This is a genomic window from Nostoc sp. (genome assembly GCF_054880495.1).
Window position 1 is genome coordinate 1 of record NZ_JBTYKD010000054.1, and the last position, 57,671, is coordinate 57,671.

Genomic DNA, 57,671 nt, shown 5'->3' on the forward strand with positions numbered 1-57,671 from the left:
TATTTATTTGGCTGATTCGGGGCTACCGAATGTTTATCTCGCCGTTGTTTCTCCCGACTTGTCGCTTTCAACCAACTTGTTCGATGTATGCTATTCAAGCCATTGAACGATTTGGAGTGTTGCGTGGTGGCTGGATGGCAACTCGGCGGATTTTGCGCTGTCATCCATTTCATCCTGGTGGTTACGATCCAGTGCCAGAGGTGGTAGAAAAGGTAAAGGAGGAATAGTTTAGTAAAGTTTTGCGTCAAATTGTGGGGAATTGAGGGTGGAATTTAAACGCAGAGGGGAGGCAGCGCGTTGCGGGGGTTCCCCCCGTTGTAGCGACTGCCGTCGCGCGGAGGGAACCGCAGAGGAACGCAGAAGAATTTTAATGGCAAGAGGGGTAAATTATTAAAGGATGTGTTTGTGGGTATAGCTATTTGGGGAGATGCCAACAGATCAGGTTGTCATCTACCGTGGGAAGGTTGAATAATTTAATTTAGACTTACGATGATTAATCCTACTGCGATTTCTATACCCGAACCACAAATTCCAAATCCTGGGCCGAATCCGTTACCGAGTCCTGAACCTGTACCGGGGCCTGTACCAGAACCAGTACCTGCTCCCATTCCTCAGACAGTTCCAGGGCCAATTCCCCAAACCATACCGGAACCTGTTTAGATTACCTTGGTAATATAATCCAAAATCTAAAATCTAAAATCCAAAATGCTAAGAGCCGGAATTGTCGGACTTCCCAACGTCGGAAAATCTACTTTATTTAATGCTGTAGTTGCTAATGCCAAGGCAGAAGCAGCTAACTTCCCTTTTTGCACGATTGAACCGAATGTCGGCGTTGTCGCAGTACCGGATGAACGGTTAAATGTTCTTGCTAATATTGCCAGTTCGGTACAAACTATCCCGGCGCGGGTTGAATTTGTCGATATTGCGGGTTTAGTTAAAGGCGCAAGTCAGGGTGAGGGACTAGGAAATCAATTCCTGTCCCACATCCGGGAAGTTGATGCGATCGTCCATGTGGTACGTTGTTTTGAGAATGATGATATTATCCACGTTGCTGGTTCTGTTGACCCAGCGCGAGATATTGAAATCATTAATATAGAACTGGGTTTATCAGATTTATCACAAATTGAGCGGCGAATTGACCGCACTCGCAAACAAGCTCGTACCAGCAAAGATGCACAGTTTGAAGTCTCAGTCTTAGAAAAATTGGCTGCGGCTTTAAATGAAGGTAAATCGGTGCGTCAGGTGAGCTTGAATGAAGAAGAAACAGAAATTATTAAAGGATTAGAACTGCTCACTTATAAACCGATTATTTACGCCGCGAATGTATCTGAGGATGAGTTGGCAACTGGTAATCATTTTGTAGAAAAAGTACGGCAAATTGCAGCTACAGAAAATGCCGAAGTTGTGATAGTTTCTGCCCAAGTTGAAGCGGAATTAGTGGAATTACCAGAAGAAGATAAAGCTGATTTTCTTGCATCTTTAGGTGTGGAAGAAGGCGGTTTGAAATCGTTGATTCGTACAACTTATATGCTTCTAGGCTTGCGGACATATTTCACCTGCGGACCCAAAGAAACCCGCGCTTGGACAATTAATGCCGGAATGTCTGCACCTCAAGCTGCTGGTGTAATCCACAGTGATTTTGAGCGGGGATTTATTCGCGCCGAAACTGTCGCTTATAAAGATTTGGTAACAACTGGTTCGATGAATGCTGCGAAGGAGAAAGGGTTGGTTCGCAGTGAAGGTAAAGAGTATGTTGTGCAGGAAGGGGATGTAATGTTGTTCCGATTTAATGTGTAGGGGTAATTAATGGGTTGCCGTTATCAATCAGATAATGGTCAACCTACACCAAGTTGCGTAGGCTTTGCCCGCCATAGGCATCGCACCAGCAATTCTAAATTCAAAATTTGACAGGGTGCAGAAATAACTATTTGCAATTAACGAAGGTCAATTTAGGAAAAAACTCCAAAGCGGCACATGACACTAACATCGGATCTTCAATCGGAGGATTCGTATTTGCAACAATGTGAGTAGCAGTAACTTCTTTGAGAGTCCAATTAAAATCTTCTTTTCTATTATGAGCAATACTTTTAAGCTGAGTGTAGAAATATTCGCCACGAGCTAAACGATTAGAACCTTGCTGTGTATCACAAGCATAAGAATCATGTTCAGGAGGTAGAATTTTATTATCTTTTGTACCTAAAATTATTGTCATGGGTATGGTAAATGTTTTTTTCAAATCTACAGATGATAGTGGCTCTCCAGTTAGTTTCTTCAGTCCGCAGGGATATTCCCTATTTTCATCAGGTATTGTGTAGGAACCTGCCTCAGCAGCCACAGCCTTTTGGATATGTGCGAATGGCATAAAGATGACCATTCGATGTACGAACTGTGCGCCCGCAGAGTGACCATAGAGATAGTAATTATTAGCCTTTACTTTCGTGGTTCTTTTGACAAAAGTAAAGATATTTTCAATTTCAGTAAATGCCCATTGGTTTCGAGGATTTAAAATCTTTAAATCTTCTGTAAACATATTGCCAAGATTATAACCCACAGCTTTTGGAAACCACTTTTGTTCAAACTTGGGAGCAAGTAAAATAAAATTCTTATGCTCATCACTGTTGTATTTATAAATCTTTCTCCAATCATTTCTATAATCTTCAGCATTACGTTTTTCACCATGCATAGCAAATAAAATTTTAGTATTTTCCTGCAATGTATCAGGTAAATAGTAGTAAATAGGAATCGAAAAATTACCAGATTTCACTTTGTAAAGAAAACACCCTTCTCCTTTTTTGATCAATCGTAAATTACAACTATTATCTGAATTTATTAAGGGGTAATTAGACGCATTAACAACATAAGTCAAACAGAAACATAAAAATGCAATTGTAATAAAAATGAGCCACTTTTTCATAAGATAAAAAATATTAAACAGCAGATATTTTTTTACTAGTTTAGTATAGAAGCTTCAGTGTTACACTAACGGAATTGAGACAAAAATTAAACTGGGTTAAACAGCTCGCGATATATCCACGCGAACCCCAAGTGTTTAAGCCACTCCGCTATCACGCTGATTATTCCTCTTTTATGACTCTGGAGAGAGAATAATCCAGGCGATTAGAAATCGCGGCTACACAAACTCTCGTCCCCCTGCGCGGACTAACTTCAAAATAGGGTTTCAAATTTAATCTGACGAGAGTAATAAAAGAGCGTTATCATCAATCGCCAGAGAACTTATTTCCACGCTGCGTAGGCTTTGCCCGCCGTAGGCATCGCCATAAATAACTTGACAAAATTTTTGATATATGCCTATAGATATGTAAGGCGATCGCAAATAAACCAGCAATTCTGAAAACAAAGGACATACTGTTCAGCTACTTCCACCCACAATGTATACATAGGAACCCAAATTCTCATCATCTGTACCAACTACTACACCGCCTTCTGCACCGGGAACAAGTTCTATACCTTCGATTTTGTGGTAGTTAGAGCGGTAAAAGGGAACAAGTTGAGGATTTTGCTGCCAAGCAATTTTGTTACCACGCAAACCCAAATAACCAGCGACATACACAGCTGACTCAAATGGACCATCATCTCCGGCATCACTTGCTGAGGTGATGTAGACAATTCCTACGGAGTCTACTTTAATATCTGAAATATGACGAACATTGCCAGATGGAAACGGTACTTTCAGCTTGGCAGAACCTGCGAGAGTAATTTGATATTTAGCCAAGTCAAATACTCCCCAAAAAATAGTTGCTGGTTGTTCTCCTTCACCTCGATCTGCCCAAATAGCAACTAACTTGCCGTCTATATTTTGTAATCCAAATGCTTCAAAATTATTTTCGGGAGTAATTCCTGGTAGATTGAATTCCTTAAGAACTGAGATGGTTTTCTTGGCAGACTCTAACCTGATGTAATAAGCTTTTCCCGAACTGCTTAAAGTGATAAATGAGGATTTTGTTTTCTCTGGAACAGATGTTAAAGCTTCTAAGTCGATGGGCAATTCTATGTTACTTGGCCAGTTCAAGGGGAAATATTCAGGTTGGTTTTTACCCTTAATGCTGATGATTGCTAAACGACCTTGGTTTTTTTGTTTGTTGTCATGGACAATCATAAAATTTAGGGTATCGCTTTGCTGCTTTATCAAAGCTATACCACCAATACCGAAAGGGATACCACCGCGAACCGGACGCCAATCTTGCGCCCAAACTTGCACAGATATGAGTAACAATGTACTCAAGATGACTATATTGATGATTAACTTCAGAAACCGAAGCATAATAACTAGATGAATGAGTATCGCTAACACAAGTGTATTACAGTACTTGCGTTTGTTATGAGGTACAATAAATTAAAATATAAATACCTTTAAATGAAGTCATACTCTGTTTATCTTTGAGAAAAAATAGTTGCAGCACATCTTCCGAAAAACATCTCAATTAGGAAAGTAGCTAACATATTTTCCGTGTCAAAGAGTTTAGTCCAAAAGCTTCTAAAACAACAAAAAGGCCCCTTCTATAGAGGCTCAAAAGTTACAGTAATTGGAGCAATTAGTATTAAAAAAGTAGTTGCATTATCGCTAGGAACATCTGCTTCAATGCTCCTAGATTACATCTTTTAACTTAAGTTGACACCAATAGTCCTATGCTCGCCCATTCAGTCTCTATTTATGATGTTGAACATCGTAAAGGGCACGCTTAGTCGCGTTGAGTGCAGCATCGATATGCAGAAGAGAACGATGTTGTAAGCCCCGGGCTGTTGGATCGTCTTCCTCACGCCTGACATCGGAATGCACTTTCTTCAATATTTCTTCTGCCTTGTGTAACCGTCCAGGATGATTATTGGGGACATCGACATTTGGATGCTCGTGGATGTCTTTGCCATCATCAATAGATGCCTTCTTAATGTCGTTAATAGTGTAATCTATCTGCCCAATTGCAACATCTTCTTGTCCACTAACGGCAGCATCGCCTGGGCGATGTTCCAGCAACCACCGTGCAGTGCGTAAATCAGTGAGTGCGTGCAGGTAATAAGGATGCTTCCCTGGCAAGTCGGCATACGCAGATCCCGAAGTCATCAAGAGACTGTTACCTAGAACGACTGCTACTAGTCCTGTGAAGATACTAATCAAAGAAACTTTATGCTTGCTCATATTTGTGAATGATGGATTCAGAAGTTGTCTACATTATTTAGACTTCCTGGTTTTACAAAAGGTTTAATTAGATTTACGTCAATGTGATGTAGTTAATATGTCAATCTTGTGGCTCCTGCCCTCTGCCTGATTTGGAAGCAGTTATGTAATAAATTTGACTAAAATTGTGCTTTGAGCCAGAAAGGCAGATGGCGTGCGACGTGGCTCAATCTCAAATCCGAAATCCTAAATTGAATCACTCACCTTCACTCAAGCGAACGCGAGCCGCGTTTCATATAGAGGAAAGTATCCAAGCGATCACTCATATGTTTGCTCGGTAGCGATCGTTTTAACTCTGTATATCCCCGAATGGCACGCTTGATGGGAGCCAAATCAGTAAGCTATAAGGGTTTTGGGCGTGAGGGTGTAGGGGTGTAAGGCAAAAACTAAGAACTAAAATCGCCAGTTTTGAGCGCAGAGTCAAGTCTTGCTGATTGCTATTCGGGACTACCATGTTGGGCGAAGGTTCGTACTTGCACAACCAATAATCACCTTGAACTCTATGGGCGGGTAGCTGCGATCGCAATACTGCTTGGAACTGGATTCGGGTTTTGGGTAAAATTTTTCCCCTGTCCCCAAAATCCGACAGCTACTGGGGCATATTCTGACTTTCTTTTTAAATAAAGTATTCATATACTGCTAAACAAATTATCAGAGATGCTGAGATAATTCCCGACCATTTAGCAGAAATTCTAGAAGTGAACTTCTTACCCATAAAATATCCAAATTCAATTGCTAACAGACTAAAGAAAAAGGTTAAAAAAGTGGTAACGGGAATATTTAAACCAGAAAGTCCGGCTCCAAAACCACCAGCTACATTGTTGATTGTTAAAGCCAACGCTAAAGTTAAAGATTCTCTAACGTCGATGAAATGAGAGTTATCTAAATCTGCTATTTCGGGTTTTTCTATAAAGATAGTGTAATTCAGTTGATTGACAGAAGAGTTTTTCTGATTTAGTGTTTCTTTTTTGTGTAACCTGAATGTATCCCATAATCCCCAAAATCCTACACTTAATAGAGCAATAAAACCTAGTAAATTAGTTAGTTCAGCAGATAAAAATCTCCCCAACTTTTCTCCTAGTGACATAGATAAAAATGCACCAATAGCCGAAAATATCGCAATAGTTAAGTTGCTAAATATACCGATTTTTATCTTTTTGGCTCCATAGGCAATTCCCACAGCAAAGTTATCAATATTAGATGATAGTGAGAGAAGAAAAGATGATACTAGATATCCCATAGAAACACGTTGTTTTTTATTTTAAGGAGAGGGAAGCTAGAGACAGGATGAAGTTTTCCATTTTATTTAATCTACGTGACTTACGTAATTAGCAGATTTCACGATAGTACTTTTTGTAAAGAAAGCAATAATTCGTTGACAGTATAGGGCTTGGGCAAAAACATATTGACACCCATAGCAGCTACTGCACTGAGCTTATTGTCAGGCATAAGTCCACTGCTAGCAATAATTCTGACTTTGGGGTTGATTTTTCGCAGGGTACGGATAGCAGTTAAACCATCCAGCGAGGGCAGCATAATATCCATTAGTACAACACTAATTTTGCCCATATTTTGAGCGTATTGCGCGATCGCCTCAATGCCATCACTGGCAACTAAGATTTTGTAGTTGTGAGCTTCTAGTGATGTTCTGGTAATCTCTTGAATCGCAATTTCATCGTCCACAACCAAAATCAATTCTCCATGTCCTGTCTGTGGTGGCAACTCTTCTGGGGTGAATATTTCCATTCCCCCCACTGCTGGTAAGTAAACCTTAAAGGTAGTGCCATTTCCGGGTTCGCTATCCACCTTCACAAAACCTCCGTGACTTTTAATGATCCCAAGTACGGTGGAAAGTCCTAAACCTGTCCCTTGTCCGACATCTTTTGTGGTAAAGAATGGCTCGAAAATTCTATCTAAGATTTCTTTAGGAATCCCAACTCCAGTATCATAGACAGTAATCAGTGTGTAAGACCCTTCTTTGGCTTCCAGGTTGATGCGGGCATAATTTTCGTCAATCAACACATTTTCGGCAGAGATATTCAAACTACCGCTATTGGCCATAGCATCGCGGGCGTTAACGCAGAGGTTCATCAGCACCTGATGCAGTTGGGTGCTATCTCCTGAAACCATCCACAAATCCTGCGGTACATCAGTGCTGATTTCTATCGATTTGGGAAATGTCTCTTTAAGAATCTTAGCAAGTTCTAGAATCAAATGCTTGATTTGCAAAGTGATGCGCTTCCCTTCCACACCCCGCGCAAAGGACAGCACTTGTTTGACTAAATCAGCACCGCGTCTAGCGTTAATTTCCAAAATCTCTAATAGATGGCGAGTTCGCTCATCCGCATCAGGAAATTTCAGTGGTAACAGTTGCGCTCCTACCAAAATCGGTGTCAGGATATTGTTAAGATCGTGAGCAATACCACTAGCTAGAGTGCCAATACTTTCCAGGCGTTGAGCGCGAAACAATTGGGCTTCTAAATGTTTTTTCTCGGTAATATCTGTGTCAACCGTGAGAATTGATTTGGGTTTGCCTTGTTCATCGCACACTAGACTCCAACGACTAGCAACGAGGATTTCTTTGTCAGTTTTGGTAAGTTTAGTTAACTCACCCTGCCACTTACCTTTACTAATAACTTGCAACAGAGCCGCTTCAATTTCTGGTGAAGGTTCATCATACAAAAGCTCACTAGCATTTTTACCCCAAGCCTCTGTAGCTTGCCAGCCGTAAAGTGTTTCTGCGCCTTTATTCCAGAAGGTAATTTGATTGTTTAAATCTCGCACGCAAATCGCATCTGTGGTGACATCTAGTAATGCTGCTTGTTCGCGGATTTTTTCTTCTGCCAATTTGCGTTCGCGTAGCGCCGCTTCCCGTTCGCTAATATCGATACTGGCACAAGTCACGCCGACAACTTCTTGCGACTCATTTCGCAATGGCTCGACAGTTAAATCATAATATCTAGTTGTATCTCTGATTGTAATTGATACTTCCTCTCGCGTTCCTCTCCCCGTGTTTAGCACCCCATGTTTAATTGCGATCAGATGTTGAGCATCTTCAACTGGGATGAGATCCAAGTCTTGTTTGCCCAATATTTCCTCAGCTGTCAATCCATCGGGGGGATTGTAAACCCAGGTGTAGCGTAACTCCCGATCTTGGTTGTAAACAAAGATTGGAGAGTTTTTCAGGGCAACCCGAAATCGCTCCTCACTATGGCGCAGTGCGTCGTCTGCCCGTTGACGCTCGATCGCATAACGTATTGAGCGTACCAGCAAGTCGCCAGTTACTTGCCCTTTCACCAAATAATCCTGCGCTCCTTGCTGCATTGCGCTAATTGCCAGGGTTTCATCGTCTATACCTGTCAGCACAATTATCGGAGTAGCTTTTGCCTGATGGTGAGCGATGACAAAGGTTTCTAGTCCTTGGCTATCTGGCAGCAAAAGGTCTAACAAAATCACATCAAAAATTTCGTTTGCTAGGTAGTTGAGTGCTTCATTAAGCCGCTCAACGGGCATCAAATCAATTACAACTGTAGTAACTTGCTTTAACAACTCCTGTAATAAAAAGACATCACCAGGGTTATCTTCTACTAACAAGACTTTAATCTGTTTACCTGCCATTTACACTACTCCGGTGGCAGTTTTACGATCGCAAACCAAAAATTTTCTATTGATTCTACAATTTTAACGAATTGATCGAAATCTACTGGCTTACTTATATAACAGTTGGCAAAAAGGTTATAAGCTTTCAGGATGTCTTCTTCCGCTTGGGAAGTCGTCAAAATCACTACAGGTATTCGTTTAAGGTTTTCATCTGCTTTAATTTCTGCTAATACCTCCCGCCCATCTTTTCTAGGGAGGTTTAAATCGAGCAGTATAATATCTGGATGGGCTGCTTTGACATATTTTTCTTGTTTTCGTAAGAATGCCATTGCCTCTACACCATCTTCGACCACATTCAAGTCAATCGAGATTTTGCTATTTTCTAGGGCAATGCGTGTAAGTTGGGCATCGCCAGGATTATCCTCTACTAATAAAACCTGAATAGGCATAATCGCTGTTATGGTGCTTACCATTACTTACCTGCTGCTATACAGAACTTGACCAAACTTATTTAAAGCCAGCCATTCAACTAAAGTTTCCAATAGATGGGTTTGCTTGTTGTTTCAACCCAGGAAGACGGCTTCAACAGTCTCCAAGCGTAAAGAAAGGGAGTACCCCGCCCTACTAATTTTTAACGTGTCGCGGAAGCGACTCCCTTTGGGAGAAGATGAATAAAACCGTCATTGTTTTTCTGAGATTGGAAGCCCCAACTTCAGCGTTGGCGCAGCCTCTCGTTCGCGTTAGCGTCTCCGAAGGAGAAGAGAAGCAAGTTGGGGTACTTCACGAATTTAGTATTGCTCTATCTGGAATTGTGAAGTAGAAAGTCGAGCCTTGACCGGGTTTCGACTCAACCCAGATCCGGCCACCGTGGCGTTCGATAATTTTCTTACAAATTGCTAGACCAATTCCAGTGCCTGGATACTTGTCTCTACCGTGCAAACGCTGAAAAATTATAAATATCCGTTCAGCATACTGGGGTTCCAAACCAATACCATTATCATGCACCCAGAACAACCATTCATCGGCTGACGGGATAAAACTTAAACTTTCTTCATCTAGATTTACATCTCCCCTCGCTACTCCGATGTGAATTCGTGGCTGCTGATGATGGCAAAATTTGATCGCGTTGGCAATCAAATTTTGAAATACTTGTGTGAGTTGGGTATTATCAGCCATGACTTCCGGTAGAGGATCATGGATGATAACTGCCATACTATCAGCGATCGCAATTTCGAGATTAGCGATCGCCTGTTCTAAAACAACATTACAATCAACTGGTATAAAGGGCTGTCGTCGGCTGCTGAGGCGGGAGTAGTTCAACAAATCGTTGATCAGGGTCTGCATCCGCCGCGCCCCATCTACTGCATAGGTGATAAACTGATCGGCATTGGCATCCAGTTGATTTTTGTATCTTTGGTCTAGTAGTTGTAAATAACTTGTTACCATCCGCAACGGCTCTTGCAAGTCATGGGAAGCGACATAAGCAAACTGTTCCAATTCCGCATTAGAACGAGTAAGTTCTTGACTTTGCTGAGTTTCTTTTTCTAATAGTTGCGCTTGAGATAAAGCAATCCCAATTTGGTTAGCTAATTGCTGTAACAACTCCGTCTCAAAGTTATTCCACTGTCGAGGTGCAGCACACTGATGAGCTAGCAATAAGCCCCAAATGCTGTCTCTGACAAGAATCGGCACTACGAGATTAGCCCTGACAGCAAATTGCTGAAGAAATTTTCGATGGCATGGTTGAATATGAGCAGTTTCAATATCTTCAATGGTACTTACTCTTCCCTGGCGATATCTTTCTATATATTCTTCTTTAAAACAGGGGTCAAAAATATTTTCTCCTAGAATTACCGGCCAACCAGGCAGCACTGCCTCTTGTACCACTGTTCCCGAACCGTCAGTTTCCAGTCGAAAAATCAACACCCGGTCAGCTTGTAGTAGTTTTTGTACCTCTGTGACAGTGGTTTGAAGAATTTCATCTATTTGTAAAGATTCTCGAATTTTCAGGGTGATTTCGGCAAATAATTGCGATCGCAGATTTTGCCGTTTTAATTCTTCTTCTACCAGCTTGCGATCTGTGATATCAGTATAAGAACCCACCATCCGTACTATATCACCCAATGCGTCCCAAAGTGCCTGTCCTCGATCTAGAATCCATTTATAGCTGCCGTCTTGGCATTGGACTCGATATTCACAGACGTAAAACGGTGTTTTCTTGGCAAAGTGGTCTTGGAAAGCTTGAACTACCCAATCTCGCTCATCGGGATGGATTTGTTTTGTCCATTCATCCCAACAGGTGGAAACTTCCTGGTCTTTATAGCCGAGCATCTCCTTCCAGCGAGTTGAGAAGAACACTTCATTAGTCTTGAGGTTCCAATCCCAAATCCCATCCTTATTACCATGTAATGCTAATTGCCAGCGTTCTTCACTTTCCTGTAGTGCTTCTGCTGTTTTGCGTCGTTCAGTAATGTCTTGAAAATAAACAGATAAGCCGTCTTTTGCAGGATAGGCGTGGACTTTCAACCAGCAGTTTAGTGGCGGATAAAATTCCTCAAATTCCACACTCACCTGTTCTAAGATTGCCCTGTGATACTCACGATAGAATGTTGTGCTAATAATTTCTGGAAATACCTCCCAGATGTTTTTACCTAAAAGCTCATACTGGTTTTTTTGCAAGAGCCGTTCGGCTTGACCATTAATGTAGGTGAATCGCCACTTTTTATCCAGGGCAAAAAATCCATCAGTGATGCTTTCGAGAAGATTCGCAATCCGGCTTCTGGCAGCTTCAGACTGAGCGTTGACTGTTTGCTCCTGCGCCAATAGTTTCTCGGTAACTTCAGATACCTCAGCTACATAACGCCTGAGTTCTAGTTGGTCAATTACCAAGCGACTCAGAGCTACAAGCGCCTCCACTTGTTTTTGGCTCAATTGCCGGGGAACTTGGTCAATCACGCACAGAGTTCCCAGCATATCTCCCTTAGGGGTAATTAGGGGTACACCTGCATAAAACCGCATATATGGATAGCTAGTTACTGCCAAATTCTTTGCCAATTTTTCATCAGCTAGGGTATCGGGAACCACTACAACATTACGCTGCTCTTGGCAAAGGTAAGAGAATCCAACACTCCGGGGCATTTCTGATATATCTAAACCGACTTTTGCTTTAAACCATTGACGATTTTCATCAATAAAATTTACCAAGGAGATGGGAGTGCCACAAATAAATGCCGCTAACTGGGCAAGATTGTTGTAGGCTTCTTCCGGTTCAGTGTCAAGAATTTGATACTGGCGAAGAGTTTCTAGCCTCGCCATTTCTGTATCAAGGTGTCCAGCTTTCATTGACTTTTCTTAATAAATTTAAATGTGATATTCAGTCAGCAGGGTGTCTATCTCCAGAATAACTTAAGCTTTTTTAATAATTCTTAGGAATAAGAATTAAATAATAGACAAATAACATACAATTTATGTCCCTGGCTTACTTCACCCTCAATCCCTCTCCGATATATTGGAGAGGGAAGCTAGAGACAGGATGAAGTTTTCCATTTTATTTAATCTACGTTCCTTAGTCCTTTCCCCGCCTCTGGCTGTTCAGAAAAGTTTGTTGACTCGTTCCCATGCTCTGCATGGGAACGAGAAATGGTCAATCGAGGGTTGAGCGAATGGTTAGGAATAAGAATTGTCGAGCATGCTAAATGTGCAAAATTCCCCTCTGAGTGGAACTGTTAAACCCCTACCAAAACAGCTGACCGCAGCTTGCCAATCACATCACTTAGATTACCCGTGTTTAGCCGATAACTCAGAGGATGGGCAATCAACCGCGCCGTGCTTTCATAGAGAGTGGCAATTTCAATCAAACCATTTTCGCGCAAAGTCCGCCCTGTGGAAACCAAATCTACGATCGCTTCTGACATCCCAGTAATCGGCCCTAGTTCCACTGAACCGTACAACGGCACTATTTCTACAGGTAAATCTAGACTGTGGAAATATTCATGAGCGCAATTGACATACTTGGAAGCAACTCTACCATGCGGTGGTAAATCTAAAGGCAATCGGTAAGAACTGGATGCTTTTACCGCCACCGACATTCGACAATGCCCAAACTGTAAATCTACCAAATGGGCAACTTGCGGCTGCTTCTCCCGCAGCACATCGTAACCAACAATACCCAGTTGTGCCTGACCATATTCTACATAAACGGGTACATCTTGCGCCCGCACCAGCAAACCTTTTGCAACTCCCTTAGTATCAGGAATTTGAAGTTGGCGATTTCCTGAATCTAAAAAAGCACTAAAGTCTAAGCCCACAGATTGTAGCAGGTGGATGCTATTTTTAAGGAGTTCCCCTTTTGGCAATGCAACAGTCAGCATTCTTTTTTTAGTATCCTTGGTGTTCCGGCAGTTGAATAATATCTTTATATGCTTACCACAAGCAGCATGAGAATTTTATTAGTTGATGATGAAGTTGAACTAACTGAACCCTTGAGTCGCTTATTAACTCGTGAGGGTTACACTGTCGATGCCGCTTACGATGGAACAAGTGGCAGCGAATATGCACAAATAGGCAATTATGACTTATTAATTTTAGATTGGATGCTGCCAGGAAAGACGGGGTTAGAAATTTGTCAGGAATTGCGACTCCAAAGCAAAACCACTCCTGTTTTGTTTCTCACAGCTAAGGATACTCTAGATGACCGCGTACAAGGTTTAGATGCTGGAGCAGATGACTATTTAGTTAAACCTTTTGAACTGCGGGAGTTATTAGCCAGAGTCCGCGCTTTATTGCGTCGTTCCGGTTCCCAAACTTATGAAAGCATCACCGGACGGCTGACTGTCGCTGATTTAGAACTCGACTGTGAAAATCAAGTAGCCGAGCGCCAAGGACGAATAATTGAGCTTTCGCAGAAAGAAAGCCAGTTATTACAATACTTTATGGAACACACTGGACAACTAATGACTCATGCCCAGATTATGCAAAATTTGTGGCAAGAGGAAGAACAACCCAATAGTAATGCGATCGCGGCATTAATTCGTTTACTGCGCCGTAAGATTGAAGTAGGTAGAGAAACTGCCCTGATTCACACAGTCTATGGCAAAGGCTATCGTTTTGGTGCTTCCTCAGTCGAGTCAGTTGAGCGAAAAAATTTTTATACAGTGGACACTGCTTAGTATTTACTTAATATGACATGAGAATTAATAGAATTAGGACAAAGTATTTTAGAAGGTCGTTATGATCATGCTGTGGTAACGACAACAAGTTGATTGATAAGTTTTACTTAAGTTGTGGTCACGACAACATCAGCGTTTGCTACAAATAGACAAGCTGTGGTGACGACAACAAGTTGATTGATAAGTTTTACTTAAGCTATGGTCACGACAACATCAGCGTTTGCTACAAATAGACAAGCTGTGGTAACTACAACAACTTCATTCTTAACATCTGCTGTTTTGTTCGTAACAAATGCCCAAGCTGTGGTAAGAACGGGAATTTTATTTACAAGGTTGCAGCAACAATATTTAAATTCTGTAAAAAGGATTTTTTTTAAACTTCCCATCGCACGAGTAGCAAAATTATGCTGATGCCAAGCTTGATAGAAATTGCGGTAAGGTATATTCTGGGGGCATTTCCAGGCTAAATTGTAGTATTTATCATCTAATTGCCAATAACTACTTAGGGACTGACAAGAAATTAATTATCCATCTTGTGGGGTGGGCATCCTGCCCGCCCTGAATATGGGACGGGTGTGGACACCCATCCCACAAGAAAATTTGGGATGTTTTTTATTTGTCAGTCTCTTAAAGCTTTGACTACTGTAGGACTTACGCAAAACCACACGCACGCTGTAGGGGCAATTCATAAATTGCCCCTACCAGAAAATCACTCTTTTCGGCTATTGTTTGCGTAAGTCCTATACTGCAAAACGACGCTTATTATCCTGTATAATTTTCCCAAACCTATTATTTGCTTGACCACATAAATGGTTTTCGGTACTTATAAGTGGATATTTTGGAATGAAAACTCGTAATGCTTTCGCCACGTTAACGATTTGTGTATTGTCGGCACTCACTATTCCAGATGTAGTGAATCTGCATAAAGTCGAAGCTCAACCCATAAACGATTGTCGCAAACTTGTGACAGGTACGTACCTCACGAAATTATCTGGTGCCTTCGGTTCGTTTTATGGGATTACAACGTACACCGAAGATGGCAACTTTGTTGCCAGTGCCTCAAACCAAAGTGGGGGTCCCTCTTTGCAACCCTTTGGTCTCTCACAAGGCACTTGGAAGTGTACTTCAGGCAAAGAGATTACTGCCACAGGACTCGCCTTCAGTTACCCAACAGCGAAATTACCCGGCAACTTTATCAGAAGCGATCTTCGTGCCACATTTGATCTGAAAGCTGGGATAGTGCAATCAACAGGAACATTTCGTACGTTCTCACTAAAGGCAAATCCGCTTAATGATTATGCCCCAGTACCAGTAACGTTTACTCTCACTGGGCAACGTATAAAACCCTGACTTTTCACGGTATAGTCATTAACATCTTTGGATTAAAGCAATTCCAATAAGGCAGCGATCATTTTTTGCTACTCCAAAAGTGGGTGACCTGAGATTCGAACTCAGAACCAATAGATTAAGAGTCTACTGCTCTACCGTTGAGCTAGTCACCCGCACCAATAAGCAGCATAGCACAACTTCTGACAGATTTGCTAGTGCCGCGCCCAAAAAACAAATTAAAGGGGGAATTTGACGGTGAAGGTGGTTTGACCTATTGCACTCTTGACATAAATTGAGCCGCCTAAATGTCTGACCATTTTCTGCACTAATGCCAATTCCAGTCCAGTGCCGCTATGTTTCCAAGGATCATGTTTGTCAAGGTGATAGAAAGGCTCAAATATCCGTGACAGTTCATTGCTGGTAAGCTCTATTCCCGAATTGGTAATATTAAGCTCTACTGCATTTCCTGTTAGGTGAGCAGAGACTCTGATCGATTTGCCTGGTGGGGTGTATTTGCAGGCATGGTTGAGCAGTTCGGTGACAATCCGCTCAAAATCAGTGATATCTGTCTCAAAAGCCGGCAACGCCTGATCAACCCTCAGATTTAACTTTTGTCGCTGGCAGTTGGTGAGGTCTCGAAAAGACTCGACAATGGGATGAAGCCAGCTTTGTAAGTCAATGGCAATCAAAGTTGGGGGTTCGGGTTCGGCTTCGAGATATGTAAGTGTGAGTAGATCGTTAATTAATTTGTTTTCTCGTCCACACTCGTTATGCAGAATCTGCAAAAGCTGCGGAACTATTTCTATATTTGATATCTCCTCTGGTGTGAGGACAGTTTCAAGTGTTTGGACTGCAAGGCTGATGCTAGTTATTGGTGTCCGCAGTTCTTGGGATAGGGTTCTGAGAAATTGGTTTTTGAGCCGATCGCCTTTTTCTAATTCTTTTACCTGTGCCTGGGTTTGTTCCGAAAACTCCGCTTGACGAATGGCGATCGCACATTCATTTGCTACCTGCTGCACTAGCTCAATTTCAAATTGATCAAATGCTTCTTGTGTCGCTCTTGTCAACCAAATATTTCCCAAAATCCCTTGAGTATCGAAAATTGGACAAGCCGTCTGGGACATAACTAACAACTTTGGTTGCCATCCCGACACAATTTCCAAAAATTGCAATGGTTGTTTTTGTAACAGGGGTTGATAAATTTCCAGATGGTCTGCAATCTCTCTGGTCAATCCTTGACAATGGGGTAGCTTCGTGCTGTATCCGTAGGTAATAGTAACCAGAGTTTGGCAAGTGCTATAGAGTTCGATTTGACAACGATCAAGGTTCAGTAACTCTGCTAATTCCTGAGTTACTGTCTGCAACACCTGAGTTTGATCCAAACTGTCGCGGATTTGTTCTGTCATCCGTCGCATCAAGGCTTCAAAGTTTCGCACCTGCTGCAACTGATTGCTCTGCTTCTGTTTTTGCAACTCCAATTTTGCTTTGAAAAACTGAATCTGCTGACGAAGTTCTGCCTGTTGCACACCAATACCGATTTGAGTTGCCAACTGCTTGAGCAAGTCAGTTTCCGTTTGCTGCCATTGACGCGGTTGGTGGCAATGCTGGGCAATTAATAGCCCCCAGATATCTTGCTCTTGAAAAATTGGTACGACTAAATTGGCTCTCACCTGCAAAGATGCCAGAAGATCTATATAGCAAGAATGCAAGCCGGCTGCATAAATATCTTCGACAACTTGAATGCAACCTCGTCCGTAGTGTTCTCGATGTTTGCCACCCAAGCAGGGATCGGTGATGTTTTTTCCCAACAGTGGATTACTGGCAGTTACAGTTGATTCAGTAATGATTACTCCACTACCATCAGCCTGGAAGCGATAAATTAGCACGCGATCGCAATTCAAAAACTGGCGGAGTTCTTTTGTTGTCTGATGCAGAATTGTCTCTAATTCTACAGATTGGTGAATCCGTCTAGCGATCGCTTCTAGCAGATGATCTCGTTCAACCAGGAGTCCAACTGCTTGTTCTGTACTTTGATCATCTACTTCTGTGCCAAAGAGAATCTGAGGAGGTGATAATTTTGTCAACTCTATAGTTGATTCCACTGGATTTATATTCATGGGAGAGTCCCTGTCTAGTATTGCTGACTCTTCTAGGCGCTCTCTTGTAGTTACGTTTGTAGTAGATGCACTTTAGCGCCTATAGCAAGGTTTTCTGAGCTATTGCTCATCGAGATTTGGATCTTTCTCTACTTCTGATCAGAAATCTAGGAAAGCTAAGTAGGAGTCAGCTTAACAAATCCTGCTTTTTCAAGGCGAAAATACATTTGCAGATTAGGTCAAACTTACTAAAATTTTTTTTAACAATTTTTTAGGATTTTTGCATATATCTAAGTGGAATCGTCACTAGACACCAATTAAATTTATAATTCTTAATAATAGGGAGTGGCAAGTTACAATCGCAATTTGTAAGCATTCATTCCTGTGAGGATACCAACCAGCAGCCAAGTCATAGCTAATCCCATGACTTCGCCTAAGAATAACTGCGTCAAGCGGTGCAAGATCATCCCGACAACAGAACCCACAGGGACAGCAATAGCCCAACTTGCCGCAGAGACAAATATCCATCGCCACGCCACCTGGGGAATTGCTAGCCATTGTGTCAATCCAATCCCGAAGCCGCCAAGCGCACCATAAACCGCCCCAGACAGGATTCTCAAGGGAAGAATCTGAGTGCTAGGTACAATCCAACCGATGGCACCAATACCGATCGCAGTGATCATACTCCAACCCAAAAGACTTGACAAAATCCACCTAATACAAAATATAGGTTGTTTGAGAAGACAGCCTTGAAGAAGTGCGATCGCAAATCCGCCGATAGCTGCTTCTACTACCCCGATATCTGGCTTTTCGCCGACTTCAATTAAGAGTAAACTCAATAAAAAACCGCCAAAAGTAGCTAAAGTCCACAGCAATGTCAAGCCAAATCTAGTATTTCTAGGCGCGAATCGCATCAAAGTTTTTTTGGTTGTAATAGTCTGACAGTTTTAGGATTAAACATCTCAAAAAAAGCTTTGCGTCGCTGTTGAGGTGATTCAGGTACAATGTAACCCCACAGACTCTCCCAGTAGAAAAAAGAGATCCCATTAAAATTGCGAGCGCGCGCTACCTGAACTTGTTCTCTAACTTGGGCAATTTTCACAGGATTACCTACCGTTCCCGTTGATATACCAATACCTACAGGAATTAGACTTTGAGCTAATTTCACAGATGGTTGTTTCAGTTGAGCGATAAAAGAGTTTTTGTCATTTCGATATACTTGCAAAATTAACTCATTAACTAAACCTTTTTTTACCCAACTTTCCCAGTCTTGCAAATAGTATTTATAGGCAAAAGCTTGATAGTTAGGAGATAAAGATATTCTGACATTGGGCTTAACCGCCTTGACAGCTTGATAAATTTTTGCCATGAAATCAGTAATTTTGTCTGCCCGCCAACGCATCCATTTTGAGTTAAAAGGATCATTAGGGGGACTTTTGCCTTGGTGTTCTTGCTGGTACAATTCTATAGTGAAGCGATCGTAGCCAAACTGTACAGGCATTCCAAAATGGTCATCAAGTTGAATTCCATCCACATCGTAATCCCTGACTACTTCCAAAATTAGCCCTTGAATAAACTCTTGGACTTCTGGATGTAAGGGATTCAACCAAGCCTGTTTACTCACCAAAAGATTGTTGATTTCTTCCGGTGGCGCATCTTGAATAGAGTTTATACCTTCTTGCCCAATTGTTAACCAGTCAGGATAACGCCTTGCTAATTGTGAATAATGGGGCGTCATGAACCCGTATTCAAACCAGGGAATGACTTTCAAATCTTTATCTTTAGCAAGTGTCACTATTTTTGCTAAAACATCCTGTCCACCGTGCATAAAGTTGAGGAAAGGTTGAGTGTCAGAGCCTGTAGAAATTTTAGCTAAAGCACTTTTATAAAAAGTATGTCCTCGATTCCAAACTACAGGATAAATTGTATTAAAGTTAAGAGCCGATAATTGATTGATAGCCCGGTTAATACCCCAAGGAATAAATAGTACACCACTAGCAACATTAGTCAGCCAAACACCACGAATTTCTGTAGTTAAAGGACTTGTTTTTTGGGAATAAACTGGTAGTGAAGAGAGTGAAAAAACTGTTAAAGCGACTACTAATCCCAAACACAGCAAGTAAGAAACACCACGGCGAGCAACCCGATTCATTTGTAAGCGTTACCTAGTGCGATCGGAATATATATAACTACAAAATAAAGTTGTAATCCTCCGGATGATGTAAAGAAATGATGATTTTATACCAAGATGTCAATTAATAAATGTCCCTTAGCGGAGAATTATCGCTATTTTTAATTCTGTGAAATACAAGAGACCATGATGTGCGTAGTTTCCACACATTAAGCGCACCTCCTTAATCCCCCCTTGTCAAGTTGGGAAACAAGATTTCTGCTCCCTCTCCTTACTAAGGAGAGGGTTGGGGTGAGGTTTTACAGGAGTTTTGTAAAAAGTGAGATAGTCCCGAATGCAGCTTTGCGGAAAATTAAAATCTTTCCACACCTTCAAATTGCTTGAGTGCCGATGCATTTGCTGCTTCTCCACAAGTTCGTGGTGTGGGGAATATCTTTTCAGGATTTGCTAATCCTTTAGGATTAAAAACTTGCCGCACCCATTGCATAGTTTCTAAATCAACTTGGCTAAACATCTGTGGCATATAGCACTTTTTCTCTGCACCGATGCCATGTTCGCCAGAAATACTGCCACCGACTTGGACACAAAGCTTGAGAATTTTTCCACCCATTTCTTCTACTTGCTCTAATGCCCCAGGCACAGAATTATCAAAAAGAATTAGCGGATGAAGATTACCATCGCCAGCATGAAATACATTAGCAACACGATAACCGTATTGTTGACTTAATGTCTTAATCTCGTGCAGAACATAAGGCAATTGAGTCCGAGGGATTACACCGTCTTGTACATAATAATCTGGGCTTAAATGTCCAGCCGCCGCAAAAGCCGCTTTGCGTCCTTTCCATAATTTCAATCTGGTTTCGGGGTCAGTAGCAGAAGTGACATTACGCGCACTATTTTTTTTACAAATTTCAGTAATTCGCTGCTTATTCCCTGCAACCTCCACTTCTAAACCGTCAATTTCTATTAGTAAAATAGCAGTAGCATCGCGGGGATAACAATTAGTTGCTACAACATCTTCAACTGCATTGATAGTGAAGTTATCCATCATTTCCATACCACCAGGAATAATTCCGGCGCTGATAATATCAGAAACAGTTGCTCCCGCAGCTTCAATACTAGTAAAATCTGCCAACAGCACACAAATTGATTCTGGACTTTTGAGAATTCGCAAAGTAATTTCTGTGGCAATTCCTAATGTGCCTTCAGAACCAACAAACACACCTGTTAAATCATAACCAGGCATTTCTGGAATTTGTCCGCCTAAATCGATAATTTCCCCTTCCGGCGTAACAATTTTTAATCCTAAAACGTGGTTAGTAGTAACACCATATTTGAGACAATGCACTCCACCAGAATTTTCGGCAATATTGCCCCCAATAGAGCAGATAATTTGACTAGAAGGGTCAGGAGCATAATAAAAACCAGCACCACTGACAGCTTGTGTTACCCAACTATTAATCACCCCTGGTTGAACAATTGCCCGTTGATTTTCCAAATCAATGCTGAGGATTTGCCGCATTAAGGAAGTGACAATTAGAACAGAGTCTATCACTGGCAAAGCACCGCCAGATAGACCAGTACCAGAACCGCGTGCGATGAAGGGTATAGAATATTGGTTGCATATCTTCACCACTTGGGCAACTTGTTCTGTAGTTCTGGGTAACACCACCACAGCCGGACGTTGGCGATAGCCTGTTAAACCATCGCATTCATAAGTAATAAGTTCTTCGCGGCGTTGCACCACACCATTTTTACCAAGGACAGCCTCGAATGCTTTGATAATGGGTTTCCAGTTAAGTTGTTTTTTATCTTGGATAAGCATAGTTTTTTAAAGTTCAAGGTAGATGTTTACAGGTTACTTAAAATTAAAATTACTTCCTCAGATGAATTTAAAGCCATTAAGGTAATACCAGCTAATCCAGTAAATTTATCTACATAATCTGCTTGATTGCGATAAAGTCGTAACTTTGCTAATTCTTTTGCTAAGAATTGACGCTGTGGTTCGGGACTAATATCAAATTGGTCACTGACATAGTTGTGAGCATTACCTGTTGTCGGAATTGAATGCCCTTCTTGATCGCGGAGGTAGTTTCGTGCTTCGATAAAAGCTGCATAGTACGCTCGACTGATGGCCGCACGAAACTTAGCTTCTTAATTGGCAGGAGTAGTTGCAGCACCTGCTAGCTCTTTAGCTACTTTAAGATACTCAGACCAATCAAAACTCATCTGGATATTCTAAAAGCGTAATCAACTGACTTCGTACCTCATGTGTTGTACTATTTAACCACCAATCCAGATCCATTTGTTTTTGTCTTGCGATCGCATCATCAGGGTCAAGCTTCATCAGTATAGATAATACCAGCACCACGTAGTCGATGATTTCTCGATCTGGAACAACTTCCATAAATAGCTGAGAGTCAGGGAAGTAGTGGCGAATTTTCTCAGGTGCTTCTAGCAGCACGCGAATGAGAAACGAATGTTTATCCAGAAATTCTAAAACTTCGGTGCGCTCTCGGAAGATGTATAACTGCTCAAGGGTTTCGATATCGGCGGGAGAAATGCTAACTGCGGCATCTGTCATGGCATTTTACAGGCTGCTGTTGATGGCTGTGTTTACTATTGTTGCAAGAATAGCAGCTTAGGGGGGAGTAAAGGCGATCGCCTGATTTGAGTACGTAGGACTTAGGCATCAAGTACGAAATGTAGGGGCAATTCATGAATTGCCCCTACGGTAAATCAAGGCTTTCACTGCCTTTTTGCGTAAGTCCTGTACTGAAGGTGCGATATGTCTTAACAAGTGCGTTGAATAATGGTAAAATCCCATATTCTGTTAATTGTGGGGCTAAAGTAACATAGAGTCAGACATTTAACAGCAGAGGGTGAAATGACTTACCAAGTTTTAGATTCCACCTCAAAACTAATTGCCAAGCTGCAAACCCTAGCACCCGAACAGCAACAACAGGTGCTAGATTTCGTGGAATTTCTCGCACAAAAATATGCTCAACCTCAACAACCACCTCAGAAACGGGTACTGGGTTTAAACCAAGGTAAGATTTGGATAAGTGATGATTTCAATGACCCTTTACCTGATGAATTTTGGTTAGGTGAAAGTCAGTGATGAAACTGTTATTAGACACTCACGTAATTATTTGGTCAGCAGGAAACCCCGAAAAACTATCCCGAGAGCATGAATTTCATGTATCGGTAACTCTAGCCATTCGTTTTCATTCCAAGGTTCCATTTTTCCATCAACAACCTTGGTAAATTCCCAGCCAAATAAATATTCTCGCAGGCTGCTTTGATCTTTCCTAAATATTGCAATTTCTATATCTTTATGTACCCTAGTTACATCTCCTATAAAAAGGTCTATCGCCCATCCACCGGCTACAAACCAGGGTTGTCTGAAATCATTTAGTAGTCCAGAAAGCTCCACAAGTTCTGAAAAAGATTCCATTGATGACTACTCCTCAGAATTTTTCAGTATTAAATATTGAGTGAATGCACCCTTCCATCCCCAATCAACTAACCTAGAAATAACGCTCTCAAATACTGGATAAATTCATGGTTCAGCAAGTTCTAATCAATGATGATGATTACTATGTGCCAGATGCCAACCAGCTAATCACTGAAGATGATACACCTGTGGACAATTTTGCTTCTGAAAAACAACAACGCCTTTTGGTTGGCTCTCTTTACAGTTCTTTACAAAGCCAGACTTTTTTAGCAGCAGCAAATGTGGGAGTTTACCATACAGACGGTCAACCGGCAATTGTACCCGACGTTTTTCTCAGCTTCGATGTTCAAATGCCTGAAAATTGGTGGGAAAAACAAAATCGTTGTTATATGGTTTGGCGTTTTGGCAAACCACCGGAAGTTGTCCTCGAAATTGTCTCTAATAAAGAAGGTGATGAACTTGGCAAAAAACTGAAAATTTATGAACAAATGCGGGCTAGTTACTACATCGTATATGACCCAAATCAGCAATTAGGAGAAAAAGTCCTGCGCGTTTATGAACTTAGGGGAACACGCTACTTTGAAACTTCAGAAATTTGGTTAGAACAAGTTGGTTTAGGTGTAACTTTGTGGGAAGGCAAATTTGAAGATAGACAGGATACTTGGTTACGCTGGTGTTACCAAGATGGTAGTGTTTTGCTGACTGGAGATGAACGCGCTGAACAGGAACGACAACATGCTGAACAGGAACGACAACGTGCTGAACAAGCAGAACAACGCACCCAATTACTAGCAGATAGGCTACGGGCTATGGGCGTAGATCCCGACACTTTATAAGACACTCGCTGTAAAGACGCAAAGTTTTTTGCGTCTTTGCATGAGCAAAAAAATTCTCACGAACTTGTCCAACTCATAAACTCATTTATCCGATACCAAACCTTCTCTAATAAATCAGGATCATCGACATCAAACCATTCAATTTTTGGATATGCTCGAAACCAAGTACGTTGTCGTTTGGCAAATTGTCGTGTACGTAAAATTGTTAATTCTTTCGCTTCATCTAAAGAAATCTTCCCAGCCAAATATTGCTTGATTTCTTGATAACCCAAAGTATTTAACAAAGACAAATCAGCGCCATATTTTTGACAAAGATACTTCACTTCCGCGACCAACCCATCTGCTATCATTTCCTCAGTACGCTGTTGAATACGAGCGCCCAACTTGTCAACATCGCAATCTAAACCAATTTGCAAAATCGGATAATTTGGTGGATTTTCCCCTTGTTGTTCTGAAATCGGATGACCGGTTACATAATATACCTCTAATGCTCTTAGAGTCCGCACTGAGTCATTAGCATGAATCTTTTGTACAGCAACTGGATCAACTTGTTGTAACATTGCGTATAGTTGAGATTGACCGAGAGATTCAAGCTGCGATCGCAATTCTGTTTGCGGTGCGACTCGAGGAATTTTCATCCCTTGAATAATGGAACGGATGTATAAACCAGTGCCACCAACTAGCAACAGTGGGGTAACACCAACAGAAGTAATTAAGGCTTGTGTTTGCTCTTGGTAGTCTGCTACTGTGATCATGTTTATTGGATCGCAGATATCTATTAAATAGTGCCGCACCAATTTTTGTTCAGCCACAGTTGGTTTCGCTGTCCCAATATCAAACTCGCGGTAAACTTGACGAGAATCAGCACTGAGAATTGCAGAACCCAACTGCATCGCCAAAGCCAAAGCCAAACGCGACTTACCTGTTGCTGTCGCCCCACAAATCACAATTAATTTAGTCATTGGTCATTAAGGAACGTGGATTAAATAAAATGCAAAAGTTCATCCTGTATCTAGCTTCCCTCTCCTTTATAAGGAGAGGGATTGAGGGTGAGGTAAGCCTGGGACATTAATTCTATGTAAATTCTTATTCCTAAGCTATTCTCTGCCTACTTCCCCTAGTTCCCCTACTCGTCTGCTTGTCTGCTCCCTTGACCCTCAGACACGGGACTGCAACCCCAGTATAAACTTCTCTTGAAAATGCCCTACAGACGCTAGCAAGGCTTTTGTGTTAGAATTTTGGAGTGTTTTTACTTTTATTTGCCTTTTGGCGACTTAAACCCCACACTTCAGGAGAGTTTACATGACGAGCAGTTACAGTGCCGATCAGATTCAAGTTCTGGAAGGTCTGGAAGCCGTCCGCAAAAGACCAGGAATGTACATCGGTACTACTGGGCCGCGAGGACTCCACCATTTAGTTTACGAGGTAGTAGACAATTCAGTTGATGAGGCTTTGGCGGGTTATTGCACTCATATAGAGGTGGATATCAACGCTGATGGTTCGGTGACTGTAACAGATGATGGTCGCGGTATTCCCATCGATACTCACTCGCGCACCGGCAAATCGGCTTTGGAAACCGTAATGACGGTATTACACGCCGGTGGTAAGTTTGGCGGCGGTGGTTACAAAGTTTCTGGAGGATTACACGGGGTTGGTATTTCTGTTGTAAATGCCCTATCTGAGGTTGTAGAAGTTACAGTTTGGCGAGATAAAAAAGTTCATATTCAGCGTTATGAACGGGGTATCCCAGTTACTGAACTGCAAGTCAAGCCTTACAAAGAAGCTAGAACCGGAACTTCTGTTACTTTTAAACCAGATACGGAAATCTTCACTACTAGCATTGAGTTTGATTACATCACTTTATCAGGTCGCCTACGGGAGTTGGCGTATCTGAATGCTGGTGTCAAAATTACCTTTACTGACCACCGTCTGGAACTACTGAAAAGCGATACACCCAAGGTAGAATCCTACGATTACAAGGGTGGTATTAAAGAATATATCGCTTACATGAACCGTGAGAAGCAGCCCCTGCATGAAGAAATTATCTATGTGCAGGGAGAACGAAACAACGTACTAGTGGAAGTTTCCTTGCAATGGTGTACTGATGCTTACACGGATAATGTGCTGGGTTTTGCTAACAATATTCGTACAGTGGATGGTGGTACGCACTTAGAAGGGTTGAAGGCGGTTCTGACTCGGACATTAAATGCGATCGCTCGCAAGCGCAATAAAATTAAAGAGAATGAACCTAACCTCAGTGGCGAACACGTCCGCGAAGGTTTGACTGCGGTTATTTCCGTTAAAGTCCCAGATCCAGAATTTGAAGGACAAACTAAGACCAAACTTGGTAATACCGAAGTTCGGGGAATTGTCGATTCTTTGGTGGGAGAAGTCCTCACCGAATACCTAGAATTTCATCCGGCGATCGCAGACTCAATTTTAGATAAAGCTATCCAAGCTTTCAAAGCCGCAGAAGCCGCTCGTCACGCGCGAGAATTAGTTCGGCGCAAATCGGTGCTGGAATCTTCGCCATTACCTGGGAAATTGGCAGATTGTAGTTCTCGTGATCCCAGCGAATCTGAGATATTCATCGTGGAAGGGGACTCAGCCGGGGGAAGTGCCAAACAAGGACGCGATCGCCGCACTCAAGCGATCTTACCTTTACGTGGTAAAATTCTCAACATTGAAAAAACCGACGACGCCAAAATCTATAAAAATAACGAAGTTCAATCGTTAATTACAGCACTCGGTTTAGGTGTCAAAGGTGATGAATTCGATTCCACCCAACTGCGCTATCATCGCATAGTCATCATGACGGACGCTGACGTAGATGGAGCGCATATCCGAACTTTGTTGTTAACATTCTTCTATCGATATCAGCGAGCGCTGATCGAACAGGGCTTTATCTATATTGCTTGTCCCCCACTGTTTAAAGTAGAACGGGGACGTAATCATGAGTACTGCTATAGCGAGCGCGAAAAACTTCAAGCGATCGCCAAATTTCCTGCTAACGCCAACTATACCATCCAACGCTTCAAAGGTTTGGGTGAAATGATGCCACAACAACTCTGGGACACCACTATGAACCCAGAAACTCGCAAAATGAAGCAAGTGGAAATTGAAGATGCCGCCGAAGCCGATCGCATCTTCACAATTTTAATGGGCGATCGGGTCGCACCCAGACGAGAATTCATCGAAACCTATGGTTCTAAACTCAATTTCACCGATCTCGATATCTAATATCAATTCTCTAACACTACTCTGAGCAACTGCTGGAGATTTAATTTGCATATTACCTGGAAGTAAAACTTTTGTGGGCTGGGCTGGAAAGCCCGCCCTAGTTATGCAAATTAAAAGTAAATTGCTTTATCACACAAGTGGTAGGTCAGTGCTACATAAATATAAAAATTCTAAATTAAAAATTTAGAAAATAATCATATAATTTACTTATTGTCAATATTTTACAAAAATTCAATATTTTAGTGTTAGCAAAACTACTAACTTTATTGTAAATTTAGTTAAGATAATACTCTTTGCACTGACTAGCTGATTAATTTTGCCCACCAGCTAGAAACACATTTGTTATGCTTTAAGAAAATAACTGAATATTATCTATTAAACAGCAGTTAATAAGTATCTTGAAGATTTCTGAGCAAAAACTTACTGAAATAAGAGTATTGAAGTTGACAATTTAGCTACGGAAAAAACTTTGTAACCAAATCATCAGGCAATCTTCATTCTTTCTCTCTGTTCTAGGTAATGTTTACTGGAAACAGACATCATCTGGCAAGAAACTTGTTAATATCTTCATGTAATGCCGTCGCGATCGCTATTGTATTGTATTGTATGTATCTAATGTACTTTTGCCTAAGATAGGACTATATTGGCCAATTCGCAGCACAAATTGTTTTTGAATTGATTAAAATATCCTTATATACAATAAGAAGAGTTTGTCAAGTTTCATAGGGCTGAAATCGCCACAGTGCGCTAACGTGTGAATAAGACCAAATTAGTTAAGCCTAAATTGATCTCCGATCAGGTTGATCCTGCCACTGCCTCAACTCCTCAGTTAAGGTAATTAGTAGGCAGAAGGTTAACTGCTTTCAGACAAGCACTATCACCCTTGTTGTATTTACCCAAGATCAACACCAGCTTTAGTCTGAGGAATGCCTAATTTATGAAGGAAATGTAAAAATGGCTAGATTAAGACGAATCGTCTGAGTTAACATAAAATGCACTCTTTCTCAGTGATTAATGTTGTGTAAAATACATGAAGTTCGGCAAAAGCCAGCGTACTTACTTCGTAATGTAATAAGAGCGTCACTGCTATTCCGAAAAGTGGAGAAAAAATTTCAGGGTATAACTCTCGTTTTTAATGTCTTTTTGGAAATAGTGGCTAACAATTGCTGTGGGAGTTCATGATTGATACACAAAAAGAGTACAATTTCTGTGAAACAGGCTACAATCGGAAGAGTCTTTAGAGGAAAATCTGCCAACAGTCTGAACTCATTTGTATAGAGTGGCAAATTTTTTAATCAAGGCGAGTCTTTTTTTTGACCAGTTAGTTGAAAGCAATATGTGATAGCAACACATATAACATTTACTAAAGTGAGCAAGTCACCTTTAGTAATTGCTTAAACTAAAGTAGAAGACCTCCAACCAGAGGTGCAAAACGTCCGAAAATATCTCTGGCAAATCTGCCAAAAAGCTTATTTTCGGTTGATAACTAGCTCGTTTAAAAGAGCAGTAAACACATCTTGAGTAATTGATTCTGCAAGGAGCATGAGGAACGCGGCATGAACCAGGCTAACAACGTACTCGAAAGCATATATCAGCCTGACCTAGAAATAACGAATCAGCCTGAGCTCGAGTTAGAAGAACTCTTAATAGACGAAGAAGAGGACTTGCTGATCATCGATGAAGGTGAAGATGAATTTTTAGAGCCTCAGTCTGATGAGGACGACGCAAAGTCTGGAAAAGCCGCTAAATCGCGTCGTCGGACACAAAGCAAGAAAAAGCACTATACCGAAGATTCAATTCGGCTTTACTTGCAAGAGATTGGTAGAATTCGACTGTTGCGGGCAGACGAAGAAATTGAATTGGCGCGGAAAATAGCCGATTTGCTGGAATTAGAGAGGGTGCGGGAAAGACTCTGTGAACAGTTAGATCGCGATCCTCGTGATAGTGAATGGGCAGAAGCAGTGCAACTACCACTACCAGCCTTTCGTTATCGCCTCCATGTTGGTCGCAGGGCGAAAGACAAGATGGTGCAATCTAACCTCCGTCTTGTGGTTTCAATTGCTAAGAAGTACATGAATCGTGGTTTGTCGTTCCAAGACTTAATTCAGGAAGGCAGTCTCGGTTTGATTCGTGCCGCTGAAAAGTTTGACCACGAAAAAGGTTATAAGTTCTCTACATACGCTACATGGTGGATTCGTCAAGCAATTACCCGCGCGATCGCCGATCAATCCCGCACGATTCGCCTTCCAGTTCACCTCTACGAAACCATCTCTCGGATTAAGAAAACTACCAAGCTGCTATCTCAAGAAATGGGTCGCAAACCCACTGAAGAAGAAATCGCCACTCGCATGGAGATGACCATTGAGAAGTTGCGGTTTATTGCTAAATCCGCCCAGTTACCGATTTCACTAGAAACGCCCATTGGGAAAGAAGAAGATTCTCGACTAGGCGATTTTATTGAATCCGATGGTGAGACACCAGAAGACCAAGTTTCCAAAAATCTTCTGCGCGAAGACCTGGAAAAAGTCCTCGATAGTCTCAGCCCTCGTGAACGCGATGTTCTCAGACTGCGTTACGGCTTGGATGATGGTCGAATGAAGACCCTTGAAGAAATCGGCCAGATTTTCAATGTTACCCGCGAACGGATTCGTCAAATTGAGGCGAAGGCACTCCGCAAGTTGCGCCATCCAAATCGCAATAGCGTTCTCAAGGAATATATTCGGTAGTTATTAGTCAATAGTCATTGGTCATTAGTGAATAAACAAATGACAACTGAGAAATGACAAACAAATAAAAAACCTGGTAGTGAATTAGCACTCCAGGTTTTTTTATTTATAGGTCATCTTGAATATTAAAACTTACAGGATGCCCCAAAAATGTAGGAAGCCTTGACCAGAAAAAAGCTCAACCAAAACGGCTGCCAAAAAGCCAATCATTGCCAAGCGACCGTTCCAAATTTCTGCTTGTGGGGTAAAGCCCCAACGCCAAGCGTTGCGATCTTCAATTATGGGAGTAGTAACTTTTGTGGTGGTTACATTTGTCATGGTTAGGACTCCAAATTTAATTTTTAAGGTTTATTGCCTTATGTAAACTAATATAACAAATCTTTTCATAAAGTCAACATTTTTTATACTTTTGTTTCCATAGCTTGACATAAACATTAATAGCTATTATTACAAATTAAAACATCGGTCTTCAGTTAGATTTGCTGAGGCAGAAGAAATCTTATTTAGACTTTTACCGTCATAGATAATAATATATTATTGAAATTAATTATCAAGTAAATCATTTGTAGTGGGTGATTTGCCATAGAGTTTATTATTTTTCAATTAAAAATTATTGATAATATATGGAGATAGAACTTACGCAAACAATAGCTGAAAAGAATGATTTTGAGGTAGGGGCAATACCCTGCGGTCAGCTAAAGCTACATGAATTGCCCCTACAGCAGATAGTTTTGCGTAAGTTCTAGGAGATATTTGGAGTTAAAAACACTTAGGAAGCTGCTCAGATCCCCGACTTCTTCAAGAAGTCGGGGATCAAAATCTAGCAATTTAGTAAGCACCATCCCAATATCTTCTGCCGCCAATTAGTGAGGCGGCAGCCCTCTAAAAAGGCATTCACAGTCTCTGACTGGGAACGAGATCAGCTCTAGATAATTTACGATCGCACTTCGGCAACGGTGATGATTTTTTCATCGCGGTTAAGTTGGAGGATGCTTTCACCTTTGACATCTTTACCTAAGAGCGGCACTGTTTCCACAGGTATCCGCACTACCCGCTCTTTATTCGTCACTAAAGCTACTTCACCAGATGCGTTGGCGTAGCCCCCCGTTCGCGTAGCGTCTCGTAGAGAAGGCATCGCTATGACCATAGCAGCTAAGTTGTCAGTTTTGCTGGCAAATTTCAGCGCTTGCGTGCCTAAGTCGCCGCGATTAGCCCCTCTTAACTGACTCGCAGCCATCCGCTTGGCATATCCTTCTTGAGTAACTAGCAGCAGTTGGTCATCTTTACCGACAGTGACACAGCCAACCATTTGCTGATTTTTCAATAACCGAAATGCTTGTAAACCCATCGCTGTGCGACCCATAATCGGTAATTGTTCATCATTGACTGCAAAGCGCAACAGTCGCCCACCGGAACTAGCTAAAATCAGATGCTCCCCTGGAGTGGCGAACTCGGTAAATGACAATTCATCATTGTCTTTGAGCTTCAAAATCGTGATTCCGCGCCGAGTCAAGTTAGTAAATTCTGCCAGAGATAGACGCTTAATTCTTCCCTGTTTTGTTACAAGAATTATCTCCTCAGTTTCGAGATTTTCCGGCAGCAAAAAGCGGCTGACCACAACTTCTTGAGCAGCTTGAGCAGTACTACTGAGCATAGTAATCAAAGGTTTTCCCCGTGGAGAACGTCCAGTGGTTGGCGGGATTTCTCCCACGTTCACAGGATAGACTTTGCCGCCCCCAGTTAGTATTAGCAAATCTTTCTCGGTGTTGGTCAACACGGTTTGGATAATGAAGTCATGATCATGCAGACCATTTTCAGCTTTTGACTTTTTCCCAGATGGCTGGGTGCGACGGACATAACCGCGTTGGGTAAATTCTAAAATGGCTGACTCTGCTGGCTGTTCTAATTTTGGATTTTGGACTTCGGCTACGCTCAGTCGAACGATTTTGGATTTTGCATTGTCGTCATCATCTACTCCTTGTCTCCTTGTCCCCTTCTCATCTTGTATCCTGGTGTCACTGCTGTTCGGCGCTAACTTGGTACGCCGGGGATCGTTGTACTTGCGCTTGAGCGATCGCAAATCTTTTTTCAGCACCTTGAGCAATTCTCGGCGATCGTTGAGTAATTGCTCTAACAAGCTAATTTGTTGACTGATCTGCTCAAATTCGTGCTGCAAATTTTGCTGTTCTAAACTGGTGAGGCGGCGTAACGGCATAGCCAAAATTGCATCACCTTGTACCTCACTAAAATCCAGTTGGCTACAAAGGTTTATTTTTGCACTACTTCCATCGGGAGCTTGCCGCAAAATTTGAATTACCTCATCCAAATTAGACAGCGCTTTCAGCAAACCTTCTACCAAATGCACACGACTTTGGGCTTTCCCCAACTCGTAATTGTAGCGACGGTTCAGCGTCTGTTCTCGGAAACTCAAAAACTCTTGCAACACTTGACGCAAACTTAATTGGCGGGGTTGTCCATCTACTATTGCTAACAAAATTGCCCCAAAAGTCATTTGTAAGGCAGTTTGGTGATATAAATGCTGGAGAATTTCTTGGGGATTGGTATCGCGTTTGAGTTCAATTACCACGCGCATCCCTTCGCGATCGCTCTCATCCCGAAGATCAGAAATTCCTTGCAGGCGTCCTTGATTTACTAAGTCCGCTACCTTCTCAATCCAGCCTGCCTTATTCACTTGATAAGGCAATTCTGTAATAATAATTGCCGTCCGTCGCTTGCTTCCTCGACTGGCGGGAATCTCCTCCAGAGTTGCGACTCCCCGCAGCAGAATTCCACCCTTACCTGTGGTGTATGCTTCCCGAATTCCCGCTTCACCAACTATTTCCCCACCAGTGGGAAAATCTGGCGCTGGAATTAACTCAAATAATTTTTCATCTGACAAATCTGGGTTGTCGATTAAGGCAATTAAACCATCGACAATTTCCCCCAAATTGTGCGGTGGAATATTCGTTGCCATTCCCACAGCAATACCAGAACAGCCATTGAGCAACAGAAACGGCAATTGAGCAGGTAGTACCGTTGGTTCTTGCTGGGAATTATCGAAGTTGCCGACAAATTCCACAGTTTCTTCACCAATTTCGGTCAGCATTCCCTCATGGCTGATCGGTGCGAGGCGTGTTTCTGTATAGCGCATCGCTGCTGGCGGGTCATTATCGACGCTGCCAAAGTTACCATGTCCTGCTAGTAAAGGATAACGGCTAGAAAAATCCTGCACCAGCCTCACCAAAGCATCGTAAACTGATTGGTCGCCGTGGGGATGGTATTTACCCAACACATCACCCACTACACGCGCACATTTTCGATAAGGTCTATCTGGTACTAAACCGAGTTCGTGCATTGCATACAAAATGCGGCGATGTACAGGTTTTAAGCCATCACGTACGTCTGGTAGCGCTCGCCCGACAATCACGCTCATGGCATATTCTAGATAAGACCGTTGCATCTCGGTGTGCAGGGCTGTTGTAATTACCTGTCCCGTTGAGAGCAGGTTTAACTGTTTTGCCATGAGTTTTTTCCCTGAAATTTAACTACACAAAAGCCGATGGAACTCAACACTGCGGCAACCACAGCATAACGGATCAAATAGGATTCATCACAAAATTTTGATCGTCACAGAAGAAAAAACAGTAGTATCATCCTTGATGACAAGGATACAATTGACCATTAAAAAGGGTGCAGACGAGTATAATCTACATACACTTAAGTCAGTGGACGCGAATAATTAAAGGTTTGTAGTCAGGGCTTCAGCCCTGACTACGAGCCAATTTAATTAATTTTCTATTGCCTAACATAGTTTGATTTATTCTTGCCTACTTACTTAGTAGCGATGATATTTACCTTGATTGCATTTCTTAATTTTGAATTCTGGAATTTTTAAATTCCCTCACCTCCATAACTAAAATTCTCATGAAAACTGTTTTAATTGTCGAAGACGATCTAATTAATGCTCGTGTTTTTTCCAAAATTTTGTCCAAGCGTGGCGGCTTGGGTGTAAAACACACAGAAAATGTCGAAGAAGTCATAAAAATTGCCCAATCAGGAGAAGCCGACCTTATTTTGATGGATGTTTCTCTGTCTAGAAGTGTTTACCAAGGTAAATCCGTTGATGGAATCAAGATTACACAAATGTTAAAATCTGATCCCAAAACCGCAAACTTACCTATTATTTTGGTAACGGCACATGCTATGGAAGGCGATCGCGAGAACTTTCTCAAGCAAAGCGGTGCTGATGGCTACATTTCTAAGCCAGTTGTTGACCATCAACAGTTTGTTGACCAAATCATCGCACTTCTACCCACAGAAGACCACTGAGAATTAACCACTTATTTCAGGAATTACTCGCCCGCCAATGTTTTTGGGCGACTAGTTCCTGGATTTAGATAGTATATATGTACTATAAAAACGTACTATTAAGCAAGTGGTGATCTGAAAGTTAGGAGTGAGGAGTGAACGCGATGTACAACTTAATATTTTGACCTCTCTCCAAAAAGGAGAGATGCTTTGAATTTTCCCCCTTCCCGATCAGGGAGGGTGGGGGTTAGGTTTGAGTAAAAGTTGCATACGGCGCGAGTGAGGAGTTGAAATGTTTAACTCCCCACTCCCTACTCCCCACTCCTATTGAGTAGGCTGTTGTTCAGGAGATGATGAGTTTTTTCGTTCCAGTAGTGCTGCTTGAATCCGGGGTAATTCTAGGAATTTTTTCGTATCAGACAGTAGGCGATCGCCCCAGAGGTTTTCTTTGAGGAAATCCAAACTAGCGTAGCGTGAATCGATGCGGAGTGCAGTTTCTCCCAAGGTTAGTGCTTGTTGGCGCTCGCCTTTAGTATACAGTGCCACTGCCAAGGCCAATAAAGGTTCTGCAGCTTGCTTATCAAGGGTTATAGCAGATTGCCATCGCTTAACTGCTTCCGGGATATTACCCTGTTCGTAGTTGATTAAGCCAATATTGTTGAGCGCCGGCCAGAATTTTTTATCTTGGGAGACGGCTTTATCGTACTGCGCGATCGCATCTGGCAATTTACCCAGCAAATAATAAGCATTACCCAAATCAAATAACCCCTCTGGATCATTGGGTTTTAACTTCAAACCATCATGGTAATTGACAACAGCAGCCTGATAATTTTTCTGCTGAAAATTAGCTGAACCCAAAGCAAACAAAATATCACCATTTTTAGGGTTGATAGATTGCGCTTTTTTCAGGCTAGCGATCGCCCCATCAAACTCTTTAGTTTGCAGTTGCAATCCACCTAACAGCAACCACACCTTATCATTCTTCGGAGCCAGCTGACTAGCCAGCCGCGCTCGTGGCAAAGCTAAATCAACCTGTTGAAACTGAGCTAATTGAGCCGCCTCTTGTGCCAAACTCAACCCCTGCTTCTCTAACTTTGCTGCATCTAGTTGCAATGTATGGGGTATTAATGCCTGCGCGTTAGCGGCTTTTGGCATACTCCACAAACTACAGACCATTAGACAAGAAATCAAACGAACATATTTAGGCACACTACCGCCTTTTAGCCACTAATCAAAGAATCTTTCAGCTAGCTTAAACGATCTCCGCTCTTGACGGTAGCAAAATCTTACCTCATTAGCTCTTGACATCCCAATCACAAAAGCCATAAATAAATAAGTAATAACTTACTTATTTATGGCTCGTACACCCAGAATCACCAATCAGCAAATCTTAGAAGCGGCTCGGCAAGTTTTCCTGCAACAAGGATTTGGTGCTTCCACTTTAGAAATTGCTCAACAGGCTGGTATTTCTGAAGCTTCAATTTTCAAGCGATTCTCAACCAAAGAAGAATTATTTTTTGCGGCGATGGGAATTCCAGAAAAACCCCTCTGGGTGAACGAGTTGGAATTTCTTTGTGGCAAAGGCGATCTTAAAGAAAACCTGATCAAGGTCTGCCTTGAGATTATGGAATTCTATCGCCAGGTGCTGCCTCGAATCATGATGTTGCGATCGCGAGGCAATACGATGCCAGAACTTGGAGGTAAACAGCTAAGACCGATGCTAGATGTCAAAGTACTGACTGCTTTCTTAGAGCGTGAGATCAACCAAGGTCGCCTTCACCCTTGCGATCCCCAGACAGTTGCTCAAATCTTAGTAGGAACGCTGATGAACTACGTTTTTTTAGAACAAATGTCGTCCCAGGTTAGTATGCCAACTGCGGAATTAGCAATAGGAACTTACTTAAATTCTGGAGATCCTACCACGGAAGTATCAGTATTTATCCTGAGTGTTGTGGATATTGTTTGGCAAGGAATTGCACCAAGCCAGGATTAGAATAATTCGTAATTCGTAATGACGCGGTGCTAACAGAATTAATTTTTGTAGCGGGGATTTAGCCCTACTCACCATTAGAAAGAAAATTAGTGACTTTAGTCATACATCAGTCTGGAATTATTAGTGACTTTGGTTATACATCAGTCTGGAATTTTTGAGCCATAATTAATATGTATGAAATTATACGATTACGTAAACATTAGACATTTTGATGCCAAAACAAAAGCAACTGTCTAAATTGCTGAATCCGAATCTAAGCAGAATAGAACTTTAATCTAAACAAGGAGTCAATTAAATGCTGAAACCAAACCGTGTATCGATAGTCTTAGCTGCTGCTGCCCTGATCATTGTTCCCACTCTCTTGACTGCGCCTGCAAATGCCCAGACGAAAGCCTACGTTGTTGCTCAAACCGAGCAAAATTGGAACCGCGACGGCAGACCCGATTCTGGAGATAGGAACCATGACGGCAGATCCGATTCTGGAGATAGAAACCGTGACGGCAGAACCAATTCTGGAGATTGGAACCGCGACGGCAGAACCAATTCTGGAAATTGGAACCGCGACGGCAGATCCAATTCTGGAGAAGCCAGAAACCTTAGAGATCGGGGTAATTGGAACCGTGACAACCAATACAGTAGCAGAGCAGCCAGACTTCGTAATGGTGACCTCAGATTGGCTAATGGGAGGATTATTCCTGGTAGAGACGTAGTTAGACTTCGTAATGGTTACTCCAGACTTCCCGATGGGGTTATTATTGGTCCCCGTCTAGAATTTTATGCTCCTGGCTACGAAATTCCTGTTGAGAGACCATCGCTAATCAACATACACCTTTTTTAAAGAAGAAGTCAGAATCCAGAATTCAGAATTCAGAATGTAATTCCTTGGGGATTCAGACCCGCCACTATGTAAGTCCTAACTAAATCTTGGATTTAGTTAGGACTTACGCAAAAGTACACGCTGTAGGGGCAATACCCTGCGGGAAGCTAAAGCTACATGAATTGCCCTAAGAAGAAAATCATTCTTTTCGGCTATTGTTTGCGTAAGTCCTGTTAGTGTAGTGTTTCACCCTTTATTCAGGAGCCAGTCGGACTCCAATTCGTGCTTAATTCTGAACGCTAGTTGACGTCAAGCCGCAGAGCTTTCCTTGCTCCGCTCCTGAATTATTTTTTGTGAAAACACTAAAAACTCAATCAATTGTCAGTATAGGGCTACCAGGCGATAGTTTTAGCCGTGAATAACTGGCTCGGTAGCCGTTCTTTATAGATAAAAAAGTGGATATGAAAATTGATATATTAAAGCCCGTAGATTCATCAGTTTTGGTTCCAGAGGTAAAGAAAAAAAAGGCCAGACGTAATTGGCTATCTTGGCTAATTGCTCTTTGCCTTTTGGGTGGAATTGGCTATGCAGTTTATTACCAAGTAACGGTTGTTTCTCGTCAAGAAGCCAGACGCCGGGTGCTGACAAAGCCAGTAGAAAGGCAGAGTTTAACAATCACAGTTTCAGCGAACGGAACAGTGAAGCCTGAGCGGTCAATCAACCTCAGCCCGAAAAATTCCGGCATCCTGAAAAGCCTGTTGGCGAAGGAAGGAGATATTGTCAAACAAGGACAGATTGTAGCTTACATGGATGATTCCAACCTGCGGGGGCAACTAGTCTCTGCTCAAGGACAATTGGCACAAGCCGAGGCGAATTTGCAAAAAGCGATCGCAGGTAATCGTCCTCAAGATATTGCTCAAGCACAGGGAGTATTAGACGAAGCCCAGGCAAATCTGCAAAAGGTACAAACAGGCAATCGCTCTCAAGATATTGCCCAAGCACAGGCACGGTTGGAAAGCGCTCAAGCCGCCCTTCGCCAAGGAGAAGATGATCTTGTTCGTAATCAGCAACTTTACAAAGCAGGCGGTATTTCCCTTCAGACTCTTAACCAAAAGCGTTCCAGTCGCGACAGCGCCCAAGCCCAAGTAAATGAAGCACAACAAGCACTGGCGTTACAAAAAGCCGGGTCACGTTCCGAAGACATCGAGCAAGCACAAGCTGTGGTCAAACAGAGACAGCAAGCTTTGGCACTTCTGAAAGCCGGAACGCGCCAAGAAGATATTGACGCAGCGCGCGCCCAGGTAACATCTGCTCGTGGTTCGCTGCAAAACATCCAAGCCCAAATCAATGACACGATCATTCGCGCACCTTTTAATGGTGTGGTGACAAAAAAGTATGCCGATCCAGGCGCTTTCGTGACACCCACAACTGCCAGTAGTGAAGTAGCTTCTTCTTCTTCTTCTTCAATCTTGTCTCTAGCTTCCACAAATGAAGTTGTCGCAAGTTTAGCGGAAACAAATATTTCCAAAATCCGCCTTGGTCAAAAAGTCTCGATTCAAGCAGATGCCTACCCAGGAAAAACCTTTGAAGGTAAAGTCAGCCAAATTGCTGCCCAAGCAGTAGTAACGCAAAATGTCACCAGTTTTGAAGTGAGAGTATCACTTTCAGATCCTCAAATGCTACTGCGGTCTGGGATGAATGCGGAAGTAGATTTTCAAGTCGGTCAAGTTGAAAATGTTTTAGTAGTGCCAACGGCCTCGGTGGTGCGCCAACAAAATGCCACGGGTGTATTTGTGGCAGGAAAGAATAACAAACCTGTGTTTACTCCCATCGAGACTGGCGTCACGGTGAATAACTTTACCGAAGTGAAGTCTGGATTGACAGGAAACGAAAGAGTATTGCTCAGTTTCCCACCAGGGTCACGTCCGCAATCAACACCGAGAGGAGGAGTTTTTCCGGGCCTAGGACGAGGAGCCGGTGGAGGCGGAGGTCGTTCCGGCGGTGGTGGTCCTTCTCAAGGCGGTGGTTTCCCTTAGGAATAAGAATTAAATAACATACAATTTATGTCCCTGGCTTACCTCACCCTCAATCCCTCTCCTGATAAAGGAGAGGGAGGCTAGAGACAAGATAAAATTTTGTATTTTATTTAATCTACGTTCCTTAAAGTTAGTTTTAACAATAAAGAATTCAGGAGTCAGGAGTGAGAATTCAGTATGAATTCGAGTCTGACTTGCAGATAAATATGTGGGGTTTAATTCTCCCACTAATTGATTCTGAATTTTGCATTCTTCTTTAAATAAAACCTTATGTTTAAGATCTTTAAGGGCTTTTACAAAGTTAAGAATACCCGTACAGTACCGTTGCTGGAAATCTTGACAATGGCGGCAGAGACTCTGTGGAGTAATAAATTACGCACCGGTCTAACTATGTTGGGTGTGATTATTGGGATTTCCTCTGTCATTGCCATTACTTCTGTCGGTCAGGGGGTGCAAAAGGGGGTTGAGCAACAGATCCAAGCATTGGGTACAGATGTTATCCAAATTTTGGCGGGTGCGGCAAGAAGTGGGAATGTTCGTCAAGGAGTAGGTTCTAGCAGCACCTTGACTTGGGAAGATGCTAAGGCGATCACTACACAAGCGCCATCAGCACAGATGGTTTCTGCTTATCTCCAACGCAGCGCCCAAGTTGTATATGCAGGAAACAACACCTCAACAACCATTTATGGCACAGATTTAAACTACCCAGAAGTCAGAAATACTCACCCTCAGCAAGGGAGATATTTTACTCAGGAAGAATTAGATATTGCCGCACAGTTGGCCATTCTTGGTCCCACAGTCCAAACCACACTTTTTGGACAGGGTCTAAATCCGATCGGTGAGCGAATTCGGATTCAGGGAGAGGCTTATGAAGTAATTGGGGTGATGGAGCCTAAAGGCGCTCAAGGCCCGATGGATCGAGATGACCAGATTTTCATCCCTCTAACTACTATGTCGAAGAGACTGGTTGGTAACAATGCCCTGGTAGGCCTTTCTGTCAATGGAATTTTAGTCAAAGGCGCGAATCAGGAGCAGTTAGAAGCCGCTCAGTTTCAAGTTACCAATCTCTTACGGCTGCGTCACAACATTTATCCGCCCCAAGCTGATGATTTTCGGCTGACTAATCAAGCTGATATTGTTAGTACCTTTACTAGTATTGTGGGTTTATTTACAGTAATGGTAGTAGCGATCGCTGGAATCTCCCTAGTAGTTGGTGGAATTGGTATTGCCAATATTATGTTGGTTTCCGTGGTTGAGCGGACGCGAGAAATCGGGATTCGCAAAGCCGTAGGAGCCACCAATTCCGCAATCCTTAATCAATTTTTAGCCGAAGCGATCGTGATTTCCATTGTCGGCGGATGTATTGGTATGGCGACTGGTATTTTATTAGCCTTTGTAGCTGCAAACATTTTCAAATTTCCGTTTGTAATTTCTTTCTTGTCGATCATTGCTGGCTTTGGACTCTCGTTAACGGTTGGCTTACTCGCTGGGGTAATTCCAGCACGGAACGCATCCAAATTAGATCCAATCAACGCTTTACGTAGTGACTAAGTAATTCGTAATTCGTAATGACGCTCGCGGACTCGCTAACGCTACGCTAACGTAATTCGTAATTGGGGGAGCATCCCAATTTTGCTTAAATCTTTTCCCTCACCCCCAGCCCCTCTCCCAAAGATGGGAGAGAGGAGACATAACTCTAGTTCCCCTTCTCCCATCTTTGTGAGAAGGGGTTAGGGGATGAGGGCTATCAAGGTTTTTGCACATTTGGGATGCTCCCGTAATTCGTAACTCCCAACTCCAAACTCCTAACTCCTAATTCTTATGACAACCATGATTTGGATGGAATCTATTACCAAAACTTACTACTTGGGAGAAGTTAGTGTTCCCATACTCAAGGGTATTGAACTCTCTATTGAAGAAGGGGAATATGTCTCTATTATGGGTGCGTCAGGTTCGGGTAAATCCACGCTGATGAATATTTTGGGATGTCTCGATCGTCCCACAACTGGAGACTATATTTTTGAAGGCAGAAACTTGACGACTTTTGATGATGATGAATTAGCCTATATTCGCAACCAAAGGATAGGTTTTGTTTTTCAACAATTTAACCTCTTGGCACGGGCGACAGCGCTGGAAAACGTCATGTTGCCAATGGTTTACGCTAACTTGCCCAAGCCAAAACGCCGTGAAAGGGCATTAGAAGCCTTGGAAAAGGTAGGACTAGCGGAACGCATAGCTAACCGTCCGAATCAACTGTCTGGCGGACAACAGCAACGGGTAGCGATCGCTCGCGCTTTGGTCAACCGACCTGCGTTAGTTTTGGCAGATGAGCCAACAGGAGCTTTAGATACTGAAACTTCCCGTGAGGTGATGAGTTTGCTGACAGAACTTAATGACCAAGGGATCACAATTGTGATTGTCACTCATGAACCAGATATCGCTGCTCAAACCCAAAGGATTATTCGAGTTCAGGATGGGTTGATTCTAGGCTAATTTGTTAATATCAAGCCTTTGAGGAGGAATTTAAAATTTAAACCTCTGTAGGTCAATCAGGATGAAAACTTTTGATTGTATTCTCAAAGAAGCCCGATTAATGACTACATTTATCTTATGAATTTCAGCTTAGTCTTCGTGCATTCTACCTGGGTTAGCGTCGCGTTGGCCGTAGCATTGCCATCAGGCATCGCTCCCACTTTAGCAGATGCAGCAACTCGCCTCAAACTGCAGAATTTCCCAACCTCTGTACAGGTTCCCGATTACCTCAACCCCAACCCCAATCCTCTCCAATTTCCTACCAAACCGGAGGAAGTGAAAATTCAAAAAACTGTGCCAATCAGTTTGGCACAAGCTTTGGAACTAGTACAACGCAACAATCACGATTTACAGGTAGCCATATTGCAGCTAGAACGCAGTCGTTCAGCCCTACGTCAGTCTCAAGCTGCCTTATTTCCCACTCTGGGAATCAACAGTAGTGTGACTAACAGTGGGAATGGTTTTAGTAGCAGTCAATCTCAAAGCAGCAGTTCTTTCAATGGTTCAGCACAACTGAACTATAACCTCTATACCTCCGGGAATCGACAAGCGACAATCGAAGCAGCTGAAGAACAACTACATGTGGATGAATTAAATGTTGAAAGTCAGTCTTTGACAATTAGGTTGAATGCCATCACTCAATACTACAATTTGCAACAAGCCGATGAACAAGTAAGAATTAATCGGTCTGCTGTAGAGAATGCCCAGGCTAGTTTGCGGGATACTCAAGCTCGACTAGATGCTGGAGTCGGTACGCAGTTCGATGTGCTGCAAGCTCAGGTAGTTTTAGCAAATGCCCAACAACTCCTGACTAATGCTATCTCACAGCAGCGAATTGACCGTCGTCAGCTTGCAACTCTGTTAAGTTTGTCGCAGTCAGTTGATATCACTGCCGCAGATCCTGTACAATTAGCAGGTCTTTGGCAGCCAACACTGGAAGAAACTATTATCCAAGCGTTTCAAAATCGTCCAGAATTGCCACAGTATTTAGCACAACGTAATATCGCCGAGCAACAGCGACGACAGGCACTTTCACAGCTAGGACCGCAAGTGAGTTTGGTAGGCAACTACAACCTGCTAGATCGGTATAATGATGGCATCAGCGTTACTGATGGCTATTCAGGAGCAGTTCAAGTAAGTCTAACTTTGTTTGATGGGGGAGCAGCAAGAGCGAGTGCGGCTCAATCGAAAGCTAATATTGCGATCGCAGAGAATCAATTTGCTAGCCAGCGCGACCAAATTCGCTTTAATGTAGAACAGTACTACTTTCAATTGCAATCCAATTTAAATAATGTGCAAACTTCTAGTGTAGCTTTAAATCAAGCTAGGGAAGCTCTGGATTTAGCAAGGCTGAGGTTCCAAGCTGGTGTGGGCACTCAAACAGAGGTGATTGCTGCTGAAAGTGACCTGACAACAGCAGAAGGTAATCGAGTCACAGCTATTTTGAATTACAATATCGCTCTAGCTAATTTGCAAATATCAGTCACTTACAGAGCTTCGCGCTAAGTACAGCACTTCCGAAATTCGTAGCTTTTTTAAACGCAAAGGAGCGCTGAGGGGCGCTGAATTTAGGTTGTTTCAGGCTTTTCTTAATTATCCTTTGGTCGTAAATAGATGATGCTCTAGGGGTTTAGCATGCTAAACCCCTACGAAAGATGTGGTTTTTCGCCTGATAGATATTTAGTATTTATTCTCAATGCGTAAGTCCTGCTTTATTTCTTTCTGTCCTTTGCGTCCTTCTCTGCGAGACGCTGCGCGAACGCGGTACCCTGCGGGAAACCCTCCGGGTGACGCTCCGACGTCGCAAACGCTACGCTAACAGCAGTCGCTCATGGGGGAAACCCCCAAGATCGCGCTGCTTCACCGCTCCGCGTCTACGTTAAAAAAATTGACTTTGACAAAGAGTTAAGCCTTAACCCAAACGTATTGGACTATGGGGTAGTAATTACCGCTACTGGGCAATGGGCTTTACTCAAAATTGCATCCACTCTGTGACCGAAGAAAACGCGACCCGTAACCATTCGGATATTACTCCCGATAATAATTAGGTTTACTTCATTGGTTTGGGCAAACTTAAGGATTTCCCTTTCTGGGCTGGTTCCTTGAAGAATATAGGTTTTGACATCAGCACCCAGATTGCGGCCAATTGCTGCTTGCTGTTCGAGTAGATCACGGGCAATTTCTTTCACTGGAGCTAGCGATCGCTGTTCGTAAAGAATATACTCAACCTGTGGCAAATTAATCACATTAACGATCATCACTAATGCCCCTGTTTGAGCAGCGATCGTACTTGCCATCTCTACGGCATTTTTGCTATATTCTGTCCCCACCGTTGGCACCAAAATATTTTTCAACTGTTGTTGAGCGATTTTGGATATCTCGCCTTTGGGTTGGGGTAGGCGCGACTTCACCACCATCGTTGCACAAGGCGCTTCTTGTACTACCCGGTCTACAAGCAAATTGAACAATGCTTTTTGGGGGCTTATCTGTTCAGAAGCTCCCAGTACAATCAAGTCATAGTTTTTGTTCGCTTCCTTCAGAATTACCTCCGCTTTACTACGCCCAGACTCCGTTTTTGTTTCCAGGATGGTATCAGCAGGTAGCTGCATTTCCTCAGTGATAGAGGCCAGAGCTTGCTCTGCGGCAGTGTCTTTAAACTGGCTTGCCGTTCGACGTGCTTTTTTTTGGGGTTGCTTGTCACTCAGGGCATATAGAGATGTGACTTCTATCGAGTTTTGGTGAGCCATATAACCGACTAATTGCGCCGCGAGTTGGATGTTGGGGCCACCGCTAGTTGGTATTAAGACACGCTGGATTTGCTTGATAAAGCTGTGGCTATCCTGTTCTTCTTGTTCCAAACGTTGAGCTTCCTCTTCACCCATAACCACTTTTGATAAAGTCCAGCGTAAAAGGGGTGGAGCCATTAGGGAAGTAGCGATCGCTACCATGACAATAATCGAGTACATCTGGGGATTCAGCACTCCCAAAGATAAACCAATCGTGGCAACCACAATTTCCATCGCCCCGCGAGCATTCATCCCCGAACCCATCGCCAAACCTTCCCAATGACTCAAGCCGCCGATGCGAGAACCAATATAAGCACCTGTAAATTTACCAACACACGCGACAGTGAGAACAATCAAGCCAAATATCAAGGTCTTGGGAACTAATAGGGTTATCAAGTTAACTTTCAAGCCAGCTGAAGCAAAGAAAATTGGCGCGAGAAAGGCTGCTGTGAAGACTTCTAGCAGATGTCCAGCTTCATTGCTAAAACGGCGGGATTGACCTGCCAGAATCCCCAGCACGAAAGCACCTAATGCTGCTTCTAGACCTAATGCGTGGGTAAGTGCGGCTGCTGAGAGCGAAAGAATCAACACAACCGATATACTCGCAGAGATTCCGCCAACATAGTCATCAACCCACCGCAAAATCTGGTCTACGATGGTACGGCCGATTGTGAAGGCGATCGCTAGAAACAATACTGCTGCACTCACGGAATGGAAAATTGTCCCAAAGTCAAATTTGCCGCTACTAGCTAGACCTGAAACCACCGAAAGTAAAATCCAGCCGATGGTGTCGTCAGTCATCCCAGCAGCTAAGGTGACTTGACCAATGTCACGGCGAATCAGGTTTAAGTCCATCAGCACCTTAGCAATCACTGGTACTGCCGAAATACTCATTGCTGTGGCGATAAACAGACTGAATACCAGTCTCTTATCTGGGTCGGCCAAAAAACTATCTGGTAGTACCCAGCCCAATCCAAATCCGGTGATAAAGGGTACAATAATGCCGCCCAGTGAAATCAGCAAAGCCGTTTTACCCTTACGAAGAATCAGCTTGAGATCCGTCTCCAAGCCAGTCACAATCAGTAAAAATAACACGCCTAACCAAGAAATCACCGAAAGTAAATCAGACTGTTCTTGATTTTTGGGAAAGATGTGCGCCTGTAAGTCTGGAAGCAGCAAACCAAATAGAGAAGGTCCAAGCAGCACACCTGCCAGTAATTCCCCAACAACAGGCGGTAGGTTAATCCGGCGCATCAACTCACCTAATCCCCGCGCTACCAAAAGCAACAGTGACAGTTGCACCAGCACCAATAGCAGCTCATGATGACCGAGAGGTTTAATTAAACCGTCACCTGCTGCTTTCTGTGCAGCGAGTACAGGCACTAACATCAGGGACAGGTTTTGCATATAAGCGTCCAAAGGTGGGATTAAAAATTTTTAATGGGTTGCTTCAAGTTAATCTGAAAATGCTTACTTCCACATCGGTCTAGGAGCTTAAAGTGTCATTATTCTTAACGGGAATATTGATCAGGCGCGATCGCCTGAAGAGGTTGCTTGAAAGGTATTGGGCGAATAGAATTCGCGGCTACACAAGCAAAGTCCACACTTCGACAAGCTCAGTGATCGCCTCCGTGGACTAAGAGAAAATCAACGGTTTTTAACCCAGGTCGGTGGGTTTTCTCTTTATAGCCAAGCCAGTGCGGGAACAGGGGGTTTCCACGCCACTTCCTTCAACGGGGGAAACCCCCGCAACGGAGTGGCTCCCCATGAGCAACTGGCGTGCGATTTCCAATCGCCAGGGCTAGTATTAATTGAGACTTATTTTCGAGCGCGAACAAAGAACTTTGTCGTATCTTCCCAAATACCTTGATCGGTTGCTAGTTTCTCAATTTCTGCTTTGTACTCAACTTGCAACTGATTTAATTGTTCTTGTGATAATTTTGACAGCAGGGGATTACTTTTAAAATTTATATTAATTGCTGTCATAGATAATCTGTTATCCCTAAGAGGTCGATAACGTCCTGATGGCTCAATCTTAATTTCGATATCTCTAAAACCTGCTTGATTGAGCAAATTTCGACATTTTTCTGTAGTCCCAAGTGGTTCAAGGATATGTGGTAGCGAACCGCCCAAAACTCTAGCGCAGATCCTCTGCTGAAGAGATGCCATAAAAGCAGTTTCGGGAGGACAGGTAAATGCCACAAACCCTCCTGTTTTCAAGAAGCGATACCACTTTTGCAAAATAGCAAGGATATCAGGAAAAAGTACAATTGCCTCACAGCAAAAGACAATATCAAAACTACTATCACTAAAGTTGAAGTATTCTGCATCTGCCTCAATCAACTCGATGTTTTGTAATCTGGCTGCTGCAATTTTAAGTCTTGCTTGATGCAACATTCCAGGGGTCATGTCAATCCCAATTACATAGCCATCTGAACCAACTTTTTCAGCTGCGGCTATAGCTACTAAACCTGTTCCAGTCGCCACATCAAGAATTTTCTGTCCCGAATGTAGCGTCACAAATTCAAGTAGAATCTTGGCTTCTAGAGGATGACGAGTACCTGCCTCATGGTCATAAGTAGTTCTACAGCCATAAAATTCTCTTAGTTGCTGCTTATAGCTATCCTGATCAGTCATAACCAAATGTCAAATTTTCTCCACTTTCACTTTATAGTAACTTTTGTTGTGATATTGAGTTGCTTGCTACTGAACCCAACCTTGACAGCACAAGCGGCGTCTTCACCGATGTCTACGACGGGCTACGCCTAAGCAGTTTACGAACAACGGATAATCCATAATCCAGATGGTATTGGCAAATATTACATGGGGCGAGAAATTGCCAAAGTTATGGGATATACGGGTGCTGGCTGGCTAGAACGTCCCAGCCGAGAAGGAGAGGAACAGCCAAGTAAAATAATCAGCCTCCTCAACTTTAAACCTAACGATGTGGTGGCGGATATTGGCGCTGGTACAGGTTATTTGAGCTTTCGCATCGCGCCACTATTAACAGCAGGTAAGGTTTTGGCTGTAGATGTTCAGCCAGAAATGTTAGAAATTATTGAGTTGTTCAAAAAAGAGAAAAATATTACCAATATTGAGCCGATTTTAGCCACCCTTACTAACCTCAACTTACCATCTGAAAGTATCGATTTGGCGTTAATGGTAGATGCTTATCATGAACTTGAGTATCCCCAAGAAGTGATGCAAGGAATTGTCAAAGCACTCAAACCTGGTGGTCGAGTGGTTTTAGTTGAGTACCGAGGTGAAAATCCCTTTATCATGATTAAAGGTCTGCACAAGATGACTCAAAAACAAATCCGCAAAGAAATGCAAGCGGTTGGTTTAGTTTGGCGGGAAACCAAAAACTTGTTACCTCAACAGCATTTAATGGTGTTTGAGAAACCTGATTCTAGCGATTTATTGACAAAATGAAGCTTCGGTGGTAAATCTGTAGAAAAATATGGACTAAGTATATAAGAATTAAATAACATACAATTTATGTCCCTGGCTTACCTCACTGTCAATCCCTCTCCTTATAAAGGAGAGGGAAGCTAGATACAGGATGAAGTTTTGCATTTTATTTAATCCACGTTCCTAAGCCATAATAAAGTAAGACTCTTTGCCAGAGCGGAAAATGATGGTCAACCTATCACTCAAACAGCAAATTCCTCCTTTAGAAAATGGCGATCGCCTCACTCGCTACGAATTTGAGCGGCGCTATCAAGCAATGCCCCGTCATCAAAAAGCAGAATTAATTGAAGGAGTTGTATACTTGGCATCCCCATTACGCTTTGAAAGTCATGCTGAACCACATGGCCATGTAATCGGTTGGTTGTGGACTTATCAAATTGCCACTCCTGGTGTGAGATTGGGAATTGAGCCAACAGTCCGTTTAGATCGAGACAATGAACCTCAACCAGATGGAGTGCTATTAATAACGCCAACATCTCAAGGACAATCTCGTTTAAGTGATGATGATTACATCGAAGGTGCGCCAGAACTCGTAATAGAGATAGCAGCTAGCAGTGTTGCTATTGACTTACATGATAAGAAAAAAGTCTATGGTCGTAATGGGGTAAAAGAATACATTATTTGGCAAGTATTTGAAAACAAATTAGATTGGTTTCACCTGCAACAAGAAGAATATGTGTCTTTAGAAGTAGACGCAGATGGAATTATCAAAAGTCAAGTATTTCCTGGTTTGTGGTTGTCAATGTCAGATTTACTTGCTGGCAATATGCAGCAAGTATTGGCTGTGTTGCAGTTGGGATTAAATTCACCAGAACATCAAATATTTGTGCAGCAGTTATCTGGGGAAGAAAGATAGTCAAATTAATTCGTCATTACGAATTAAGAATTACGAATTACAAGACTGGCGCTTTTGGTTGCACTATCCCAAACTATCCAGCTAAGAGAATTATCTAAATCATCCGGGCTATTTGAAACTTTAAAATACAGCTTTTCTGCGCCTTTAGTTTCAATGGCAAAATCGGCTTTTTGGGCATAAACTACTTTAAAACCTTTGTCTCGCAAACAATACATCGCCCAAGCTTTCAATGATTGCTTGTATGGTTCGTGTGGAATTGGCGGTTTTGCGATCGCATCTTCGATTACTTGAAATATTTGCATAAGTTTACTGCTTATAGGAGATTAACTAGTGTCTTTATATTTTCTCTATTTGAGCCTTTTTAAACATGATTATTATCCAATACGGTTCGGATAAGACTTGATCCCCTCAACCCCCCTTTTTAAGGGGGGCTAATAATGGCTCTATTTCCCCCTTTTTAAGGAGAGCCAGTGCGCTACGGCGGGTTTCCCGACTTGTTCGCTTAGCATCTCCTCTTCTCCCAAAGGGAGAGGCTAGCGCCAAGGGAGAAGGACCTGGCGTGGACTAAGGGGGATCAATAAGTGCCTATGCACCTTAACCAAAGCGTATTGTATTATTATCCCCAAATTTGTTTCAGACTGAGTACAAAATCAGGTAAAATACTTTCTCCAGAAAGAGTTTGAGGTGATTTTAAAAATTCCACATCTTGTCCAGGACGATAAATTTCAACTTCCTGTTTTTTTCGATTTATTAGCTAACCTAAACGACAACCATTTGATATATACTCATGCATTTTTCCTTGAACTTTTTTCAAAGTGTCAGATGGCGATATGATTTCAATTGCAAAGTCAGGACATAAAGGAATAAATTTTTCTTTTTGTTCTTTAGTCAAACTATCCCAACGAGATTTTTCAACCCAAGAAACATCAGGAGAACGGTCAGCACCATTTGGTAAAGTAAATCCAGTTGAAGAATCAAAAACTTCACCTAGTTGCTTTTGTTCATTCCATGATGCTAATTGCAGAATTAAATTCACATTACTTTTTCCAGTTTCTCCTCCCGTTGGTGGCATTATGACTAATGCTCCTTGGGCATTGCGTTCTAATTGTAAATCGGGGTTTTCTTCACACAGATGATAAAACTGCTCTCTTGTCAGTTTAATAATCGAATTAAGGTTTAATGTCAGTGCTGTCATTTAAATATTTACTGTTTTTGGTTGGCTGACAAATAATTTTTTAATACACATCGGGATCGCAACGAATTTCAATCATAAAGCCATCTGGATCGTAAAAATACACCCCTCTACCAGTAGGACGAGTGACTGGGCCGTATGCGATCGCTATTTTATTTTCTCTGATCACTGTCACCGCGCGATCGAATAACTGCGGATCGATGTCAAAGGCTAGATGGTACGCTCTAGTGAAAGTCTTTTCAGGATCTGGATTTGGTGGTGATAATTCTGGTTCCCCAAATAAATCCAAAATTGTCCCATCCGGGGTGATGAAGTTGGCTACTTTCCCAGATGCAACAAGTTCCACTAGGGTTGCGGGTACTTCGTCGCCTATGAGTTCATGCAAACCCAGGATTATGCCATAAAAGTAGCGGGAAGCTTGCATATCCTGGACGTTAAGGGCAATGTGATGCACTTTACGCAGATTTCCTGGCGCAAGGACACTGTTTACAGATTGGGTGCTAGATAGCATAGTAGAACAAAATCTCTTTACTAGGATAGAAGTTGACTTTTTTCTTAAAGTTTATTATTCATAATAAAAATCTATCATGCCATTTGATTATTCTTTAGACTTTAAAAATATCGATTTTCGCCAACATCCTGAACTCTATCGTGTTGGCAAGGGTGAGCAGGGTGTACTTTTGGTAGAACCATACAAATCAGAAATTCTTCCCTATTGGCGGTTCAAAACTCCTGATATTGCTAGAGAGTCGAGTGAGAAAATTTACGAGCTTTTTCTTGTATATCTAGAACAAGATGATTTTGTCGGCGCGGATATGGCACGGAAGTTTATCCAAATGGGTTATACTCGCTCTCGCCGTTACGCTAATCATAAAAGCGGCAGAAAATATAAGAAAAATCCGGAAACTTCAAGCTCTAAAAAAGAGATTCTTCCCTATGAAGTAGATTCAGTTAAAGCGGAATCAGCAGCAATATTTAAAGCCAAGTGGGTACAAGCAAAGACAAATGAGAAATATCAAGAGCTTTTAGCCAAATATAAGCAGATGTATGAGCTAGAGTAAGACTCTATTTTCCTCGTTCCCATACTCCCTATGGGAATGCATTCATTGAGTCTCTGACTCAATTCTGACTCAATATTTAACTGGAGGCAGCAGCCTCTAATCAGCCATTCCCATACTCTTGATGGGAACGAGAGACTTTGATTCGGGGATTGTATCAGTTTGAATCTACCTTTTTTGGGTAAACCCTCTATTACTTTGGAGGCGGATATGGTTCAAGCCAAGTTTTGGCTTCGTCCTTGTGGCGCTCAACGTGTACATGAGGTGGTTGATCGCGATCGCCTGTATAGCAGAAAAATCGATATGAACCAACAGTTAATAGAGTGGGCATTGAAAACAAATGACTCAAATACCCAAAACATAGCTGATGCATAATTGACTGTCAACTGTTAAATACAATCGGAAATCAGCATCAAAGCTATGACATTTAACACTAACCCTTCAAGGAAATATAGTGAATCAGTAGTTCCACTGATTGAGGACAACAAACTGATTTTTAAGTGCATATTCTGTTGCCTCCAAGTTCGCAATCGCCTTCACAATTTCCTGATAATTCATGTTCTTGGATGCATCAGAGCCTTGGTAAACTGCCAAAATTCCTGAATGTACTGGGTTAGCCTCATGCAATTCTTGAAAGTCATTACAATTGCGTGTCAGTAACACTCGCTCATTTCGTCTGGCAAAGTCTAACACAACTGAATCTGGCCGGTTCATTAAATCTACTGCATTGGCTGTGACTATATCATGACCCGTTGCCTGAAGAAGGTTGATCAAATACTTTGCTTGAGAATCTTCGTCAAGCAGCATTCGTAGGCTCAAGTGGAACTCCTTTTGCTTCCAATCGGTAGCGTTCTTCGTCTGCTTCTAGTTTCAGTAGACCTTGATGGCTTTCACAGTAATGAATTGCTTCATGGATAGCAGACAATGGTAAATCCCAATTTTCGGCTGCTTGCTCTGGCGACATCTGATTACTAGTCATATCGTGCCAAACAGTTGAGGCAAGCAGTTTACGCCCTTTAATATAAAGTTGCCTACGCCAAGGGTGAGGATGCAACACTAAATACTGCCAGTTCTCGATTGAACGCGTATTTTGCAATGATTGAATAACAGCACTAATAAGGGCGAGGCGATCGCTCACAGAGAGCTTGTAGGCTTGTTCTTTCAGCTCTTGCAAAGACATAGTATACTGGTTTCCATATAGACAGTTTCACTCATACGGAAGGGCTTTCTAGCCTCCCTATTATAACTTTAACTATCCAAATAGCGTTGTACAAAGAGAGTACCTAAAGAGCTAACGATTGCTATAAATAATTTGTCTTGAAATATGGCGATAGACATAACAAGCAAAACTAAATATAAAACACCTATGTATTTACTCGGTGATCAGCGGCGGCAAGCAATCTCGAACTCAGCAGCGATTTGCAACGGGAGACAAAGCATAGCTTTGGCGGGGGTGGGGTTCTTCGGGTTTAATAAGCAATCAAGCGGACATGATATCACTCACAATATCGAAATACCTTCGTAACACTTGACTTCATTGCTCAGAGGGGAAAACATCAGCTAGAGGAGTCATGTCGCCAGTAGTAATTTCTTGCCTTACCATATCAGCTAGACGATCCCACTGAGCATCTATTGTAGATTCAAACTGAGCATTCCATGCTCGCTCATCCTCCATCTCGGCAAGGAGACGAGCAGCGATCGCATCCTGCTCATCAACACTAGAGTTTTCAGTTGGGCGATGTCTACGACGGGTTACGCCTACGCACGCTCAAGTAAATCAGTCATGGCTACCACATTCTTAAAAGGTAAATGGCATCTTATCTATTATCGCTTCTTGCTAGCAAGTTGAACACTAATTAGGTGAATACTGGTGAGCATAAGATTCACGTTAATGTCCTAGCATTTTATCTCGCAGATGTTTAATGCGATCGCGCAATTTTGCCGCCTCTTCAAATTCCAGTTTTTTCGCCGCTTCTTTCATCTGCGCTTCTAACAGAGTAATCAATTGGGGAATCTGTTCTAATGGCAGTTCATCAATATGTTCATCTACTACTTTCAAGTCAGTTGCATTCAACCGTCGAGACACATCTAAAAAAGACAAAATTGCATTACTTGATTTTTTGATAATCGATTGTGGTGTAATCCCATGCAGTCTATTATGTGCCATTTGAATCCCCCGCCGCCTGTCTGTTTCATCAATGGCTTTAATCATGCTGCCTGTCAAATTATCAGCATACATAATCGCTTGTCCCCGGATGTGACGCGCGGCTCTACCAATAGTTTGAATTAAGGAACGTTCGGCTCGCAAGAAACCTTCTTTATCTGCATCCATGATTGCTACTAGAGAAACTTCGGGTAAATCCAAACCTTCCCGCAGCAAGTTCACTCCAACTAATACATCAAATGTACCTTCGCGCAAATTCTGCAAAATCTCAATGCGCTCTATTGAATTTATCTCCGAATGTAAATACCGTACCCGAATACTGTGGTCTTGCAAATACTCGGTTAAATCTTCCGCCATCCGCTTAGTTAATGTGGTAATTAACACTCGCTCATGCACGTCAACTCTATCTTTAATTTCTCCCAACAAATCATCAATTTGCCCTTCTGTGGGACGCACGGAAATTTCTGGATCAATTACGCCAGTTGGTCTAATTACTTGCTCAACTACATGATCTTCAGAAACTTCTAATTCCCAATTTCCGGGAGTTGCGGAAACAAAGATACACTGATTCACCTTTTGCCAAAATTCCTCTGCTTTCAAAGGACGGTTGTCAGCAGCACTAGGAAGACGAAATCCATGTTCAATTAAAACTTTTTTTCTAGCTTGGTCGCCGTTATACATCCCGCGAATTTGGGGCACAGTAACGTGAGATTCATCGATAACTAATAGCCAATCTTTAGGAAAATAATCAATTAAACATTCTGGCGATTCTCCGGCTTGTCTTCCTGCTAAGTGACGCGAATAATTCTCAACACCGTTGCAATAACCTACTTCGCGCAGCATTTCCAAGTCGTAGCGTGTACGTTGATCTATGCGTTGCGCTTCTAATAATTTCCCCGCTTGTTCTAAGTCTAGTTTTTGCTGTTTTAATTCGGCGGCGATGTCGTTACAAGCTACTTCTAATCGTTCTTCTGGGGTAACAAAGTGACGTGCGGGGTAGATATTCACCGCTTCTAAACTTTTGAGAATTTCACCTGTCACTGGATCAATATAGCGAATCGCGTCAATTTCATCACCAAAGAATTCGACACGAATAATCCGGTCTTCATAAGCTGGGCCAATTTCTAAGACATCACCCCGGACGCGAAATTTTCCCCGACCCATTTCTATGTCGTTACGGCTATATTGAACATTTGCTAAATCCCGTAAAATTTGGCGTTGATTTACTTCCATACCTATCTGTAGAGGGATGGCAGCTTTCAGATATTCTGCTGGCATTCCTAAACCGTAAATGCAGCTGATGGAAGCAACGACAATCACATCACGGCGTTCAAAAAGCGATCGCGTCGCTGAATGCCGCAACATATCAATTTCATCATTAATCGCTGCCGTTTTTTCAATATAGGTATCGGTAACGGGAATATACGCTTCTGGCTGATAGTAATCGTAGTAGCTGACGAAATACTCGACTGCGTTGTTGGGAAAGAATTCCCGCAACTCGTTACAAAGTTGTGCCGCGAGGGTTTTGTTATGCGCCAGAACTAAAGTAGGCTTGCCAATTTTCTCAATAACTGCTGCTACCGAAAACGTCTTGCCAGTTCCAGTGGCACCTAGTAAAGTTTGGTAACGATTGCCTGATTGGATACTAGCGGTTAGTTGTGCGATCGCTTGTGGTTGATCGCCTGTGGGACTAAAGGGAGCTTGAAGACAAAATTCTGTCATACAGTTTTGCTGGAAATACTCGATCTCATGGTGACGATTTCGCCCTGTATCCATTTTAGCTGGCTGATCAGACCAAATAAATAGTAATAACTTTTTACAAAAATTATTACTTTAAATTTACTTATGTATCACTTTTAAAGATTCTTATATCTATATGAGGTTTTTTAAGGTTAAACTCTAAAGTATATGGGAAAAAATTTCATCTTTCCTTAATTATTGTAAAATTCAATTAACAAATCAGAGGTATTCGTTTATGACTATTAGCAGCACTGGCAAAGAAACCAGTTCTCGGCAAAAGTCTGCCAAGTCTCAAGGGGAAACTACAGAGGAAGTTGAAAATCAAAAAGACCAGAGCTTGAATACAGATAAAGTCGAGGAAGTTACTGAACAGCCAGTGTCGGGATCTTCTGGGCCACTCGTCATTGCTGGAGTTCGTCCCATAGGCCCTAGCGACTTAGAAGTTGCTGAAAAGCTTTCAATTGCTGGGGTGCGTCCGGTTAGCACTAGTACGTTAGAAGTCGTTGAAACTTATAACGCAATGGGTATTCGTCCAATTGGTGCTAATACATTTGACGTCGTTGAAAGTATAAATCTCTCTGGGATTCGTCCAATTGGCTCAAGTTCATTGGTAATTTCTGAAAGCTATTCAACATTCGGTAATCGTCCAATAGCATCAAATGAGGTTGACAATTCTGAAAGCCTGATGGGTTTTCTAGATTAGACAAAACAATATCCCCATAACTTTATTAACCCAGTTTCTATACGGAACTGGTTTTTTTTAGCTAAAGAGTCAAAACTAGAGATGACGATATTTGCAATTATTGTATGTCTTTTAGCATAGACAACTAAGCTGTCCTGGCTTTAATTTACATTCACCCAACAGCCAGAAGGCTGATTACAACTACCTTTCTTAATTACGAATTCCGAATTACGAATTACAAATTATTTAATCTGCCTTGTGGTGGAAGGCTTTGGCAAAAACCTTAAGCTACTGTGTAAAGGTGATAACAAAGGATTTCAAAGTGAGTTTAAAGCTTTGAAATGAACTTACAAGAAAATCAGGAGTACCAAAATGAGTTTAGAAGATCGCGCTAAAGCAACTGCTAAAAATGTTGAAGGTAAAGCCCAAGAAGCATTAGGAAATATCACTGGAGACCCAGAAGATAAAGCGAAAGGTAAAGCAAAGCAAGCTGAAAGCGAAGTAAGTCACGGTATTGAAGACGTGAAAGATAATGTGAAGAAGAGCATTGACTAACAATTCATAATTTTTTTGCAGAAACTCTAGGGATATAAATGGGATATATCTCAGCTTTGCAAAAAAATATGAGCTATTTGAGAGTCAAGCTAAACTCTTTTCAGATTCTCTGCTCAAGAAGTAGAGAATAGTATATCGCTTGATTATCAGGATTTATGTAGAGACGTAATTAATTATGTCTCTACACTTTCTAATGATTTTAAATAAAAAAGTTATTTATTTAAACCGCGTCTATCTTGAAACCTGTAGTTCTTCGTTGATCAAAAGGATTTGCCCTTATCCCCCAACCCCTTCTCCCAGATTTGGGAGAAGGGGAGCCAGAATTTTAAAGTCTCTCTCCCATATCTGGGAGAGGGCTTTAGGGTGAGGGCAAAAACTACGGTTCTTAACTTAGATGAGGTTTAGATAATTCAACTCTATTAATTTAACTCTATTATTAAATTCACATTTTAAAACTTTACATCCAGAGCGGATTCCTAACAGCCAAATGGAGTCAGGATTACAAAAGGCGATCGCACTGAAAATTGGTTTATAGCGGTTCTGAGTTGAGTGAGTTACAAGAACCCCACCCCGAACCCCCTAAGAGCAAGCGAGGAGGGGCTATAATGTACGTCATTTGATTAGGAAAAGTTATAATATCTGGCGTTGCACTAATGCCTATTCTTTGAATAGGGATAGTTATGACAGGCCGTGACGCAAGGGACACAAACAGCGTGTCACAGGTAAGACTTGCTAAGGCTGACGCTATGGGTGACGCAATTTTGTTGGATCTGAAAATTATTTAAAATATCATCAAATTGTAGTAGTATGGCACGGGCATTAACTATCTTCAACTACATCTGATTGTTAGCGCTTTGAAATTCAAAATCGATGAGAGTATACCGTGAACCTAACTATTTATTTCCTCCGTCACGGACAGACAGAATATAGTCGTAACAATGCCTTTTGCGGTTCAATAGACTCAGAACTTACCCCAGAAGGCTTGGAGATGGCCAAGGCTTTTGCTGACGCATATATTTCTATTCCTTGGACAGCAATATTTTGTAGTCCAATGCGGCGAACTATATTGACAGCAAAACCTTTATGTGCATCTCTAGGGATAGAACCACAACTCAGAGATGGTTTGAAGGAAATCAACTATGGCGAGTGGGAAGGAAAAACCCCAGAAGTAATTAGCCGTGAATATCACGATGATTATATTCGCTGGTCAGCAGACCCGGCTTGGAATGCTCCATCTGGTGGAGAAATGGCTGTTAGAATTGCCTCTCGTGCCTTGCAAGTAATTGAAGAAATCAAGCAAAATTACACTAGTGGCAATGTGTTAGTGGTTTCCCACAAGGCAACTATCAGAATTATTCTGTCTAGTTTACTGGGGATTGATGTGGGACGCTTCCGTTTTCGTTTGGGATGCCCTGTTGCTTCGGTCAGTATTGTAGAATTTACCTCACATGGGCCGCTGTTAAAGGTTTTGGCAGACCGGACTCATTTGGATGACCGTTTGCGAAATTTATCAGGAACGTAAGGGAGTTGGGAGTTGGGAGAGACGCGATTAATCGCGTCTGTACAGGAGTTGGGAATTATTATTTTTCTCTTGCTCCCTCCTCAATCCCTGGCTTAGTATATTTGCAGTAAAGGTTTAGGTTTATCGCAATTTTTAAAATATATTACATTGGGTTGGTCTATTTCGGTAAAAGCTAGACTAGC

The 57,671-nt window shown here is 42.2% G+C and carries 51 protein-coding genes, 1 tRNA gene and 2 pseudogenes (1 of these 54 running past the window's edge); 22 read left to right on the forward strand and 32 right to left on the reverse strand.

From position 1 onward, the window contains the following. The 3 genes from yidD to ychF all read left to right on the forward strand — a co-directional run. Positions 1-227, forward strand: a 227-nt coding sequence (gene yidD / locus ACYTXL_RS05945; RefSeq protein WP_461923900.1) for a membrane protein insertion efficiency factor YidD, incomplete at its 5' end; no start/stop codon positions are given. A 262-nt stretch (positions 228-489) separates the two neighbouring features. After that, positions 490-660 (forward strand): hypothetical protein, encoded by a 171-nt coding sequence (locus tag ACYTXL_RS05950; RefSeq protein WP_461923901.1) that lies wholly within the window; start codon positions 490-492, stop codon positions 658-660. A 45-nt stretch (positions 661-705) separates the two neighbouring features. Next, positions 706-1,797 carry a redox-regulated ATPase YchF gene (gene ychF, locus ACYTXL_RS05955; protein WP_461923902.1) on the forward strand — a complete coding sequence of 364 codons (1,092 nt, stop codon included), beginning with the start codon at positions 706-708 and terminating at the stop codon, positions 1,795-1,797. Between the two features lie 127 nt (positions 1,798-1,924). Here the strand turns inward: ychF and ACYTXL_RS05960 are convergent, their stop codons facing one another. The 9 genes from ACYTXL_RS05960 to hisG form a co-directional block, all read right to left on the reverse strand. Further along, positions 1,925-2,914: an alpha/beta hydrolase family protein gene (locus ACYTXL_RS05960; RefSeq protein WP_461923903.1), complete on the reverse strand. Its 990-nt coding sequence runs from the start codon at positions 2,912-2,914 to the stop codon at positions 1,925-1,927. A gap of 270 nt (positions 2,915-3,184) precedes the next feature. Then, positions 3,185-3,358 (reverse strand): hypothetical protein, encoded by a 174-nt coding sequence (locus ACYTXL_RS05965; protein WP_461923904.1) that lies wholly within the window; start codon positions 3,356-3,358, stop codon positions 3,185-3,187. A 12-nt stretch (positions 3,359-3,370) separates the two neighbouring features. Further along, a complete protein-coding gene (locus ACYTXL_RS05970; RefSeq protein ID WP_461923905.1) occupies positions 3,371-4,282 on the reverse strand; it encodes a hypothetical protein in 912 nt (303 codons plus the stop codon). A gap of 384 nt (positions 4,283-4,666) precedes the next feature. Continuing rightward, positions 4,667-5,155, reverse strand: coding sequence for a hypothetical protein (locus tag ACYTXL_RS05975; RefSeq protein WP_461923906.1), 489 nt, complete (start codon positions 5,153-5,155; stop codon positions 4,667-4,669). Positions 5,156-5,810: 655 nt separating this feature from the next. Beyond that, positions 5,811-6,434, reverse strand: a complete 624-nt coding sequence (gene ytaF, locus ACYTXL_RS05980) for a sporulation membrane protein YtaF (protein ID WP_461923907.1) — start codon at positions 6,432-6,434, stop codon at positions 5,811-5,813. Between the two features lie 98 nt (positions 6,435-6,532). Continuing rightward, positions 6,533-8,812, reverse strand: a complete 2,280-nt coding sequence (locus ACYTXL_RS05985; protein ID WP_461923908.1) for a PAS domain-containing hybrid sensor histidine kinase/response regulator — start codon at positions 8,810-8,812, stop codon at positions 6,533-6,535. Positions 8,813-8,817: 5 nt separating this feature from the next. Beyond that, a complete protein-coding gene (locus ACYTXL_RS05990; RefSeq protein ID WP_292803009.1) occupies positions 8,818-9,267 on the reverse strand; it encodes a response regulator in 450 nt (149 codons plus the stop codon). 307 nt (positions 9,268-9,574) lie between these two features. Continuing rightward, entirely contained in the window at positions 9,575-12,136 is a 2,562-nt protein-coding gene (locus ACYTXL_RS05995) for a GAF domain-containing protein (RefSeq protein WP_461923909.1), read from the reverse strand. 383 nt (positions 12,137-12,519) lie between these two features. Continuing rightward, complete coding sequence (gene hisG, locus ACYTXL_RS06000; RefSeq protein WP_461923910.1) at positions 12,520-13,164, reverse strand: ATP phosphoribosyltransferase; 645 nt, start codon at positions 13,162-13,164, stop codon at positions 12,520-12,522. A gap of 66 nt (positions 13,165-13,230) precedes the next feature. On the opposite strand from hisG, the gene rppA reads away from it, so the two are divergent. Then, positions 13,231-13,962: a two-component system response regulator RppA gene (rppA, locus tag ACYTXL_RS06005; RefSeq protein WP_461924008.1), complete on the forward strand. Its 732-nt coding sequence runs from the start codon at positions 13,231-13,233 to the stop codon at positions 13,960-13,962. Positions 13,963-14,153: 191 nt separating this feature from the next. On the opposite strand, the gene ACYTXL_RS06010 is transcribed toward rppA, so the two are convergent. Continuing rightward, positions 14,154-14,483 (reverse strand): hypothetical protein, encoded by a 330-nt coding sequence (locus ACYTXL_RS06010; RefSeq protein WP_461924009.1) that lies wholly within the window; start codon positions 14,481-14,483, stop codon positions 14,154-14,156. Positions 14,484-14,805: 322 nt separating this feature from the next. Between ACYTXL_RS06010 and ACYTXL_RS06015 the strand changes: the two genes are divergently transcribed. Next, complete coding sequence (locus ACYTXL_RS06015) at positions 14,806-15,312, forward strand: hypothetical protein (protein ID WP_461923911.1); 507 nt, start codon at positions 14,806-14,808, stop codon at positions 15,310-15,312. Between the two features lie 80 nt (positions 15,313-15,392). Here the strand turns inward: ACYTXL_RS06015 and ACYTXL_RS06020 are convergent. The 6 genes from ACYTXL_RS06020 to ACYTXL_RS06045 all read right to left on the reverse strand — a co-directional run bounded on the left by ACYTXL_RS06020 (position 15,393) and on the right by ACYTXL_RS06045 (position 22,102). Next, positions 15,393-15,464, reverse strand: a tRNA-Lys gene (locus tag ACYTXL_RS06020). 63 nt (positions 15,465-15,527) lie between these two features. Next, a complete protein-coding gene (locus ACYTXL_RS06025; protein WP_461923912.1) occupies positions 15,528-17,408 on the reverse strand; it encodes a GAF domain-containing protein in 1,881 nt (626 codons plus the stop codon). A gap of 332 nt (positions 17,409-17,740) precedes the next feature. Continuing rightward, a complete protein-coding gene (locus ACYTXL_RS06030; RefSeq protein WP_461923913.1) occupies positions 17,741-18,301 on the reverse strand; it encodes a hypothetical protein in 561 nt (186 codons plus the stop codon). Beyond that, on the reverse strand, positions 18,301-19,539 hold the full coding sequence (locus ACYTXL_RS06035) for a glycoside hydrolase family 10 protein (protein WP_461923914.1): 1,239 nt from the start codon (positions 19,537-19,539) through the stop codon (positions 18,301-18,303). Before ACYTXL_RS06035 ends, ACYTXL_RS06030 begins: the two co-directional genes overlap by 1 nt. A 331-nt stretch (positions 19,540-19,870) precedes the next feature. After that, entirely contained in the window at positions 19,871-21,343 is a 1,473-nt protein-coding gene (gene glcD / locus ACYTXL_RS06040) for a glycolate oxidase subunit GlcD (protein ID WP_461923915.1), read from the reverse strand. A 393-nt stretch (positions 21,344-21,736) separates the two neighbouring features. Further along, positions 21,737-22,102 carry a hypothetical protein gene (locus tag ACYTXL_RS06045; RefSeq protein ID WP_461923916.1) on the reverse strand — a complete coding sequence of 122 codons (366 nt, stop codon included), beginning with the start codon at positions 22,100-22,102 and terminating at the stop codon, positions 21,737-21,739. 303 nt (positions 22,103-22,405) lie between these two features. Between ACYTXL_RS06045 and vapB the strand changes: the two genes are divergently transcribed. Beyond that, positions 22,406-22,639 carry a type II toxin-antitoxin system VapB family antitoxin gene (gene vapB / locus ACYTXL_RS06050; protein ID WP_461923917.1) on the forward strand — a complete coding sequence of 78 codons (234 nt, stop codon included), beginning with the start codon at positions 22,406-22,408 and terminating at the stop codon, positions 22,637-22,639. A 27-nt stretch (positions 22,640-22,666) separates the two neighbouring features. Here vapB and ACYTXL_RS06055 read toward each other — a convergent pair whose 3' ends face one another. Then, positions 22,667-22,975: a nucleotidyltransferase domain-containing protein gene (locus tag ACYTXL_RS06055; protein ID WP_461923918.1), complete on the reverse strand. Its 309-nt coding sequence runs from the start codon at positions 22,973-22,975 to the stop codon at positions 22,667-22,669. 107 nt (positions 22,976-23,082) lie between these two features. On the opposite strand from ACYTXL_RS06055, the gene ACYTXL_RS06060 reads away from it, so the two are divergent. After that, entirely contained in the window at positions 23,083-23,811 is a 729-nt protein-coding gene (locus ACYTXL_RS06060) for a Uma2 family endonuclease (RefSeq protein ID WP_461923919.1), read from the forward strand. A gap of 56 nt (positions 23,812-23,867) precedes the next feature. On the opposite strand, the gene miaA is transcribed toward ACYTXL_RS06060, so the two are convergent. Beyond that, positions 23,868-24,773 (reverse strand): tRNA (adenosine(37)-N6)-dimethylallyltransferase MiaA, encoded by a 906-nt coding sequence (gene miaA / locus ACYTXL_RS06065; RefSeq protein WP_461923920.1) that lies wholly within the window; start codon positions 24,771-24,773, stop codon positions 23,868-23,870. A 340-nt stretch (positions 24,774-25,113) separates the two neighbouring features. On the opposite strand from miaA, the gene gyrB reads away from it, so the two are divergent. Further along, positions 25,114-27,051, forward strand: coding sequence for a DNA topoisomerase (ATP-hydrolyzing) subunit B (gyrB, locus tag ACYTXL_RS06070; protein WP_461923921.1), 1,938 nt, complete (start codon positions 25,114-25,116; stop codon positions 27,049-27,051). A gap of 1,556 nt (positions 27,052-28,607) precedes the next feature. Further along, positions 28,608-29,777, forward strand: a complete 1,170-nt coding sequence (gene rpoD / locus ACYTXL_RS06075) for an RNA polymerase sigma factor RpoD (RefSeq protein ID WP_292802965.1) — start codon at positions 28,608-28,610, stop codon at positions 29,775-29,777. Between the two features lie 132 nt (positions 29,778-29,909). On the opposite strand, the gene ACYTXL_RS06080 is transcribed toward rpoD, so the two are convergent. Both ACYTXL_RS06080 and ACYTXL_RS06085 read right to left on the reverse strand, forming a co-directional pair. Then, positions 29,910-30,095: a chlorophyll a/b-binding protein gene (locus ACYTXL_RS06080; protein WP_292802961.1), complete on the reverse strand. Its 186-nt coding sequence runs from the start codon at positions 30,093-30,095 to the stop codon at positions 29,910-29,912. Positions 30,096-30,711: 616 nt separating this feature from the next. Then, the gene (locus ACYTXL_RS06085) at positions 30,712-33,300 is read right to left on the reverse strand and encodes a DNA gyrase/topoisomerase IV subunit A (RefSeq protein WP_461923922.1); all 2,589 of its coding nucleotides are present in this window, start codon (positions 33,298-33,300) and stop codon (positions 30,712-30,714) included. Between the two features lie 401 nt (positions 33,301-33,701). On the opposite strand from ACYTXL_RS06085, the gene ACYTXL_RS06090 reads away from it, so the two are divergent. After that, entirely contained in the window at positions 33,702-34,106 is a 405-nt protein-coding gene (locus tag ACYTXL_RS06090; RefSeq protein WP_196515532.1) for a response regulator, read from the forward strand. A 303-nt stretch (positions 34,107-34,409) separates the two neighbouring features. On the opposite strand, the gene ACYTXL_RS06095 is transcribed toward ACYTXL_RS06090, so the two are convergent. After that, complete coding sequence (locus ACYTXL_RS06095; RefSeq protein WP_461923923.1) at positions 34,410-35,294, reverse strand: tetratricopeptide repeat protein; 885 nt, start codon at positions 35,292-35,294, stop codon at positions 34,410-34,412. A 145-nt stretch (positions 35,295-35,439) separates the two neighbouring features. Between ACYTXL_RS06095 and ACYTXL_RS06100 the strand changes: the two genes are divergently transcribed. The 6 genes from ACYTXL_RS06100 (at position 35,440) to ACYTXL_RS06125 (ending at position 42,969) form a co-directional block, all read left to right on the forward strand. Further along, positions 35,440-36,078 (forward strand): TetR/AcrR family transcriptional regulator, encoded by a 639-nt coding sequence (locus ACYTXL_RS06100; RefSeq protein ID WP_461923924.1) that lies wholly within the window; start codon positions 35,440-35,442, stop codon positions 36,076-36,078. 295 nt (positions 36,079-36,373) lie between these two features. Then, the gene (locus ACYTXL_RS06105) at positions 36,374-36,916 is read left to right on the forward strand and encodes a hypothetical protein (RefSeq protein WP_461923925.1); all 543 of its coding nucleotides are present in this window, start codon (positions 36,374-36,376) and stop codon (positions 36,914-36,916) included. Between the two features lie 440 nt (positions 36,917-37,356). Continuing rightward, entirely contained in the window at positions 37,357-38,931 is a 1,575-nt protein-coding gene (locus tag ACYTXL_RS06110) for an efflux RND transporter periplasmic adaptor subunit (RefSeq protein WP_461923926.1), read from the forward strand. Positions 38,932-39,201: 270 nt separating this feature from the next. Beyond that, entirely contained in the window at positions 39,202-40,482 is a 1,281-nt protein-coding gene (locus ACYTXL_RS06115) for an ABC transporter permease (RefSeq protein ID WP_461923927.1), read from the forward strand. Between the two features lie 270 nt (positions 40,483-40,752). Then, positions 40,753-41,424, forward strand: coding sequence for an ABC transporter ATP-binding protein (locus tag ACYTXL_RS06120; RefSeq protein ID WP_461923928.1), 672 nt, complete (start codon positions 40,753-40,755; stop codon positions 41,422-41,424). Between the two features lie 117 nt (positions 41,425-41,541). Continuing rightward, a complete protein-coding gene (locus tag ACYTXL_RS06125; RefSeq protein ID WP_461923929.1) occupies positions 41,542-42,969 on the forward strand; it encodes a TolC family protein in 1,428 nt (475 codons plus the stop codon). Positions 42,970-43,394: 425 nt separating this feature from the next. On the opposite strand, the gene ACYTXL_RS06130 is transcribed toward ACYTXL_RS06125, so the two are convergent. Together ACYTXL_RS06130 and ACYTXL_RS06135 are read right to left on the reverse strand one after the other, a co-directional pair. After that, positions 43,395-45,656 (reverse strand): cation:proton antiporter domain-containing protein, encoded by a 2,262-nt coding sequence (locus tag ACYTXL_RS06130; protein WP_461923930.1) that lies wholly within the window; start codon positions 45,654-45,656, stop codon positions 43,395-43,397. A gap of 411 nt (positions 45,657-46,067) precedes the next feature. Then, the gene (locus tag ACYTXL_RS06135) at positions 46,068-46,886 is read right to left on the reverse strand and encodes a class I SAM-dependent methyltransferase (protein WP_461923931.1); all 819 of its coding nucleotides are present in this window, start codon (positions 46,884-46,886) and stop codon (positions 46,068-46,070) included. Between the two features lie 108 nt (positions 46,887-46,994). Between ACYTXL_RS06135 and ACYTXL_RS06140 the strand changes: the two are divergent. Further along, positions 46,995-47,681, forward strand: a pseudogene (locus ACYTXL_RS06140) (class I SAM-dependent methyltransferase). A gap of 202 nt (positions 47,682-47,883) precedes the next feature. Next, a complete protein-coding gene (locus tag ACYTXL_RS06145; protein ID WP_461923932.1) occupies positions 47,884-48,576 on the forward strand; it encodes a Uma2 family endonuclease in 693 nt (230 codons plus the stop codon). 23 nt (positions 48,577-48,599) lie between these two features. Here ACYTXL_RS06145 and ACYTXL_RS06150 read toward each other — a convergent pair whose 3' ends face one another. The 3 genes and pseudogenes from ACYTXL_RS06150 to ACYTXL_RS06160 all read right to left on the reverse strand — a co-directional run bounded on the left by ACYTXL_RS06150 (position 48,600) and on the right by ACYTXL_RS06160 (position 50,279). Continuing rightward, positions 48,600-48,878, reverse strand: coding sequence for a hypothetical protein (locus ACYTXL_RS06150; RefSeq protein ID WP_461923933.1), 279 nt, complete (start codon positions 48,876-48,878; stop codon positions 48,600-48,602). 314 nt (positions 48,879-49,192) lie between these two features. After that, a pseudogene (locus ACYTXL_RS06155) lies at positions 49,193-49,771 on the reverse strand (Uma2 family endonuclease). A gap of 40 nt (positions 49,772-49,811) precedes the next feature. After that, on the reverse strand, positions 49,812-50,279 hold the full coding sequence (locus ACYTXL_RS06160; protein ID WP_461923934.1) for a VOC family protein: 468 nt from the start codon (positions 50,277-50,279) through the stop codon (positions 49,812-49,814). A gap of 76 nt (positions 50,280-50,355) precedes the next feature. Between ACYTXL_RS06160 and ACYTXL_RS06165 the strand changes: the two genes are divergently transcribed. Next, a complete protein-coding gene (locus ACYTXL_RS06165) occupies positions 50,356-50,829 on the forward strand; it encodes a DUF4385 domain-containing protein (protein WP_461923935.1) in 474 nt (157 codons plus the stop codon). 190 nt (positions 50,830-51,019) lie between these two features. On the opposite strand, the gene ACYTXL_RS06170 is transcribed toward ACYTXL_RS06165, so the two are convergent. The 5 genes from ACYTXL_RS06170 to uvrB all read right to left on the reverse strand — a co-directional run bounded on the left by ACYTXL_RS06170 (position 51,020) and on the right by uvrB (position 54,712). Further along, on the reverse strand, positions 51,020-51,199 hold the full coding sequence (locus tag ACYTXL_RS06170; RefSeq protein WP_461923936.1) for a DUF4160 domain-containing protein: 180 nt from the start codon (positions 51,197-51,199) through the stop codon (positions 51,020-51,022). An 86-nt stretch (positions 51,200-51,285) separates the two neighbouring features. Continuing rightward, on the reverse strand, positions 51,286-51,633 hold the full coding sequence (locus tag ACYTXL_RS06175) for a DUF5615 family PIN-like protein (protein WP_461923937.1): 348 nt from the start codon (positions 51,631-51,633) through the stop codon (positions 51,286-51,288). Further along, complete coding sequence (locus tag ACYTXL_RS06180; protein WP_461923938.1) at positions 51,623-52,006, reverse strand: hypothetical protein; 384 nt, start codon at positions 52,004-52,006, stop codon at positions 51,623-51,625. The genes ACYTXL_RS06175 and ACYTXL_RS06180 overlap by 11 nt, the downstream gene beginning before the upstream one ends. A 354-nt stretch (positions 52,007-52,360) precedes the next feature. Then, positions 52,361-52,501: a hypothetical protein gene (locus ACYTXL_RS06185; RefSeq protein WP_461923939.1), complete on the reverse strand. Its 141-nt coding sequence runs from the start codon at positions 52,499-52,501 to the stop codon at positions 52,361-52,363. Between the two features lie 213 nt (positions 52,502-52,714). Beyond that, positions 52,715-54,712: an excinuclease ABC subunit UvrB gene (uvrB, locus tag ACYTXL_RS06190; protein ID WP_461923940.1), complete on the reverse strand. Its 1,998-nt coding sequence runs from the start codon at positions 54,710-54,712 to the stop codon at positions 52,715-52,717. 253 nt (positions 54,713-54,965) lie between these two features. Here uvrB and ACYTXL_RS06195 point away from each other — a divergent pair, with 253 nt between their 5' ends. The 3 genes from ACYTXL_RS06195 (at position 54,966) to ACYTXL_RS06205 (ending at position 57,489) form a co-directional block, all read left to right on the forward strand. Then, a complete protein-coding gene (locus tag ACYTXL_RS06195) occupies positions 54,966-55,433 on the forward strand; it encodes a hypothetical protein (RefSeq protein WP_461923941.1) in 468 nt (155 codons plus the stop codon). Positions 55,434-55,784: 351 nt separating this feature from the next. After that, on the forward strand, positions 55,785-55,967 hold the full coding sequence (locus tag ACYTXL_RS06200) for a CsbD family protein (protein ID WP_461923942.1): 183 nt from the start codon (positions 55,785-55,787) through the stop codon (positions 55,965-55,967). Positions 55,968-56,850: 883 nt separating this feature from the next. Continuing rightward, positions 56,851-57,489 carry a histidine phosphatase family protein gene (locus ACYTXL_RS06205; protein ID WP_461923943.1) on the forward strand — a complete coding sequence of 213 codons (639 nt, stop codon included), beginning with the start codon at positions 56,851-56,853 and terminating at the stop codon, positions 57,487-57,489. 172 nt (positions 57,490-57,661) lie between these two features. Here ACYTXL_RS06205 and ACYTXL_RS06210 read toward each other — a convergent pair whose 3' ends face one another. Next, positions 57,662-57,671, reverse strand: the 3' portion of a protein-coding gene (locus ACYTXL_RS06210; RefSeq protein ID WP_461923944.1) for a PIN domain-containing protein. Its footprint extends 158 nt past the window's final position; 10 of the gene's 168 nt are visible here — the last part of the coding sequence; its start codon lies beyond the right edge, outside the window; it ends in the stop codon at positions 57,662-57,664.

Coding starts and splice junctions, on each gene's coding strand:
- ACYTXL_RS06125 (WP_461923929.1), top strand. CDS start 41,542: ATGAATTTCAGCTTAGTCTTCGTGCATTCTACCTGGGTTAGCGTCGCG.
- ACYTXL_RS06170 (WP_461923936.1), bottom strand. CDS start 51,199: ATGCATCAGCTATGTTTTGGGTATTTGAGTCATTTGTTTTCAATGCCC.
- ACYTXL_RS06035 (WP_461923914.1), bottom strand. CDS start 19,539: ATGAATCGGGTTGCTCGCCGTGGTGTTTCTTACTTGCTGTGTTTGGGA.
- glcD (WP_461923915.1), bottom strand. CDS start 21,343: ATGCTTATCCAAGATAAAAAACAACTTAACTGGAAACCCATTATCAAA.
- ACYTXL_RS06130 (WP_461923930.1), bottom strand. CDS start 45,656: ATGCAAAACCTGTCCCTGATGTTAGTGCCTGTACTCGCTGCACAGAAA.
- ACYTXL_RS06025 (WP_461923912.1), bottom strand. CDS start 17,408: ATGAATATAAATCCAGTGGAATCAACTATAGAGTTGACAAAATTATCA.
- ACYTXL_RS06045 (WP_461923916.1), bottom strand. CDS start 22,102: ATGACAGATGCCGCAGTTAGCATTTCTCCCGCCGATATCGAAACCCTT.
- ACYTXL_RS06120 (WP_461923928.1), top strand. CDS start 40,753: ATGACAACCATGATTTGGATGGAATCTATTACCAAAACTTACTACTTG.
- ytaF (WP_461923907.1), bottom strand. CDS start 6,434: ATGGGATATCTAGTATCATCTTTTCTTCTCTCACTATCATCTAATATT.
- ACYTXL_RS06165 (WP_461923935.1), top strand. CDS start 50,356: ATGCCATTTGATTATTCTTTAGACTTTAAAAATATCGATTTTCGCCAA.
- ACYTXL_RS05970 (WP_461923905.1), bottom strand. CDS start 4,282: ATGCTTCGGTTTCTGAAGTTAATCATCAATATAGTCATCTTGAGTACA.
- ACYTXL_RS06180 (WP_461923938.1), bottom strand. CDS start 52,006: ATGTCTTTGCAAGAGCTGAAAGAACAAGCCTACAAGCTCTCTGTGAGC.
- ACYTXL_RS06185 (WP_461923939.1), bottom strand. CDS start 52,501: ATGGAGGATGAGCGAGCATGGAATGCTCAGTTTGAATCTACAATAGAT.
- ACYTXL_RS06160 (WP_461923934.1), bottom strand. CDS start 50,279: ATGCTATCTAGCACCCAATCTGTAAACAGTGTCCTTGCGCCAGGAAAT.
- ychF (WP_461923902.1), top strand. CDS start 706: ATGCTAAGAGCCGGAATTGTCGGACTTCCCAACGTCGGAAAATCTACT.
- ACYTXL_RS06080 (WP_292802961.1), bottom strand. CDS start 30,095: ATGACAAATGTAACCACCACAAAAGTTACTACTCCCATAATTGAAGAT.
- ACYTXL_RS06060 (WP_461923919.1), top strand. CDS start 23,083: ATGGTTCAGCAAGTTCTAATCAATGATGATGATTACTATGTGCCAGAT.
- vapB (WP_461923917.1), top strand. CDS start 22,406: ATGACTTACCAAGTTTTAGATTCCACCTCAAAACTAATTGCCAAGCTG.
- ACYTXL_RS06105 (WP_461923925.1), top strand. CDS start 36,374: ATGCTGAAACCAAACCGTGTATCGATAGTCTTAGCTGCTGCTGCCCTG.
- ACYTXL_RS06085 (WP_461923922.1), bottom strand. CDS start 33,300: ATGGCAAAACAGTTAAACCTGCTCTCAACGGGACAGGTAATTACAACA.
- ACYTXL_RS05985 (WP_461923908.1), bottom strand. CDS start 8,812: ATGGCAGGTAAACAGATTAAAGTCTTGTTAGTAGAAGATAACCCTGGT.
- ACYTXL_RS06150 (WP_461923933.1), bottom strand. CDS start 48,878: ATGCAAATATTTCAAGTAATCGAAGATGCGATCGCAAAACCGCCAATT.
- hisG (WP_461923910.1), bottom strand. CDS start 13,164: ATGCTGACTGTTGCATTGCCAAAAGGGGAACTCCTTAAAAATAGCATC.
- ACYTXL_RS06055 (WP_461923918.1), bottom strand. CDS start 22,975: ATGGAATCTTTTTCAGAACTTGTGGAGCTTTCTGGACTACTAAATGAT.
- ACYTXL_RS05960 (WP_461923903.1), bottom strand. CDS start 2,914: ATGAAAAAGTGGCTCATTTTTATTACAATTGCATTTTTATGTTTCTGT.
- ACYTXL_RS06175 (WP_461923937.1), bottom strand. CDS start 51,633: ATGCTGCTTGACGAAGATTCTCAAGCAAAGTATTTGATCAACCTTCTT.
- miaA (WP_461923920.1), bottom strand. CDS start 24,773: ATGACTAAATTAATTGTGATTTGTGGGGCGACAGCAACAGGTAAGTCG.
- ACYTXL_RS05995 (WP_461923909.1), bottom strand. CDS start 12,136: ATGAAAGCTGGACACCTTGATACAGAAATGGCGAGGCTAGAAACTCTT.
- ACYTXL_RS06030 (WP_461923913.1), bottom strand. CDS start 18,301: ATGCGATTCGCGCCTAGAAATACTAGATTTGGCTTGACATTGCTGTGG.
- ACYTXL_RS06145 (WP_461923932.1), top strand. CDS start 47,884: ATGATGGTCAACCTATCACTCAAACAGCAAATTCCTCCTTTAGAAAAT.
- ACYTXL_RS05990 (WP_292803009.1), bottom strand. CDS start 9,267: ATGGTAAGCACCATAACAGCGATTATGCCTATTCAGGTTTTATTAGTA.
- ACYTXL_RS06015 (WP_461923911.1), top strand. CDS start 14,806: ATGAAAACTCGTAATGCTTTCGCCACGTTAACGATTTGTGTATTGTCG.
- ACYTXL_RS06090 (WP_196515532.1), top strand. CDS start 33,702: ATGAAAACTGTTTTAATTGTCGAAGACGATCTAATTAATGCTCGTGTT.
- gyrB (WP_461923921.1), top strand. CDS start 25,114: ATGACGAGCAGTTACAGTGCCGATCAGATTCAAGTTCTGGAAGGTCTG.
- ACYTXL_RS06110 (WP_461923926.1), top strand. CDS start 37,357: ATGAAAATTGATATATTAAAGCCCGTAGATTCATCAGTTTTGGTTCCA.
- uvrB (WP_461923940.1), bottom strand. CDS start 54,712: ATGACAGAATTTTGTCTTCAAGCTCCCTTTAGTCCCACAGGCGATCAA.
- ACYTXL_RS05950 (WP_461923901.1), top strand. CDS start 490: ATGATTAATCCTACTGCGATTTCTATACCCGAACCACAAATTCCAAAT.
- ACYTXL_RS06100 (WP_461923924.1), top strand. CDS start 35,440: ATGGCTCGTACACCCAGAATCACCAATCAGCAAATCTTAGAAGCGGCT.
- ACYTXL_RS06115 (WP_461923927.1), top strand. CDS start 39,202: ATGTTTAAGATCTTTAAGGGCTTTTACAAAGTTAAGAATACCCGTACA.
- ACYTXL_RS06135 (WP_461923931.1), bottom strand. CDS start 46,886: ATGACTGATCAGGATAGCTATAAGCAGCAACTAAGAGAATTTTATGGC.
- ACYTXL_RS05975 (WP_461923906.1), bottom strand. CDS start 5,155: ATGAGCAAGCATAAAGTTTCTTTGATTAGTATCTTCACAGGACTAGTA.
- rppA (WP_461924008.1), top strand. CDS start 13,231: ATGAGAATTTTATTAGTTGATGATGAAGTTGAACTAACTGAACCCTTG.
- ACYTXL_RS06200 (WP_461923942.1), top strand. CDS start 55,785: ATGAGTTTAGAAGATCGCGCTAAAGCAACTGCTAAAAATGTTGAAGGT.
- ACYTXL_RS06195 (WP_461923941.1), top strand. CDS start 54,966: ATGACTATTAGCAGCACTGGCAAAGAAACCAGTTCTCGGCAAAAGTCT.
- rpoD (WP_292802965.1), top strand. CDS start 28,608: ATGAACCAGGCTAACAACGTACTCGAAAGCATATATCAGCCTGACCTA.